The sequence below is a fragment of the Mycobacterium asiaticum genome (assembly GCF_001673635.1).
GTDB classification, from domain to species: domain Bacteria; phylum Actinomycetota; class Actinomycetes; order Mycobacteriales; family Mycobacteriaceae; genus Mycobacterium; species Mycobacterium asiaticum_C.
Map to the genome: position 1 here is coordinate 1 of NZ_LZMH01000079.1, position 57,671 is coordinate 57,671.

Here is a 57,671-nt window from a genome sequence, read left to right on the forward strand (position 1 = left end):
AGTTCGATCCCGCAGCGGGAGGGGCAGGCGCCTACGACACCCCGCTGGGCATCACCAACCCGCCCATCGACGAGCTGCTGGATCGCGTCTCGAGCAAGTACGCGCTGGTGATTTACGCGGCCAAGCGGGCCCGGCAGATCAACGACTACTACAACCAGCTCGTCGATGGGCGGGTTGGTGATGCCCAGCGGGGTGTCGTAGGCGCCTGCCCCTCCCGCTGCGGGATCGAACTGGTCGGGGACGGCGGCCAACGAGGCGTCGGACGGCGAAATACTCACGAAAAAATTCTCCTGGCGGCATAGAGCGGGTTTACGAGTAAGAACTTAAGGGGCTTACGCCGGCTGCGGCGCGTTTCCCACCAGCAAGGATACCAATTCGGCGCACGCAGACTCTAATCGGCGATTCACCACCACCACGTCGAAGTCGTCCTGGGCTGCCAGTTCGATGCGCGCGGTGTCCAGTCGCCGGCGGATGACCTCGGGTGTCTCGGTGCCCCGGCCGACCAGTCGGGCTTCCAGATCCTCCCAGCTAGGTGGGGCCAAAAAGACGCTGGTCGCCTCCGGCATGGCTTTTTTGACGGCGCGGGCGCCGGCCAGATCGACCTCGATGAGAACGGGATGACCGGAGCCGGTGGCGGTGCGCACCGGCTCGGCCAGGGTGCCCGACCGGTGCAATCCCCCGTGGATTTCGGCCCATTCCAGCAATTCGCCCTGGTCGATCAGTTGCTGGAAGCGGGCCGGGGTGACGAAGTGGTAGTCGACCCCGTCGACTTCGCCCGGCCGCGGTACCCGAGTCGTGGCCGAGACGCTGAAGTGCAGGTCCGGGATCCGCTCGCGCAGACACCGGACCACCGTCGACTTACCGACCGCGGAGGGACCGGACAGGACGACTGTTCTTCCAACAGGCGTCGTACCATCCGGTCCCCCGCCGGCGCTCATTGGCGCTCCTGGGTCGGTTCCCCCACCACAGGCCGGTTGGCCTGCATAGTCAGGGGGTTAGGAGCCGAACTTTTCCAGCAGGGCCTTGCGCTGACGGTCGCCAAGGCCACGCAGCCGGCGGGTCGGCGCGATCTCGAGCTCGGTCATGATTTCCTGCGCCTTGACCTTGCCAACCTTCGGCAACGCCTCCAGCAGCGCAGAAACCTTCATCTTGCCCAGAACTTCGTCGCTCTCGGCGTCCTTGAGCACCTGAGTGAGGTTGGTGCCGCCACGCTTGAGCCGATCCTTGAGCTCAGCTCGTGCTCGACGTGCGGCAGCAGCCTTCTCCAACGCGGCAGCGCGCTGCTCGTCGGTCAACTGGGGAAGGGCCACGATTCCTCCGTCTCTCATCGATAACCATCGATCGTTATTTGTCTCGGCCGGGTACTCCAGCCAGCGCAGACGACCGTACTCACGCTTCCTGACGAAATCTAACCCGACCCCCCGATATCGGGGTCATTTGTCCAGGTGAGTCCCACGTCGAGGCGCTCTTCGGCGCACTCCGGCGTCTCCCGCAGCAACCTTCGCGACGGCCCAGCGGGTCGGCCCACCTCGTCGGTCGTCTGGCTGACATTGACCGAAATAGAGCCGCTGACCTGCGGATTCAGCAATTCACCGGCAATCGGCGAGGCGGCGCGTACGGCGCGCGGCGGCGCCGACCGCAGCCAACCGCGGCAGCCAGTGCCGTGGATCACGGAATCTTGCGACGTGTCGCGCGTGTCGCGCGGCGCGTCACGCCAGGTAGGCGACGGCTTCGAGCAAGTGTTGAGCAGCGGCGCGCAGCGCCGAGACGTCCGGTCCGGCCCGCAGCACCTCGCGCGCCACGGCCGGCCACAGCTGGTTCGGGGCCGCGCCGCCCAGACCGGCCAGCGCCTCGGGACGACCGCCTTGGGCACCCACACCGGGCACCAGCACCGGCCCGCCGATAGCGACGAGGTCAGGTGGGTCCAGCACGGTGGCCCCGACGACGACGCCGACAGAGCCGGGCTGGGCGTCGGCGTTGGCAGCCGCGACGTGGTCCACGATCAATTGGGCCACCGTTCGGCCGCCGGCATCAGCGCGCTGCACCGTCGGACCTTCGGGGTTGGAGGTGGCCGCCAGGACGAACACGCCGCGATTGTGCGCGGCAGCGACCTCCAGGAGGGGCCGCAACGACCCGAACCCCAGATAGGGCGAGGCCGTCACGGCATCCGCGGCCAGCGGCGAGTCGCCCGCCCACGCCGCGGCGTAGGCGGCCATGGTCGAACCGATGTCGCCCCGCTTGGCGTCGGCGAGCACCAGGACGCCGTTCGCCCGCAGTTCGGCGATGGCGCGTTCGAGCACCGCCAGCCCGGCCGAACCGTAGGCCTCGAAGAACGCCACCTGAGGTTTGACCACCGCGAAGCCTGCGAACGCCTGCACACAGATGTCGCAGAACGCGGCCAGGCCGTCGGCGGTGGTCGGCAGGTCCCAGGCTCGCAGCAGTTCGGGGTGCGGGTCGATGCCCAGGCACAGCGGACCCCGACTCGACCTGGCCTCGGACAGCCGGGTCCCGAAGCTGGGTCCGGAACTAGTCACCGTGAGAGTTTCGCGTGCCGAATGAGCGGTGCAGCTCCTGCAGCGACAGCACCCCGATGTCGCCGCGGATACCCGCCTCGATGCCCTGCACCGCCGCCGAGGCGCCCTGAACCGTTGTGATGCAAGGGATGTTGACGGCCACCGCGACCGAGCGGATCTCATAGCCGTCGATGCGCGGCCCGGAATTGCCGTAGGGCGTGTTGATCACCATGTCGACCTCACCGGCCCGGATGGCGTCGACCGCCGACAATGCCGGCCGCCCTTCGACCGGCGACTCGAAATGTTTGCGTACCTCGTCGCACGGAATGCCGTTGCGGCGCAACATTTCCGCGGTTCCCTCCGTGGCCAGCACCCGGAACCCCAGGTCCGCCAGGCGCTTCACGGGGAAGACCAGCGACCGCTTGTCCCGGTTGGCGACGGACACAAACACGGTGCCCTCCGCCGGCAGCGACCCGTACGCCGCGGTCTGGCTCTTGGCGAAAGCGGTGCCGAAGTCACGGTCGATGCCCATCACCTCGCCGGTGGATTTCATTTCCGGACCCAGCAGCGAGTCGATGGCGGCACCGTCGGCGCGGCGGAAGCGGTGGAACGGCAACACCGCTTCCTTGACCGCGATCGGCGCGTACGGTGCCGCGCTGGCGCCGTCCCCGGACGCCACCAGCATTCCCTCTTCACGCAGCTGAGAAATACTGGCGCCCAACATGACCCGCGCGCACGCTTTCGCCAGTGGGATGGCGGTGGCTTTCGACACAAAGGGCACCGTGCGGCTCGCGCGTGGGTTGGCTTCCAAGACGTAGAGCACGTCGTCCTTCAACGCGTACTGCACGTTGAGCAGGCCCACGACGCCGATACCGTGCGCGATGGCCTCGGTCGCGAGGCGAACCTTCTCGATGTCGCTGCGCCCCAACGTCACCGGCGGCAGCGCGCACGCCGAGTCCCCGGAGTGCACGCCGGCTTCCTCGATGTGCTCCATGATCCCGCCGATGTAGACCTCGGCGCCGTCGCACAGCGCGTCCACGTCGATCTCCACCGCGTCTTCCAGGAAGCGGTCGACGAGCACCGGGTGTTCGGGTGAGAGCTCGGTGGCCCGGTTGATGTAACCCTCGAGGGTGTCCTCGTCGTAGACGATCTCCATGCCCCGACCGCCCAGCACGTAGGACGGGCGGACCAGCACCGGGTAGCCGATGTCGGCGGCGATGCGACGGGCCTGGTCGAACGTGGTCGCCATGCCGTACTTCGGCGCAGGAAGTCCCGCGGCGGTCAGTACGTCACCGAACGCGCCGCGATCCTCGGCCAGGTCAATGGCTTCCGGCGGGGTCCCGACGATCGGCACCCCCGCGTCGTACAGCCGCTGAGCGAGCCCCAACGGGGTCTGGCCGCCGAGCTGAACGATCACACCCACCACGCCGGGCCCGCCGGCACCGGACTGGTCCTCGGCGTGGAACACCTCCAAGACGTCTTCGAACGTCAATGGCTCGAAGTACAGCCGGTCCGCGGTGTCGTAATCGGTGGACACGGTTTCGGGGTTGCAGTTGACCATCACCGTCTCGAAACCGGCCTGGCTCAACGTGGTTGCCGCGTGCACACAGCTGTAGTCGAACTCGATGCCCTGCCCGATCCGGTTGGGCCCGGAGCCCAGGATCAGCACCTTGGGCTTCACCACTTGCGGGGCCACCTCGGTTTCGGCGGCCGGGTCAAGTTCGTAACTGCTGTAGTGGTAGGGCGTCTTGGCCTCGAACTCGGCCGCGCAGGTGTCCACGGTCTTGTACACCGGGTGGATGTCCAGCCGCTCGCGCAGTGACCGCACGCCGTCTTCACCGGCCAGTTCTGGTCGGAGCGCGGCAATTTGACGATCAGACAATCCGCAGTGCTTGGCATGCCGGAGCAGGTCGGCGTCCAGCACCGGCGCATCGACGAGTTCGGCGCGCAGTGCCACCAGTTCGTCGATCTGCGCGACGAACCAGGGGTCGACACCGCTGGCCTGGGCGACCTGCTCCACAGACGCGCCCAACCGCAGCGCCAGTTCGATGTCGTACAACCGGCCTTCGGTCGGAGTCTTTAGCCGGGCCAGCACGTCGTCGACATTGCCGGCCGGGTCCGGCTTGGTCCAGAACCCGGCTCGGGTGGTTTCCAGTGACCGCATCACCTTGCCGAGCGCCTCGACAAAATTGCGGCCCAACGACATTGCCTCGCCGACCGACTTCATCGTGGTGGTCAGGGCCGGATCCGCCCCCGGGAACTTCTCAAAGGCGAAGCGGGGCGCTTTGACGACGATGTAGTCCAGGGTCGGTTCGAAGCAGGCGGGGGTTTCCTTGGTGATGTCGTTGACGATCTCGTCGAGGGTGTACCCGATGGCCAGCTTCGCAGCGATCTTGGCGATCGGGAAGCCGGTGGCCTTGGACGCTAACGCACTCGAGCGGGACACCCGAGGGTTCATCTCGATGACGATGAGCCGCCCGTCGTCCGGGTTGATCGCGAACTGAATGTTGCAGCCGCCGGTGTCGACGCCGACCTCGCGCAGAATGTCGATGCCCAGATCGCGCATCGTCTGGTATTCCCGGTCGGTCAGGGTCAGCGCGGGCGCCACAGTGACCGAGTCACCGGTGTGCACGCCCATCGGGTCGACATTCTCGATCGAGCACACAACCACGACGTTGTCGTGGCCGTCGCGCATCAACTCGAGCTCGAATTCCTTCCAGCCATAGATCGACTCCTCGATGAGCACGTTGGCGCTCGGGCTGGCGGCCAGGCCCGCACCGGCCATGCGTTCGACGTCCTCGACCGACCGGGCCATGCCCGAACCCAGGCCGCCCATGGTGAAGCTGGGCCGCACCACGACCGGCAACCCAAGGTCCTCGACCGTCTCGCGAACCTCGTCCATGGTGAAACACACACGGCTACGGGCGGATTCGCCGCCTACCTTGGTGACGATGTCCTTGAACCGCTGGCGGTCCTCGCCACGCTGGATGGCATCGATGTCGGCGCCGATGAGTTCGACTCCGTGGCGCTCCAGTGCACCGTTCTCGAAAAGCGCGACCGCGGTGTTCAGGGCCGTCTGTCCACCCAGGGTGGCCAGCAGCGCGTCGATCTTGTTGCCGCGCTCGGCCTGCTGGGCAATCACCTTCTCGACGAATGCCGGGGTGATGGGTTCGACGTAAGTGAAGTCGGCGTACTCGGGGTCGGTCATGATGGTGGCCGGGTTGGAGTTGATCAGGCTCACCTGTAGGCCCTCGGCACGCAGCACCCGGCACGCCTGGGTGCCCGAGTAGTCGAATTCGGCCGCCTGGCCGATGATGATCGGCCCGGAGCCGATCACCAGGACGTGATTGATGTCGGTCCGCCGGGGCACTAGCGCCGTCCTTTCCGGGCACGAGGGTGCGCAGCTGAACGCTCGCTACGGCGTGTCGCTGTACAGACACGCACGGTCGCGGTGGGGGTGGTGATCATTTCTCCCTCGCCATCAGGTCGACGAACTGGTCGAACAGGTAATTCGCATCGTGCGGGCCCGCCGCGGCCTCCGGGTGGTACTGGACCGAAAAGGCGCGCCCATCAGCGAGCCGCAGGCCTTCGACCACTCCGTCGTTGGCGCAGGTGTGACTGACCGTCGCGGTGCCGAAAGGCGTGTCGAAGGACTGCCCGGCCTCGCCTTCGAGCGCGAACCCATGGTTCTGCGCGGTCACCGCCACCCGCCCGGTGGCGTGGTCAATCACCGGGATGTTGATCCCGCGATGGCCGAACACCATCTTGTAGGTCGACAACCCGAGCGCGCGGCCCAGGATCTGGTTGCCGAAACAGATGCCGAACAACGGGATTCCGGCGCCCAGTACCTCGCGCGTGAGCGCGACGGTGTGGTCGGCGGTAGCGGGGTCGCCAGGACCGTTGGACAGGAACACCCCGTCCGGTTTGATCTCGGCGATCTGGTCGAAGGTTGCCGACGCGGGCAGCACGTGGCTGCGAATCCCGCGGAGGGCGAAGTTGCGCGGCGTGTTGGTCTTGATCCCGAGGTCCAGCGCGACCACGGTAAAGCGCTGCGCGCCTTCCGGTTCGATGACGTAGGTCTCCGGGGTGCTGACCTCACCGGCCAGGTGGGCGCCCAGCATCGGCTGCTGGCCACGTACCCGCTCGACCAGTTCCTCGGGCTCGGCCAGGGCCGCGCCGGAGAACACGCCCGCCTTCATCGAGCCGCGGCTGCGCAGGTGGCGTACCACGGCGCGGGTGTCGATGCCGGCGATCCCGACGATGCGCTGGCGCACCAACTCAGCTTCCAGCGAGCCAGTGGCCCGCCAGTTCGAGACGCGTGGGGACGGGTCGCGCACCGCGTAGCCGGCGACCCAGATCTTGTCGCCACGGCTCTCGGCGTCCTCACCGTTCCATCCGGTGTTGCCGATCTGCGGGGCGGTGGCCACCACGATCTGACGGTGATAGCTGGGGTCGGTCAGCGTTTCCTGGTAACCGGACATGCCGGTGCTGAACACGGCCTCCCCCAGCGTCTGACCGATCGCCCCGAACGGCGTGCCGGTGAAGACGCGGCCGTCCTCAAGCACCAACAGGGCTTTACTCATGAGCGCCACTCATCTAGCTCGATGTCTCCTCTAACCACTTCGCGTAGTCGTCTCGATTGTCCGCCCGGAACCCGGTGCAGATCTCGGTACCTGACGGCAGCCGCCATTGGATCGCCAGGAGTCCGTTGCGAGCGGCGACCTTGCCCACCAGACCGCGCTCGGTGCGGATATTGACTATTGATTCCTGAGGAATCCAAATCGGTTGCGCGCGAATCCGTTCCACCAGAATTCCGTTGGTGTAACGGGTCAGCACCGCTTTGCTTCGGTATCCCAGATCCCCGACCACGACCCGGTCGTTCAAGGCCGGCGACAGCGTGCAGCCGACGTAGAGGCCCGGTGTGGTGACGGTCGCGGCGCCGAAATCGATGGGCAGTTCCGGCAAGTCGCCCACCAACTCTACCTGGCGTTCGGAGCGTCGCCGCCAGCCGCGCATCATCAGGTGGATCGCCACCGCGAGCAACACGACCAGCACCGCCGCGAAGATCAGCGATCCCACCAGCGTGCCTGAGTTCATGCGCGCCGCTCCTCCTCATCGCTGCGCTCTGCATCGTCGCTGACGCGGTTCATGCGCGCCGCTCCTCCTCATCGCTGCGCTCTGCATCGTCGCTGACGCGGTTCATGCGCGCCGCTCCTGCCGGCAGCTTCGCTGTGCACGGTCACTGGCGCGGTTCATGCCGGGCTCTTCCCATCCCGGGCAGTGACCTTCCCGCGGAGCAGCGTCGCGGTCACCCTGGCGGGCAACGTCATCGACTCGTACGGTGTGTTGGCCGACCGACTGGCCAGGTCGGCACCGGCCACCGTCCAGGTCGCGTCGGGATCGACGACGGCCAGATTGGCCGGCTCGCCCACCTCGAGGGGACGGCCCTGATCGGGCAACCGAACGATCCGCGCCGGGTTTTCACTCATCACCCGGGCGACGTCGCGCCAGCTCAGCAGGCCCGGCTGCACCATGGCCTGCGCCACCACCGACAGCGCCGTCTGCAAGCCCAGCATGCCCGGGCGGGCCGCGGAGAACTCGACGCACTTCTCGTGTTCGGCGTGCGGCGCGTGATCGGTGGCCACACAGTCGATGACGCCGTCGGCGAGTGCCTGCCGCAGGGCGATCGCGTCAGACGACTCGCGCAGCGGCGGGTTGACCCGATTTCGCCCGTCGTAACTGGCCAGCCTGCTGTCATCGAGCAAGAGGTGATGCGGGGTCACCTCGGCGGTGATCGAAATGCCCTGATCCTTGGCCCATCGAACGATTTCGACGGTGCCGGCGGTGGACGCGTGGCAGATGTGGACCCGGGCTCCCGCGTCCCGCGCCAGCAGGGCATCGCGGGCGACGATGGATTCCTCGGCGGCCCTGGGCCAGCCGGCGAGCCCGAGGCGGGCCGCGGTCGGCCCCTCGTGCGCGACGGCACCGACCGTCAGCCGGGGCTCCTCGGCGTGCTGGGCGATCAGAACGCCCAGACCGGTGGCGTATTCCAGCGCACGGCGCATGACCAGCGGGTCGTGCACACAGATTCCGTCGTCGGAGAACATCCGCACCCCGGCGGCGCCGGCGTTCATCATGCCCATCTCGGTCAGCTCGACCCCGGCCAAACCGACCGTGACCGCGCCGACCGGATGCACGTCCACCAGCCCGACCTGCTGGCCGCGGTGCCACACGTGGTCGGTGACCACCGGGCTGTCGGCGACGGGATTGGTGTTGGCCATCGCGAACACCGCGGTATAGCCACCCAAAGCCGCGGCCGCCGAACCCGTTTCGATGTCCTCGGCATATTCGCGGCCCGGCTCGCGCAGGTGCGTGTGCAGATCGACGAACCCGGGCAGCAGCACCTGGTCGGTGGCGTCGATGACGTCAGCGGTGTCGGGTATATCCAGACCTGGCCCGATTTGTGCGATTTGGCCTTCGTAGCCGGGCGCGTCGACCAGCACATCGACCCGGTCACCCTGGCCGTACAGCCGCACATTCCTGATCAAGACACTCATGCCGCGACTTCCTCCGCCCCCACCAGCACGTGGAACAAGACCGCCATTCGCACATGCACACCGTTGGAAACCTGCTGCAGCACAGCCGATTGCGACGAGTCGGCTACCGAGGACGAGATTTCCATGCCGCGCAGCATCGGACCCGGGTGCAGCACCACGGCATGGCCGGGCAGCAACGCCTGTCGCCGCGCGGACAAACCGTAGAGCGTCGAGTACTCGCGCACCGACGGGAAGAAGCCGCCGTTCATTCGCTCGGCCTGTACCCGCAGCATCAGCACGGCGTCGGCGGCGGGCAGCTCGGCATCGAAGTCGTTGGAGACGGTTACCGGCCAGCCCTCGACACCGCGCGGCAGCAGGGTCGGCGGCGCCACCAGGACGACCTCGGCGCCCAGCGTGTGCAGCAGCATCACGTTGGAACGGGCCACCCGGCTGTGCAGGATGTCGCCAACGATCACGATGCGACGGCCATCAATGCCGCCCAGCCGCTGGCGGATGGTCAGCGCGTCGAGCAGTGCCTGAGTGGGATGTTCGTGAGTGCCGTCGCCGGCGTTGATCACCGACGGGCCGCCACGGTTCTCCGCTGCCGGACCGTGGGAAGTCCAGTCGGCCAGCAGATGCGCCGCACCGGAGGCGGGATGGCGGATGATCAGCGCGTCGGCGCCCGCCGCCCGCAGCGTCAGCGCGGTGTCGCGCAGCGACTCGCCCTTGCCCACCGACGATCCCGATGCGCTCACATTGACCACGTCGGCGCTCATCCATTTGCCGGCTACCTCGAACGACACCCGGGTGCGGGTGGAGTTCTCGTAGAACATGGTGACCACGGTGCGGCCCCGCAGCGTCGGGAGCTTCTTGACGTCGCGGCCGACCAGGGCCTGCGCGAACCGATCCGCGTCGTCGAGGATGGCGGTCGCCTCGTCCCTGGTCAGATCGCCCGCGGCTAGCAGGTGTCTCGGAGTCATCGGGTGATCACCACGCCATCTCGGCCGTCGTCCTCGCTGAGTTGCACGTGCACGCTCTCGCTGCTTGAGGTCGGCACGTTCTTGCCGACGTAGTCGGCGCGGATGGGAAGTTCACGGTGGCCGCGGTCGACCAGCACGGCCAGCTGCACGATCCGGGGTCGGCCGACGTCACGCAGAGCGTCCAGGGCCGACCGGGTCGAGCGGCCGGAGTACAGGACGTCGTCGACCAGGATGACCAGCGCATCGTCGATCCCGCCGGGCGGGATCGACGTCGCTTCCAGGGGCCGCGGCGGCTTGATCATCAGGTCGTCGCGGTACAGGGTGATGTCCAGCGACCCGTGCTCGACGGTGACGCCGCTGTATTCGGCGATGTTGGCGGCCAAGCGGCTGGCCAGGGTCACACCTCGCGTCGGGATCCCGAGCAGCACCACCCGGGTCGCGTTGGGACCGTCCAGCGCGGTCTTCTCGATGATCTGGTGCGCCATGCGAGAAATGGTGCGGCCGACGTCGGCCGCTGACATCAGTTCCCGCGGTTGCCGGCTTGCTGCAGCACCCATGCGAAAAACTAGACCTCCTTCTCCGCCTCTCTGGACGGTCCGTTAAAGGATGTCGACTGCCGGGGAGCCTAACACGAACCAGCGATAGCTCTGCGTTCGCGAGTCGGTGACTTCACATGGTGGCACGGCATTTCGTCACACCAGCACCATTTGCCACAGGGGCCGGGCGGCTACGCGCAGGGCATCCCGTTGATCCGGCAATTCACCGGCGGCGAGTAGGTGCCAGTGAGCACACCCCGCATTCCACCCGTGGCCGTACCGCCGGGCGGGATGACGCGATTCCAGTTCGCCGGGGTCACCACGAAGTGCGTGCCGGCTTGACTGACGGTGCTGTTCCACGCGTGCGAGACGGATTGGCCCACCGGCATGTCGAATTCGAGCCGCCAGTCGCTCAGCGGCGCGATGCTCACGTTGGCGACGGTGTAGCGGGCGATGAAACCGGTCTGCCAGGTGTGTTCCACCACGAACGTCGCCGTGGCCGCAGCCGCATGAGCGACGGGGGCGCCGCAGAGCCCGAGGACCGCAGCGACAATCGCCGATGCGGCCACGTGAAACGCTGTGCGCCAGCGCTTCTCGACCCTGCTCCGTCCGTTCATAGGACCCAACACTATAACCGAGCAGGCGAAATCCACCCTTCCGCCGCCGATAAGCTGCCGTACCTTTGCCCAATCGAAACCATGATGAAATCTCAACTTCGAGCACGATATTCGCGTCGACAGCATGGCAGCTGGCCTTCAAGCAACGCCTGTTCGGGCCACACCGCGCCGCGGAGCGGATGCGCTGCGTCCCCGATAAGTCGTGAGAACCGCGGTAGCCTTCCACGCCGGTACTGAAGAATCACTATCTGATAAGTCACGGCGCGCGTCCTCTAGAACCGCAAACAGGTGTGCACCCGTGAGACGACCAGCGAACGACTGATTCTTCCGATGAACCGGGGAGTGCCTGGCACCGCTGTCTCATTTCTCTAGATGTGGGATCGCTCTAGGCCCCGCAGAACCTGGTGCAGCGCACGTCGGAGCTCGTCACGCGTGCGCTTGCGCTTTCTAGCCGGCGCCTCGACGAGAGCGATACCCGCGTGGGTAATCATCCCGGTGAGTAGCTGTGCCATCGCCTCGATCGGGGTATCGCCGGGAACCGCGCCAGCGCCAACAAGACCTCGCAGCAGTAATTTGACGTTGCGACTGGTGTAGCGCGCTTCGCAGGCGCGCCAACGGCTCCACCCCAGGCCGACTGGTCCCTCGGCGTAAATCAGCCGTCCGGCGATTGGGTCCATGCAGACGTCCAATGTGGCCTCCAGGCCTGCCAGCGCCGCCTTCCGCAGATCCGTCGGATGTGTGGCGATCGCATCCAGCACCTGTCGTTCCGCCGCCTCGTTGCACCGATCCAGGACCGCCTCAAACAGGCCCACCTTGTCCGAAAAGTGATGGTAAACAGCGCCCTTCGTGACCCGCGCCGCGCCGGCGATCTGCGTTATGGACGTGTTCGCGAAGCCGTTTTCGGCGAACTCGCGGGTGGCAGCGTCCAGTAGGGCCACCCTGGTCTGTTCGGCGTACTCCGCCCGCCGGGTCTTGACACCATCCACACGCCCAACAATAGTCGACTAAAGACCATTCACATACCGCGGGTATCTGACATCTATAAGGTATGCAAACGCGAGGGTAGGTCACTAATCGTGGACCTCAAAGCACTCCAGGCCCACCGCCGGAGCACCACGACCGCCTCCGGACCGGTGAGCTACCTCGACGTCGGCCAGGGTCGCCCCGCCGTCTTTATCCACGGTCTAATCGCCAACAGCCTGTTGTGGCGTCACGTCATCTCCGCCGTCGCCTCCGCTCAACGCCGCTGCATCGCAATAGATCTCCCTGGGCACGGGCATACCCCGCCCGCAGAAGTGAACGCCGACATATCCCTGACAGGGCTGGCATGCCGCGTCATCGAACTCTGCGACCACTTGGCTCTAGACCGCTTCGACCTGGTCGCTAACGACACCGGCGGCGCGGTCGCACAGATCGTCGCAGCCCACGCCGGCGAGAGGGTATCGACCTTCACGCTGACCAATTGCGACACCGAGGGCAACACTCCGCCCACCCTGTTCAGACCGATCACGATCGCAGCTCGGCTCGGACTTATTACCCGGGTCGGTCCTCACCTCGCCGCCAGACGGCATCTGGTGCAGCGTGTACTAGGCATCGGGTATCAACACCCCCGCCGACTCCCGGACCAAGTTGTCGACGCCTACGCCACGCCCGTCCTCGGCACGGAAGAATCGTCACGTGCGCTAAGTCGCATCATCACCGCATTGTCCTCGGCCGACCTCGTCGCCGTGCGCCCACAACTGGCCACCCTCACCGCGCCCACCCTGATCGTCTGGGGAACCGGGGACCCCCTCTTCCACACCAAATGGGCATACCGCCTCGCTCAGCTCATCCCCTCAACCGTCGCCGTGCGCCTCCTCGACGGTGTGCGCATGCATTTCCCCGACGAACACGCACACCTCTTCGTCCCCCACCTCCGTCAGCACTGGGATTCACCCGCCGAGCCAGCGAGCGCACACCAGGACCGTTAGCGCACAACACCATTCGAGGCAGGTACTCGGGCCGGTGCCGTCAGCGGTCCGGGTCCCAGCCGCGGCGGCCCTCATGCGCCCAGGCCAGCATGTCCGGTGCCCCGAGCTGATTGATCCGGTCGTTATAGCGCCGGTACTCCGCGTAGGTGAAGTACTCCTGCCACTCCCCGTTCTCGCCCCGGCGGAAGAACTGCGCGTCGCTGTGCCAGATGCCGTCAGTGGTGTTCGGTGCGACTTCTGTAGCGCGAGAACGCATCTCACCCAGCGTGGCGTACCGGGCGAGCTCGCGGGCGCGTTCCTGGCTGAGTCGGTATCCAAGTACCGCAGCCAACCGCATCATCTCTCCCACCAGGTCCGCCTGGTAGTCGGCGTAGTGGAACAGCGCAACGTTGGGCAGGTGCCGCCGCTCCCACGCCTTGTTGAACTGGTCGATGACGTTGGCCAGCGTGCCGATCCCCTTGGGCGGGGTAAAGCCGACCCCGGGCGGCGGCAGGGCCGGACCCTCCAGCCAGTGCCGGAACTCCTCGATCGGGGCGCTGCCGGAGCCGGGTTCGGGTGGGGGCGCTCCCAGCCGGTGTTGCGCAGGGACCGCCGCCTCATGCAGCGCACGCACGCGGTCGCGGTCCATGTTGGTGGTCTGGTGCAGCATGGAGACGGCGGCGTCGCGCGGATCGCGTCCGACGCAGATGTAGGTCACGCGGTCGTCGAGCACGAGACCGTCCAGCGGCGTGTGCGTCTTGATGAATCGCCGGTGCCGTTGCGCGTCGAGAACCGCGACCACTTCATCGATCGGGCGGATCGTCTGATCCAGCCAGGGTGACACCGTCGACAGCGGTCCGGGCAGGTCTGGTCCGTCGAACACGATCAGTGACACCAGGCGCTGGGTCCAGGTCATGCCGCATTTGGGCGGTGTGGAGATGATGATGTCGCCATCGCGCAGCCGCAGGGCGTCCCAGCGCAAGTTGTCGGTCATCAACTCGCGGTAGAGCACCCGGTCGTGAAGTTGAGGGTTCATGTCGGTCACCGCCGGATGATGTCGAAGAGAATGCCCTCGACGGTGACGCCCGGCGCGAACGCGAATGCGACACCAGTCGAGATGGACTTTGCCGAGTCAGCTTGCCGCACCATCTTTTCCAGCACGAAGATCAGCGAGACACTCAGCATGTTGCCGAACCGGGCCAGGATGTCCCAGCTTTGGGCGGCGCAGCCGGCGGGCAGACCCAGCGACCGCGCCGACTGTTCGATGATCCGGGGACCACCCGGATGGATTGCCCAGAGATCGATGTCGGCCCTATCCAATCCGTTGTCCCGCAATACCTCGGCGACGACGGGCTCGACCCCGCGGTAGATGTAGTCGGGCAGGTTCTCCGACAGCTCGCAAGTGATGCCGTCGTGATTCACGCCGAGCACGATGCCGTCCTCGGCCTCGTCAAGCAGCTGGGTGAAGTGGCTACGGATCACCACCTGTCCTGGCGGCAGGGGCTGCTGAACTTGACTGGCCCCCAGGACCATGGCCCCGCACCCGTCGCCGAACAGACTGTGGGTCACGACGTCGTTTACGTCGTCGGCGAAAACCGCGTTCACCGAGCATAATTCGATGCAAACCACCAGCGCCTTCATGCTCGGGTGGGCCCGAACGTAGGCGGCAGCGGTGCGGGTCGCGTTCATGGCAGCCGCGCAGCCCATGAAGTTGACCACCACACGCGACACCGAGCGGGACAACCCCAGTTCCTTGACCAGTGCGACGTCCACGCCCGGCGCGACGAATCCGGTGCTGGTGACGAACACCAGCAACCCGATCTCGTCGGGACCGTACGGCGTGCACGCCAGTGCTCGCCTACTCACCTCGGCCGCCAGTGGCACCGCGTGTTGGAAGAACAGGTTCATCCGGTCCCGGATGGTCCCCGGATCCCGCCGGAAGACGTCGAAGGTAGGGTCCAGCGGGTCGACCGCCATCCGACGGGTGCCGATCCGGGTCTTGTGGTAGAGCCGCGGGATCCGTTCCCGCTGTTCCGGATCGACGAACAGCGCGGCTACCCGATCAGCCGCGTCGGACTGCTCGACCACTCGCGCCGGCGCACCGGTGGCGATGCCCTCGATCACCGCCACGGTGGTCGGCGGAGCGGGCGGCAACTGTGCGAGGTCGACCTGCGCCTCGTACTGCGGGGTGCTCATACCGAACCGATCCCGACGAAACCGGCCGCCACGTAGCTGACGCTTTCCTTCCACGCCGCGGGCGACAGATGCTCACGCAGCAATCCCCAATTGCGTTGCCTGGCTTCGCGCGACGGCGAGAGCAGATAGGTCCGGCTGAGTTTGGGCAACCGGTCGGTGAGGAAGCTCTTCGCGGGCAACCACGCGACACCCGACTTGGCCGCTTCTTCGCGTAAGACGTCCTCGGTAACTATGTTGGCGAATCCGCTGCGCTGGAACGGCAGTACATGGTGGACCCGGTGCGAACTCAGGCCGGCCGACAGGAAGCAGTCGAGGTAGCGGTTGCCCACCACTTTCAGGTCGTTGGCGTGCTCGACCTGGTCGACACCCCAGTCCTCGCCCGCCGCCGGGCACCCCTGCAGCTCATCCTCGAATTCGTGGCTGGCCACCACCATGAAGGTGCTCAGCCACAACGTCGCAGCGAATTGCAGTGCCCAGGCCCAGAAGTCACCGGCAGCCAGGAAGACAATCAGCTCGGCGATCAGGAGCAAACGGACCGCCGAAGACCCGAGGAAGTGGGGCAACGCGTTACGCCAGCTGCCGTAACCCTCTTTCACACCCACCTTGCGCGTCATGTTCCACACATCGGCCAGCCGCACGGCCATACCGGTGACGGTGTGGCCGAACTTGTGCAAAGTGTGCACCGGAACCCGATACAACCGGGGTAACCGCATCATCATGGTGAAGACGTTCTTCTTGATGTCGACGTCACTCTGGGTGTACGGGTGATGCAGCAGGGTGTGTCCGTCGGCGACGACCAGTGACAGCGCTATGTAGTTCAGGTCGAAAGCGTTGGCGAAGAACCTGTTCCAGCCTCGTTGTGCCCGGTGTAGTGCGTAGTGGCCATACCCGACCAGCGAGCTGCGCAGCACCACCATGGCAATCACGAAGGCCCACAACGGCATATACCGCGGTTCCGCCAGTCGCAGCCCCTGCACCCCGAAGTAGGCGATCGCCAGGAGCACGACGACGACGTTGAAAAGCCGGTCCATCCGCTTGATCCGGGCGGCCAATGCCGGCTCGGTGAGCCGCGCCTTGACCCGGTGCATCAGGTCCTTGTGATCGTCGAATCGATACTTCGGAGTGTCACGCCAACTGTTGAAGTCGTCCTTGAACAGGAATGGGGGCGCATTGTGTTTGGGGTGGATGTCGCGTGGTGTGGCATCGCGGCCCAACGAGTAACGCCGCTCCAGAATGCGCTCGACCACGGCCGGATCCCGGTGGTAGGAAGCGATAATCGCGGTGATGTCCCGGTTCTTGGTCCGGCCGATGAAGAAGGCGCCGCCGGGATGCTTGGCGATCCAATCGCTCAGGTCGTATGCCCGCCCGTTGTATACCCACACGTCCGGCAGCAGTGGCGGCCCGCCCGGCGGCGGCCCAGGGCGTGGCGCGGGCCCGCGCTCCTGGACCTCGGGAAGGTCGTTGGTCATTCGTGTTCCTCCGGTGTCTGATGGGTGAGTTCAACTGCCGGCCAGTGGTTCCGGCAAGCTGGCCCAAGAGTGTTTGCGCGGCCTTGGAGGATCCTCAAAGAATTCTGGTTGCGGCAGCACCGAGTTCGTCACGGGTGCCCCGCCATGCGGTCAAACGGATGGGAACCAGCCTCGTGACGCGCCGGTTCCCATCCGGACTGCCCTGTCGTGGTTTAACCCGCCGGGTTCGGAATCGTAACCGGCGCTCCCCAACTGGACAGGGTGATGGTGACGTGGCCCTGGTCCTTGTCGAGCACCATCCGCACCAGATACGGGCTCGGCGGCGTGCCGGGCGCGTTCGGGGCTTTCACGTCGACGATGTAAAGCGTTACCGGCAGCGGGCCTTTGGCGTCCCTGCCGATCTGCGGGACCAGCGGGTCGACGATGGCCGGATCGACGGTGCCGGTCACCTTCAGGGTGACCACACCGTCGATGGTTTCCGTCCCGGCCGACTGCGCGCCGTTGACCTTGCCGATCACCGCACCGATGCCTTTGTCCTTGTCCAGGACGACACCTGGGTCATAGATCTTCTCGGCCGGACCGACCGAGGTGTACTTGCCGGTCTCGTCCTTGGTGTACATGGTCTTGTTGGAGACCAGGAACTGCTTCGGGACCGCGGGTGTTTTCGGCTGCAAGCGGATCATCGCGTCGCCGACGGCCTGCCCGTTGCCCTGGGGCTGGTTGGTGATGTCGGCGTTGACCATCTCCATCGGAAGCGTGGTGATGTTGGTGGTCTGCAGATTGACGTGCAGGGAGTGCAGACCGGTGGTCGCCTTGGAGGCGTCCTTCAAGAGCTGCTGCGCTTCTGGTGACGGGGTACCGGATGTTCCGGATGCCGCACCCGATGTGGCCGAGGCGGCGGAGGAACCGGCCGCGCCCGAGGTGGAAGAGCTACCAGTGGAGGATTTTCCCCCGCATCCCGTGATGACCGTCGCGACAAGTGCTGTCGCGAACAGGAGCACGGCAGGCACCCGGGTGAAGGGCCGACGGGAGAAGGGTCGATGCGAAATTTGCGCTTGTGAGATCAAGCCATTCATGGCCAGCCTTTGCTGAGTTGTCCGACCGGTGAAAGTGAGCAGCGGAGCGCTACCCTCGTCGTACGGTATGGCCGGAGCCCGCACATCAGGCTCCGGTCCATGGTGGCGGGTCTCGGTGACTGCATCCCCGCACCCTGGGTTCACCAGCAACGACATCTTCGATCACACGTCGCCGCCCTCACAGCCCGTTCCCCAGTTCGCATTTGCCAGAGAGCGCGAATTTAGCATGCGACACGAGACCTGGAAACCGATACGGCAAAGTAACTGTCGCTGGCCCGGACCGGGTTCCGAGCACCTGCAGAATCTTTGCGGAGCGCCCGTTTCGCTGGTTTCGGACGGGCAGCGGCTAACCTGAGGCGGGTGAATCTCGACGGCAATCAGACGACCATCCGCGAGGTGTGTGAGGCGGGTCTGCTCGCGGGGGCGGTCACCGTGGTATGGCACCGCGGAGAGCTGCTGCAGGTCAACGAGATCGGGTATCGCGACGTCGAGGCGGGACTGCCGATGCGGCGCGACACCTTGTTCCGCATCGCTTCGATGACCAAACCGGTCACGGTGGCCGCGGTCATGAGCCTCGTCGACCAAGGAAAAGTGACTTTGCGCGACCCGGTCGTGCGGTGGGTTCCCGAACTGGCCGACGTGCGAGTGCTCGACGACCCGCTCGGCCCGCTGGACCGGACTCATTCGGTCCGGCGTCCCATCCTGATCGAGGATCTGCTCACGCATACCAGCGGCCTCGCGTACGGCTTCTCCGTGTCCGGGCCAATCTCACAGGCATATCTGCGACTGCCCTTCAACCAGGGGTCTGATGCCTGGGTGGCCGAACTTGCCGCCTTGCCCCTGGTGCATCAGCCCGGCGAAAGGGTGACGTACAGCCACTCCATCGACCTGCTAGGCGTGATTCTCTCGCGAATCGAGGACAAGCCGCTCTACGAGATATTCGACGAGCACGTCCTAGGCCCAGCGGGCATGCCCGACACCGGTTTTTTCGTCACGCCCGAGGCACGTGGTCGCGCGGCCACGATGTACCGGCACGACGAGCACGACAAGTTACGCCACGATGTGATGGGGCCCCCGCAAGTCAAGCCGCCGCAGTTCTGCAATGCCGGCGGTGGGCTGTGGTCGACCGCGGACGATTACCTGAGGTTCGCCCGGATGCTGCTGGCGGACGGGGTGATCGACGGCGTGCGGGTGCTTTCGGCGGAGTCGGTGCGCCTGATGCGCACCGACCGGCTGACCGATGAACAGAAGCGGCACAACTTTCTGGGGTCCCCGTACTGGGTGGGACGGGGCTTCGGGCTGAATCTGTCCGTGGTCACTGACCCGGCCAAGGCCACGCCGTTGTTCGGCCCGGGGGGCGTCGGGACGTTCACGTGGCCCGGCGCCTACGGGACGTGGTGGCAGGCCGACCCGAGTGCCGACCTGATCCTGCTGTATCTGATTCAGTACTGTCCCGACCTGACGGTCAACGCCGCCGAGGCCGTCGCCGGCAATCCGGCGCTGGCCAAGCTTCGGACGGCACAACCGAGGTTTGTGCGGCACACCTACCGAGCGCTGGGGCTGCAAGCATGACCGAATCCACCGTATTGATCAGCGGCGCGGGGATCGCCGGTCCGTCTTTGGCGTTCTGGCTCAACCGCAGCGGATTCCGCACCATCGTCGTCGAGATCGCCGAGGGCATCCGGCCCGGTGGTCAGACCGTCGACCTGCGTGGCGCCGGCCGGCAGGTCGTCGAGCGGATGGGGTTGCTCGATCAGATGCGTGCCCGCAGCCTGGATCAGCGCGGCATCGCCTGGGTGAAGTCCGATGGCCGGCGACGCGCCGAGATGCCGGTCGAGGCGTTTCACGGCAACGGGATGGTGAGTGCGCTGGAGATCCTGCGCGGCGATCTGACCGATGTGCTCTATCAGGCGACGGCCGGCGACACCGAATACCGCTTCAACACGCGGATCATCGAGCTCGATGAAACCGAGAACGCCGTATCTGCAACGTTGTCGGATGGCACGACCGTTCAAGCCGATCTGGTGGTCGGGGCGGACGGTCCCCATTCGGCCGTGCGGCGACTCGCCTTCGGGCCGGAGGAAGAATTCGTCCGGCCCCTCGGGGGTTACAACGCCTGGTTTACCGCACCCGACAACGTCGGGCTCGACGGGTGGTACCTGATGTACCAGGCGCCGGGGCTGAACGTGTCGATGCGGCCGTCGCACGACCCCACGAAATGCAAAGCGGGCCTGGCTTTCCGGTCGGAACCGATCAGTTACGACCGTGCTGACCTCAACGCCCAGCGCGATCTGCTTGCCACCCGTTTCGCCGGCGCCGGCTGGCATACCGATGCGTTGATCGACGCGGCACGACACGCCGGGGATTTTTACTTCGACGCGTTCACCCAGGTGCATATGAAGGATTGGGCGGCCGGACGGGTCGCGCTGGTCGGTGATGCCGGCTACTGCGCGTCGCCGCTCAGCGGGATGGGCACCAGCCTGGCGCTGGTCGGGGCGTACGTGTTGGCCGGCGAACTCGGCGCACAACCGTTGTCCGCCGCGCTGCAGCGCTACCAGAAGGTGATGCGGCCGTATGTCGACCGGTGCCAGAAGCTGCCCAACGGAATCGACGGATACCTACCGAAGTCGGCGTCGGACATCCGAGTGACGGCGATGGTGATGAAGTGCATGCAGCGCTGGCCATTTCGGCCGATCGCGGAGCGGAAATGGTTCACCACCGCAGCGGCCGTGGACCTGCCCGATTATTGAGCGGGCGGGAATTTCAGTATGCGGTGGCCACCGCGGTCGGTGACGAAGAGGTTGCCCGCGTTGTCGACCGCAATGTCGTAGGGATCCACGAGACTCTCGAGTAGTAGGTCTGTCGCGGTCGGTGCGTTCGCGGTCAACTTCATCACCCGGCGGTGGCCGCCGTCGACGACATAGACGTTGCCGGCGCTGTCGACTGCAACTCCCTGCGGTTGGGAGAGCTCCGGGAACGGCAACGGGGTGGGCGTCCCGTCGACCGCGATCTTGAACACCCTGTTACCGCGGGCATCGGTGACATAGACGGCGCCGGCCCGGTCCACCGCGACGTCGGCGGCCGACCCGTTGTCGGGAACCTTGAAAACCTCAGTCGCCGTTTTAGTTTCTGCCGCCATCTTCAACACCCGCCCGGAAGATTGTTCGGTGACGTACGCGTTCCCGGCAGCATCGACCGCGACACTTCCCGAGGACACACTGCGAAGGGGCGTGGCACCGGTGAACTTCGTATGACCCCGGTCCGCATCATGTTCCGCCGTATAGACCCAGAGCATCCCCCGGTCGGTGATATAGAAATCACCCGCACTATTGAGGGCTATGCCGTCGGGGTTGCCCAGCACGCGGGGCAATTGGTTGGTGGCACTGAGCAAACCCGGGTCCAATCGCAACAACCGTCCGGCCGGTGCATCAAACGCGGGGGGCCCAGGAAAACCCGGCACCGCAGGGGTGGTGGTCGAAAATCCGGGGATGCCCGGCGGACCGATCGGGAACCCCGGGGCCCTCGACGGTGACTTGGCCGGCCCGTCACAGACGTAGACGTATCCGTCGGCATCGATCGCGACGCCGCCTGGGGCGTTGAGCTCGTAGAACGGCACGCGCGGTAGCTCCGCCTCCGCCTCGGCCCGGTCCGCTTCGGCTGCCAAGTGTCGTTCAACTGCGGCATAGGAGATCCACATCCCACCGCCGATGAGTACCAGCATGGCCGCGATGGGCGCCAACATGTTTCGTCCGCCGCCCGGGATCAGGACCGCGGTCGAGGGATCGGCCGGATCGTAGTGGACCTCCACATCGGCTCCGGCTGGATACCGTTGCAGCAGAGCCCTGTTTTTGGCACGCGAGGCGGACGAATGGCCGACTTGCAGAACGTCGCCGTATTGCCGGACCCCGTTCACCTCGTAGCGATATTCGACCCGGAACTCCTCCTCCTCTCCGGTGTCAACCGTCTCGGATTGGGTGATCTGCCCGGGTACGGTCGGCCAGGCGCGGTTGCCGCGGCTGACCTGGAGCTTGACGAAGATCTTCACCAGTCGCCAAGCACCGGACAACACCATCGCTCCGCCGGCGACCAGATACAGCCATTCGCCCTTCATCACCAACCTCCAAAGTGATGCGGACAATGGTCGCACCGCTGTGGCGGTGTGTGGGGCGTTTCGCCGAACCGGTCACCAGCGAATCAGGCGGCGTTGGCCAACGTCGCCCCGGCTTGCGCGGACTGATACGCATGCCCTATGCGCAATACCGTCGGCTCGTCAAATGCCCGACCGATGATCTGCAGACCGACCGGCAGACCGGCACTGGTAAAGCCGCACGGCACCGAAAGAGCCGGTAGCCCAGCCAAATTCGCTGGCGCCCAGAACCGGATATAGGCATCCACCGGATCTTCGGTAACCCCGTCGGGCCACCGCACCTGCGGCTTGGCTGCGTCCATTGCGGCAACCGGCACCGTCGGTGTTAGCAGGACATCGATATCGTCGAAGATCTTCCGCCACTGTTGGCGAAATCGTTCCCGCTTCTGTTGTGCGTCTAGGTAATCCGTGGCCGAGACGGAGAAGCCGGCCGGCAGTGCCCGGCGCGCGCCGACCGCCACCGCCGCCGCCGATCCGCCGCTGGAGCCACGTTGGCCAGGGTCAGTTCGAAAGGTTGCATTACGCTAGGCAACCTTCGCCTGAAGTCCGAGGGTCCAGCGCAGCCAGCTGCCCATCTCGGCGATCGCGCGGTCGACTGCGTCGATGCGGCCCGCTCCCATGATGAAGGAGTGCTGTCCCTCGTCGAGTTGCCGCAGAACGACGTCACTGCCCGCTTCCCTTGCCTTTTGCGCGAAGGCGACAGCATCCGAGGCGAGCAGTTCGTACTCGCCGTAGTACACCAAAGTGGGCGGCAAGCCGGACAGGTCGGCGCCAAGCAGATGCACACGCGGGTCGGTGTATTCCACGCCGGTGCCGTCCAGCCAGGACGACCGGAACAGCTCCATCAATCCGCGGGTGAGCAGCTTGTCCCGCCCCGCGTTGGTTTCGACGGATTCGCCGGACATCGTGGTGTCGGTCCAGGGCGAGATGGACAGCACCGCGCCGGGCAGCGCCTCGCCCCGATCCCGCAGCCGCAGGGCGAGTTCGACGGCGAGGTAGCCGCCGATCGAGTGGCCCACGCTGCCGATCTTGCTGGGCTGATAACCCTGTGCAAGCAACCAGCGGTAAGCGCTTTCCACGTCTTCCACCTGCGCCGGGTACTTGTGTTCCGGGGAGCGCCGGAAGTTCACTACCAGTGAACGCGTACCCGTTGCTTTCGCGATGTGCGCGGCCGCTTTTCGGTCGGAGTGCATGGACATCAGCACACTGCCGCCCATGTGGCTGTGTAGGAGGACCGATTCCGGGTCGCTGTCGATGGGGATACACCACAGCGCTTCGACTCCGCCGGCGTCGACCTCGGCGTAGGTGACACCCTCGGGTTCCTTCGTCACCACATGGATGTTCTCGGCGACGTCCCGGATCGTCTCCAGCTCGAAATTGGGGTTCGACGACCGCCTGCCGATCTCCGCGAAGATCCCCGCCAATACCGCCTGCTCGTCTGCCATACGTGTGTCCCTTCCTAGTCGGACCTTAGAATAACGATCACTATATAACGATCGCTATGCCATGACTAGTGCATGTTCGGGCGGGCGCCGAACGTGGGTCTACGCAGGAGAAATGGTCACAGCGCCGCCACAGCCCCCACGCTGGGCGGCAGGATTTGACTACGCGCTCACGCCATCGAGCGCGCGACGAGCGTAGGCCCGCACGTCGGCGTCGTTGTCCTTGAGTGCGATAGCGAGTGCGTCGCGGGCGGCGGACTCGCCGGCCCACCTGGTCAGACTCAGCACCGCCGCCTTCCGCACGTCCAGATGCGTGTCCGCGACGGCATCAGCCAGCTGCGGCACGGCGAGGTCGCTCGCCGCACCGGCAAGCGCCCGCGCCGCCCCCACCCGCACCTGCCAGGCCGTTGCCCGCAGCGCCTGTTTCACCGCATCGAAATGAATCTCATCGCAACCCAATTCAGACATCGCCGCGAGCGCGGCGGCGCGCACCAGCGGGTCCGGGTCGTCAATCAAGACGCCGATGGCATCCCGGCTGCGCGCCGATGGCTGCATAGCGGCCAATCCCCCGGCCGCGGCGATCCGGACTTCCCGGTTCTCGTCAGCCGCGGCAGCGACGACGCCGGCCACGTCGTCGACGGAGACCAACGCGCGCACGGCCTCGATCCGCACATGGTGAATATCGTCGTCGAGCCCGCGCCGGTACTCCGGCGCCGAACCGGCGCGCCGCGCCGCGAGCACATAGATTGCCGCGGCGCGCACCACCGCATCCGGTGAGTCCAGATGCGGGCGGGCCTCGGCGGCATCCGGCAGCACTTCCACCAATTCCCGGATCCCGTCGGCGGCGGTCCGGCGCACCGTGACATCGGCGTCGTCGAGCGCGGCGAACAGGGCCGGCGCGTAGCCGTCCGGTGTGTGCTCGGTGACGGTTGCCACCGCGGTGCGGCGGACTCCGGCGTCGGGATCGCTCAGGTAGGGCCGCAAGTCCGCGGTGGTCGGCTCGTCGAGAGCCAGGACCTCGGCGATGCGCGGCGACGGGGCGTGCACCGTCGTCGCGATACGGGTTCGGGTGGTGGTCGGGGCTTGGCCGCCCATAAGCGGCGGCTGCTCCACCTCGACCACGCGCCCATCCGTCGGCGGCAGCGCATCGAACTCCGGGACCGAGACCAAATAGGGGGCCACCGGACGCTTCAAGAACACCATCCGACCGTCACCGGGGTGCTTGCGCAGGTTGAGGTGATAGCCCCATTCGCTGTCGTCCCGCACGGGCAGATCGGCGCGGTCGTGGTAGAGCCCCCACCGTGACTCGGTCCGGGTGAGCGAGGACCGAGCGGCCATCTCCGCGCAGTCCCGGATGAAGGACACCTCGACCGCGCGCATCAGCTCGTGTGGGGTGCGTGCCCCCATTTCAGCGATCTCGTCGCGCATCCGATCGAAGGTGCGGATCGCGATCGACAGCTTGGCCGCGGTCTTGGGTGGCGCCACATAATCGTTGACGAAGCGCCGAAGCTTGTATTCGACCTGCGGCTGCGGCGGCCCGTCCGGGTGCCGCAAGGGGCGGTAGATCAGCTCGTGCGCCGCACGCAGCTGGTCCTGCGGCAGTTGTTGTGGCGCAGTGGTTTCGGCGATCGTCGAGGCGGCGTGTTCGCCCGCGAGGTCGCCGAAGACGAAGGCCCCGATCATGTAGTTGTGTGGGACGCAGGCCAGGTCCCCAGCGGCGTACAGACCCGGAACCGTGGTTCGGGCGTGCTCGTCGACCCACACGCCGGACGCGGAATGCCCACTGCACAGGCCGATTTCGGAGATGTGCATCTCCACGTCGTGAGTGCGGTAGTCGTGACCCCGGTTGGCGTGGAAGGTGCCCCGGGTGGGCCGCTCGGTGGTGTGCAGGATGTTTTCCAGCGCCGTAAGCGTCTCGTCGGGCAGATGCGACACCTTCAGGTAGATCGGTCCGCGAGCCGAATCGATCTCGCTCTTGACCTCGGCCATCATCTGACCCGACCAGTAGTCGGAGTCGACGAACCGCTCGCCGTGCGCGTTGACCTGGTAGCCGCCGAACGGATTGGCGACGTACGCGCACGCCGGCCCGTTGTAGTCCTTGATCAATGGATTGACTTGGAAGCACTCGATCCCGGACAGTTCGGCGCCGGCGTGATAGGCCATCGAATAGCCATCACCGGCATTGGTCGGGTTCTCGTAGGTGCCATACAGATATCCGGAGGCGGGGAGGCCGAGCCGTCCGCACGCGCCGGTCGCCAGGATCACCGCTTTGGCGCCGATCGCGACGAACTCCCCGGTGCGCGTGTGCAGCGCGGCGGCGCCGACGGCCCGGCCATCGGCGGTCAGCACCCGCACCGGCATCAGCCGGTTCTCGATCCGGATCTTTTCCCGCATCGAGCGTTGCCGCAACACCCGGTAAAGCGCCTTCTTGACGTCCTTGCCCTCGGGCATCGGGAGCACATACGAGCCGGAGCGGTGTACCCGGCGCACCGCGTACTCGCCGTGCTCGTCCTTCTCGAACTTCACCCCATAGCGCTCCAGCCGCTGCACCATAGCGAACCCGCGGGTGGCGGTCTGATACACGGTGCGCTGGTTGACGATTCCGTCGTTGGCCCGGGTGATCTCGGCGACGTAGTCTTCCGGTTCGGCCTTGCCGGGGATGACGGCGTTGTTCACGCCGTCCATGCCCATTGCCAGGGCGCCCGAGTGGCGCACATGCGCCTTCTCCAGCAGCAGCACCTGCGCACCGTGGTCAGCCGCGGTGAGGGCCGCCATGGTGCCGGCGGTACCACCGCCGATGACCAGTACGTCGCAGTCCAGCCGGAGCTGCGGCTCGTCCGCGGGTATCTGCATCATGCCGCCACCGAATGGTTCAGCGCGGCAATGACTTCGGCGCGCAGTTCGGCCCGTGCAGCGGTGCTGCGCGGATCCGGCACGCCGAGCACCGCACGCAGCGGACGGCCGGCTTGGCCCAGCACGGCGATGCGGTCACCGAGGGCCAAGGCCTCGTCGACGTCATGGGTGACAAAGACGATGGTGGTGGGATGCGCTCGCCAGGTATCGACGAGCAAACGTTGCATGGCTGAACGCGTTTGAGTGTCCAGCGCGCCGAACGGCTCGTCCATCAGCACCGCGCGCGGCGCACCTGCCAGACCACGGGCCAGCTGAACACGTTGACGCATTCCACCGGACAGGCTCTTGGGCAGGTAGTGCCCGAAACCGGTGAGACCGACCTCGGTGATCCAGCGTTCGGCCTGGGCGCTGCGGGTGGTGCGCGGCACCCCGCGCAACCGCAACGCAAGTTCGATGTTCGACCGTACCGTGCGCCAGGGCAGTAAAGCGTTGTCCTGGAACACCATGCCGCGGTCGCCCGATGTGCTGACCACCTCTTCGCCGTCGGCCAGCACCCGTCCGCCGTCGGGTCGCTTCAGACCCGCCAGGGCCCGCAGCACCGTCGACTTGCCACACCCCGAGGGGCCGGTGAGCACCAGGATCTCCCCGGGCCGCGCCGCCAGACTCATCTCGTCGATGACTGGGATCCCGTTGTACGACAGGCGTACTCGATCCAGTTCCAGACTCATGCCTCTCATCGCTTCGCTTCCTCTCCCCTCGGCAGCCACCGGGTGGCCCGCCGCCCGACAAGTTCGATCGACGCCGATGTCGCGAAACCCAGGACGCCGATTGTGATGATGCCGACGAAAACCTGCGGGTAGGCCAGCACCGTGTAGTTCTGCCACGTGCGGTAGCCGACACCCAGCCGTCCCGAGATCATTTCGGCGGATATCACGCAGATCCACGCCACCCCCATACCGACCGACAGTCCGCCGAACACTCCCGGCAGGATGCCGGGCAGGACGACCTGCCTCAGCACGTCCCAGCGCCCGCCCCCGAGAGTGCGCACACTGTCCTCCCACAGGGTCGGCAGGGCACGCACGGCGTGCCGGGTGCTGACCATGATCGGGAAGTAGGCCGCCAGGAACGTGATGAACACGATCCCCGCCTCGTCGGTCGGGAACAACAGAATCGCCACCGGCACCACTGCGATCGCGGGAATCGGCCGGGCCAGCTCGGTCAGCGGGCCGAAAAGGTCGGCGAACAACCGGGAGCGCCCCAACAGCACACCGGTCGCGACACCAGCCGCCGCAGCCAGACCGAAACCGGTGAGGATGCGCAGCAGCGACTGGGCGAGGTCCAGCCAGTATTCGAAGGCACCGAGTCGCCGGGTGAGCGCGGTCGCGATCTCCGTGACGGTGGGCAGCGTGTCGAATCGCAGCCAGAACCGCATCTTTTCGGCGGTGAGGAGCTGCCAGAGCCCGAGCGCGAGAGCCACCGACGTCAGCCGCAGCAGCCGCGACCGCCACGGTGAGGCGGACCTTCGCGGCGCGGCGACGGGTCTGGCGGGGCCCGCAATTCGGTCGGCCAGTTCGGCGGTCATAACGAACTCCCCACTGCCTGCTCGTATTCCACGGTCACCGCACCCGGATGCGCGGACAGGTAGCGACGTGCCCCGGCCACGGTGCCGAACGGGCGGTAATCGGCGCCGTCGCGCACCCACACCGCCTTATCGGCGAACCATCGGGTGCCCAGTTCGGTGTCGGGCACATAAACGGCCCGGATTCTTGCGCCGCGCGCTCGCGCCGCTTTGATCGCGTGGAGCAGGGCCGTCGGGTCGGCGAACGTCTGGGTCGAATCGGAGCCGTCCAGCCACAATTCGCTGGCCAGGGCCGGGTCGCCACTGAGCGCCGACGGATTGTCGGTACGGGCGCGGCCGGCGTCGTAGTCCAGCCCGCGAGCACCGAACACCGCGCGCAGCGGCCCGTCCTGTACGAATCCGTCGACGTCGAGATCGGCGAAATCGCCGATCGACTTCAGGTATGGCACATCGCCTTTGAGCGCTTCAATCTGGGATGTCTTGAGCGTGCTGTCGAACGAGGTGCCGCCGGGACCGTTGTAGAGGTATACCACCTCTTGCGGCAGACCGCTGGCGTCGGCGACGATGCGGGCCGCCTGCAACGGCTTGGTGTTCAAAAAGTCGGTGGCGTCCAGTTGTGCCTGCAGGAACGCCGCCAGCACCTCGGGATGCGCGGCCGCGTAGGAGCGACGCACCACGACACCGTGCAGGGTGGGCACGTTCAGCTCCGCACCGTCGTAGAGCAACCGGCCCTTGCCCTGGTACACCAACAGCCCAGGCCAGGCGACAAATTGCGAAAGCGCCTGCACCTGGCCTGATTCCAGAGCAGAAGCGCCGACCTGTGGCTGCTGGTTGAGCACTTCGGCACCGTGAATCCCGGCTCGGTCCAGCGCCCGGACCAGGGTGCCGTGACCTGCCGAACCCACACTCGCCGAGACTCTGGCGTCCTTGAGGTCGGCCAGCGTCGTCGCCGACGAACCCGGCGCCACCACAACCATGTTCAGGGCACCCTTGGGGTGGTAACCGGTGACCGACACCATTTCGGTGCGGGCCAATGGATTAACCCGGGTTTTCGAGCCGTTGATCAGCAGGGGGTAATCCCCCATCGAACCGATGTCGATCTTCTCGGCGAGCATCTGCGCGGTGATCGGCGCACCCGTGTCGTAGTCCTGCCACCGCACGGCGTATCTGGTGCCGGTGCGGTGGGTGACATCGGCGAGCCGGTGCTCGAGGTAACCCTGAGCGCGCAGCAGTGTACCGGCCGTCACGGTGTTGATGGTCTTGGACTGGTAGCCGACGACGACGTTGACGACTCCGTCGGACTCGGCCAGCGATTCCAGCGAGCAACCGGACAGCGATAGGGTGAGCGTCACCGCGACGGACAGCAGGCGGAGCGCATTCCTCTTCATGAATGTCCCTGATCCAGAACGTGGTTCAGCGCAGCAGATAGGGCATGTTCACCGTGACCGCCCCGGTTGGGCAGCGCGCCGCGCACGGCCCGCAGTACCAGCATTCGTCGACATGCATGAACGCCTTGCCGGTGTCGGGATTGATCGCCAGCGCATCCAGCGGGCACACCTCCACGCACAGGGTGCAGCCGTCGATGCACAGCGATTCGTCGATGGTGACCGGCACGTCGGCTCGGGTGTTGTCGATCAGCGTCAAGGCTTGCTCCTAATCAGGTTGCCGCGCATGGTGATTCGGTCCCCCCGCATCCTGATGTACTCCAGGTCGACGGGGCGGCCGTCGTCCAGGCTGGTGAGGCGCTCCAGCATCAGCAGCGGCGCGCCATTGGGCACTTGCAGCGCCACCGCCGAATGGGCGTCGGCGGGAATGGCTTCCAGCGCCAGTGCCGCTGACCCGAGCGGTCGCCCGCTCACCTGCTCGATCAATGCGAACAGATCGTTGTCTTCCAGCGGATGTCCCAGGATCTGCGTGCCGATGTCCGGGGCCAGGTAGGTCAGGTCGAGGCTGAGCGGCAAGTCACCCAGGTACCGCAGTCGCTCGATGAAGACGGCATGCTCACCGGGGCCCAGCCGCAGTCGGTGTGCCACCGACGGAGGGGCCGCGACCAGCATCGCGGCTCGCACCTGGTTGCGGACCTCGCCCCGGCCGTTGAAGGTCTCCTTCAGCCCGAGCAGCGTGTCCAGGCCGTGCGTGTACTTGCGCTGCGCGACGTGCGTTCCGATCTTCGGTCCGCGGTCGATCAGGCCCTCATGCTTCAGGACGCCGAGCGCTTCACGAACGGTGTTGCGGGACGCCGAGAACTCGGCGGCCAACTCGCTTTCGGTGGGTAGCCCGTCGGGGTAGGCGCCGGCGTGAATCTGCTGACGCAGCACGTCGGCAACCCGGCGGGCCCGGTCTGCCCGGGCGCCCTGGATCGGCACTGGATCTGCCACGCCGCCACGCTAATGCAGGTCAACGGCGCAATGTCGGGACCGATAGCGGCGCGACTGAGGGTCCGGACCATTGCGCCGGGCACCGTAGTGCGTCACCTGCGATGTCCGGCTCCCGAAGCGCTATTGCGCCACCCCGGACCCACACCCGCAGTTCTGATCGCGCTGAAACTAATGCGGGTGACAGCCAGCTCGATCTCAGTTCACCCGGACGGTGTGCTCGTTCGCCACCATCGGCGCCTCGGGCGCCCGCGAGGGCTCCGATCCGTTGCCCGATACCTTTGCCCGTGTCACCGCCTTGCGCTGCGCCTCCATCCGCGCCAGCGCCTCCTCGGTGAACACCGACAGGCCCAGCTCGTGGTTGTATCCGTGGATCTCCTTGACGTCGAGCTGGGCCAGGAAGTAGACGATCTCTTTGGACACCACCTGGCCCGGCACCAACACGGGGAATCCCGGCGGATAAGGAACCACAAACGTGGTGGACACCAACGTCTTTCCCTCGGCGATGCGGCGACCGGCGGTGCCGATCAGCACGTACTCGCGGTCCGATTCCTCATACCCGGCATAGAACGCCGACCGGGTGTCGCCGTACACACTGCCCTCGGCGGGACGGAACGCGACGTCGAACTCGCTGAAGTCCGGCAGGTGCGGCAGATCTTCGGTGATCTCCTCGACGCGGCGCTCGTGCAGCGCCCAGTCGGCCGCGCTCGCGGCCTCCTTGGTCCGGTCGAAGTCGGTGGCCACCCGGCGCAGCACGTCGAGCAGATGGTGCACGCTCGACCAGGTCACGCCGATGGTGAAGATCAGCAGGACGCTGTTGATCGAGGTCTTGTTGATCTGGATACCGAACCGGTCCATCAGGATCTTCTCGCGGAAGTCGTAGCCGTTCATGCCGGTCTTGCCCAGGAACAGGGTGACCCTGGTGGGGTCCAGCACGAACTGGTCGGATCGCCAGGCTTCGTTCCACTCGTCGAGGGCGCCCTGGCGCACTTCGCGATACGAGCTGACGTGCGACGCCCGGTATTCCTCGGGTACCAGGTCGGACTCGTCGAGAATGCGGAACCACTTGCTGATCAGCCGGTCCTTGCGGACCCGGTGCCGGAACACCAGCGCCATGTCGTAGACCTGCCGGACCAGCTGGAAACCCTCGATGTCGACCTGGCGCCGGGCCAGGTCCAGAGACGCCAGCAGCTGCTGGTTCGGCGAGGTTGATGTATGGGTCAAAAACGCCTCGCCGAAGGCGTCGCGGGCGCGGGCGTTGAAGTCCTGGTCGCGCACGTGGATCATCGACGCCTGCCGGAAGGCCGAGAGTGACTTGTGCGTCGAATGCGTCGCATACACCCGTACCCGTGCCTTGTCGGGGTCGGGCAGCAGTCGGTGGTTGACCCACTCCGAACGCGGAATGCCCTCCATCGACGCGGCCCACAGCCGGTACTCCTGGGCGTACTGCGGGGAGTCCAGCATCTGTTCGAGCTTCTCGGCCGACACCATGGCCGTGCGCTGGCGGGCCCACGGCACCGCGGTGGCGAACGCGAACCAGGCCTCGTCCCACAGGAAGCAGATGTCCGGCTTGATCGCCAGCACCTCTTCCATCACCTGCCGCGGGTTGTAGACGACGCCGTCGAAGATGCAATTGGTCAGCAGCAGCATGCGGACCTTGTCCAGCTGCCCGGCCGCTTCCAGGTCCAGCAGCGCCTTCTTGATGGTGCTCAGCGGGACCGCCCCGTAGATCGCGAACTGCGGCAGCGCATAGGACTCCAGGTAGCGCGGGTAGGCGCCCGCCAATACCAGCCCGTAGTGGTGCGACTTGTGGCAGTTGCGGTCGATCAGCACGATGTCGCCGGGCCGCGTCAACGACTGCACCACAATCTTGTTCGCGGTGGAGGTTCCGTTGGTGACGAAGTAGGTGTGGTTGGCATTCCACGTCACCGCGGCCTTGTCCATCGCCTTCTTGATGTTGCCGTGCGGGTCGAGCAGCGAATCCAAACCGCCTGAGGTGGTGGAAGTTTCAGCCATGAAGATGTTGCGGCCGTAGAATTCGCCCATGTCTTGCAACGACTTCGAGTTGAAGACGCTGGCACCACGGGCGACCGGTAGCGCGTGGAACTGGCCGACCGGTGCCGCGGCATAGGCGCGCAGGGCGTCGAAAAACGGTGTGGAGAACCGGTTTCGCAGCCCGGCGATCACGGTGCTGTGCAGGTCGGTCACATCGTTGAGCCGATAGAAGGTGCGGTCGTAGACGTCGGGCTCGTCGTCGCCGCCTGCGGCGATCGACTCGTCGGTGAGCAGGTACAGGTCGATGTGCGGCCGCAGTTCACGGATCCACTCGCCGCATTCGACCCAGTCGTGCGTGCGGTCGGACACCGGTATGTCGTCGTTGGCGCCGAGCAACGTGTTCATCAGCGGCACCCGGTCGCGCGAGCGCAACGGCAGATCGTGGCGGATGATCGCGGCCTGGATCTCGCCGTTGAGCGCCACAGCGGTGATCGCGTCCTCGACACTCGGCGCCACCAGGATCTCGAACTGGATGTCCTCGGCCGCGTTGCGCAGTTGGCGCAGCGCATCGACCAGGCAGTCCGGAGCGGTGCACGGCGAATCGTCGGCCAGCAGCACGGTGTAGAACTGCTGCTGCTTGGCCTGGGCCACCAGCTCCTGGTCGGCCAATGGCGCCGAAAGGTCGAATAGTGCTGTGCGGTCGCCGTATTCGGACAGCAGCCGCACGGCTTGCGACACTTCTTCGGCCAGGCGCACGGTGGACAGGCTCTCCAGATGAGAGCGGAACGTCGCCAGATTGTCGGCGCCCGGATACAGCCAGTACCGCTCGTAGGCGGCGATGCGGTCCATCAACCGCTTCACCTTGGCGATGTCGTGGGTCTTGTCCAGGCCGGCCAGGTCAACCTCGGCGAGGTGGCGGCAGGCGTCGTCGAGCAGGTTCCAGGTGTCGATCCGCGTGTATGACGGGTTGGCCACCGCGGCCAGCGCCGAGACGCGAAGTCGCCGCGGACGGGCGTTGTATCTGGTCATGTCGTCACCCTTCGGCGTCAGTGCAGTTCGTAAGCATCGCGGGAAAGACGGAAATAGTGGCCGGTGCTGTGATCCGTGCAGGTGATGCCGGACTCCTGGCTCTCGCACGTTATCGAGTTGAATGACCGAGTCTGACCGTACTGCAGCACCGGGTAGCCGGTGCCGAGGATTGTGTCACTATGACAAGACATTTGGGCTGGGGCGCCCTGGTGCATGCTGATCCTGCTCCCCCACGCGCCCATGCAGGGGTTGGGGCGCGGCGGCACCGGGTAGGAGTGCTCACGGATCTCGCAGCCGGCGAAGGCCGAGCTTTCCATCGGCCCGATGCCGCAACCGATATTTCCCGACGGCGTCTGGAAGAACTCGAGGCCGGCGGCGTGCGCCGTCGGCTCCGGCGCTGCCAGCGCTGCCACGACGAACGCCGCGACGAATCCGGCGCTCGCTCTGTTCGGCATCATTGCCGACAGTTTTCCATCACGCCGCTATTGTGTCTCCCCCTCCCTCGACGCACGAGCGTTTCGGCGGTTTGGTCTTCAGCGGCCGACCCAGCGCAGCGGGTCGAACTCGCGCAGGCTCTGTGGCTGCTTCCCGGTGGTGACCTGTTCGGCCAGATACCGCCCGGTCACCGGTCCATGCGTCAATCCCCACATGCCGTGTCCACCAGCGACAAACACCTTTGGTGCCACCTCGCCGATCAGCGGACGTCCGTCGGGCGTGATCGGGCGGGCACCAACCCAAACGTCACTGCGTTCGTCCCAGCGCATGCCGTCCAACAACCGACTTGCCGAGCTCACGATCGACGCCACCCGTTCGGGAAAAACCCGCTCCCGCGGGTTGCGGAACTCCATGGTGCCCGAGACCCGCATCGCGCCTCGGTACGGCGTGCAGGCCACCCGGGCACCCGGCAGGTAGATGGGCCCCGGGATGGGGCGATCCACGGGCACGGTGAACGAGTAACCACGACCGGCGCGCACGGGCACGCGCAACCAGCGGGCCGTCAGTTGGGGCAGCTGCGCGCCACTGGCGATCACCACGGCATCTGCCCGCAACGGCTCGCCGTAATTCGTCACCACCGCAATGCCATTGCCCGAAGGGACGATTCCGGTGACCTCCAAGCTGTGCAACAGCGCGCCCCGTTCGGTCACCGCTCGTCCCAGCGCCGTCACGAACCGGCCGGGATCGAGGAAGCGCTGGCCGTTGATGCTGAGCCCGGACGTAGCCGCCGGCGCCGCCAACGGCACCTGTTCGTGCAGGGCGTCGCCCGACAGTGTGGTGACAAACGTTGTCTGGCTAACCTGTTGAAGTTCGTCGAGTTCCTTCAGTAGGTGTCGGGCCCCGGCGCTGGAATCGAACAAGGCAGTGATCGGTGCGTCTGTCACCGGCACGTCCACCCCGTTGTTGACCAGGACGTCGAACGCATCGATGCAGTCCTCGTTGAGGACTGTGTTCGCCCGTAGCGCCCGACTCCACGACGATCGCCGACAGTTCGCGGCGAATTGCATCAGGAAGAGCCAAAGTCGCGGGTCTCCGGTCATCGGGATGTGGAGCGGCGCATTCGCGTCGAACAGGGACCGCAACCCGTAGCGCAAGACCGCCGGAGAGTTCAGCGGCAGGACCAGACCCGGTGCCACCCACCCGGCGTTGCCAGCGGACGCGCCGGCGCCGACACCGCCGCGGTCAACCACCGTGACATCGACGCCACGCTCTTGCAGGAACCACGCCGTCGACAATCCGACGATGCCCGCGCCTACAACGATTACCGTGCGGGGTCCACCGTCGATATCTTCGACACCGGCCATCAGACACCTCCATAGCTGAGCCTTCGGTTCGCAATCACCGGTCCCTCGCGCCGGCCGTCACGCAGTCGCTGCACGACCGCCCAATTGCCGGCCAGAAATATCGCGGCCACCGCGGAGACACTCAACCAGGTGGACAGGGCGGCCGCCGCGGCCTCATCCAGCGGGGTCCGGGACGGCAGCGCGACGTGGTTCCCGTCCTGGTCCGCCCAGATGTCCACGGAATCCCCGGCTTTCACGCCTCGGGGCGCTGTCACGTCACCTGCGTGCTGGATCCCGCCGGCGAACCACCGGGCCGGCACGGCGACCGTCCGGGGGTCCGACATCTCTTGGCGCGAGCCGCTGACCACCACCGCCGTCACCAACTGCCGGGTCTGCGCCTGCTCGCCCAGAACGCGAGTGCGCGACTCATAGACCGAGAGGCCCACGACGCCGGCCAACGGCAAGCCGACCAGCAAGGTGATCGCAATCCAGATCGCGGTCAACATCTCGGTTCCGTCGGCGATGCGTGCGTGGTGCCGGATGCGGGCCACGATGCGCTGTCCACGTTCGGAACGCAGCGTGTGCATATTAGCCACCTTCGGAGTTGATTGCTGACAACTCCATGGTGATCGCTAGTTGCGCCGCAGGCATTGCCCACCTGGGACAGTGCGGCGCTCGTGCGTTGTCGGTCTGCTACAGCGACCGGCCGTCGGCGTCGTCTTCACTGTCGATGGTCTGCTGGTTGCCGCGGTTGCCGAGCGAGTTCTCCACCCACTTGAGCATCGGCAGTTGCGGAAGTTCCCAGCGCCGTCCGGGGAGGTCGGTGACGTCGCCGAGCGAGCGGACCACGCCCTGGGTGAGGCCCATGATGGCGGCCATCACCGGCAGCAGCGGCTGCAGCGGTTTGGCCGCGGTGCGTACGGTACTGATGCGGCGGGCCAGGATCAGGCGTTCGATCGTGTGATACACCAGGGCACCCACTCCGAGCGCGAATATCGCCAGCACCGAGGCGACGATGGTCCACCCGAATGCGGCGCTGACCACCGCGCCGACCACCACCGCCACGGCCGCCAGGACGGCGATGACGACACGCAGCTCGAGGCGGGTCATGTACCCGCTCCGCGCACGGCTTGGGCCGCCGCGCGGATCTGCGGCGTGACCAGCATGACCTGGCCCAGCACCCCGTTGACGAAGCCGGGCGAGTCGTCGGTGGACAACTCCTTGGCCAGCTCCACCGCCTCGTCGACGGCGACCGGTTCCGGCACGTCCTCGGCATAGAGCAGTTCCCACACCGCAACCCGCAGGATTGCGCGATCCACCGCCGGCAGGCGGTCCAGCGTCCACGCCTGCAGGTGCGAGGTGATCAGCTCGTCGATGTGCGCGGCGTGCTCGGCCACCCCGCGCGCCACCCCGGCCGTGTAGGGATGCAGCGGCGCCACGTCTGGGTTGGATTCGGCGAGCGCGGTGCGTACGTCGACCAGTTCGACCGGGCTCATCCCGCGCGCCTCGGCCTCGAACAGCAAGTCGACCGCACGCTTACGCGCGCTGTGCCGGCCCTTCAGCGGCTGGGACCGGCGGCCCGGCTTACTCGCTTTCCCCTCCGGCATGTCAGGTGTTGACCCGACCCAGGTAGCTGCCGTCGCGGGTGTCCACCTTGAGCTTGTCGCCGGTGTTGATGAACAGCGGCACCTGGATCTCCGCTCCCGTTTCCACCGTCGCCGGCTTGGTGCCCGCGCTGGAGCGGTCGCCCTGCAAGCCCGGCTCGGTGTGAGAGACGACGAGCTCAACGGAGACCGGAAGTTCGATGTACAGCGGTGCTCCGTTGTGGAAGGCCACCTGCACCGGCAGGCCTTCGAGTAGGAACCGCGCCGCGTCGCCGACGAGCGACTCCGGCAGCGGGTGCTGCTCGTAGTCCTCGCTGTCCATGAAGACGAAATCTGAGCCGTCGCGGTAGAGATAGGTGGTGTCGCGCCGGTCGACGGTGGCGGTGTCGACCTTGACGCCGGCGTTGTAGGTCTTGTCGACGACCTTCCCGGACAGCACGTTCTTCAGCTTGGTGCGCACGAAAGCCGGCCCCTTGCCGGGCTTGACGTGCTGGAACTCGGTGATCGTCCACAACTGGCCGTCGATGACCAGGACAAGTCCGTTCTTGAAGTCAGCAGTGGTCGCCACGTTCTTTTACTTCTCCTACAAGATGGCCAGTTCCTTCGGGAACCGGGTCAACAATTCCGGGGTCTGCCCGGTGGTCTGCGAGTTAGCCGACGCCCTACTTGGCACCACCAGCGTGTCCTCGATGCGGACACCGCCGCGGCCGGGTAGATAGACGCCGGGCTCCACTGTCACCACGGAGCCCGCAAGTAGTGTACCGGCGGAGGTTGCCCCGATGCCTGGCGCTTCGTGGATCTGCAGACCGACTCCGTGCCCCAGACCGTGGCCGAAGTGCTCGCCGTAACCCGCGTCGGCGATCATCTTTCGCGCCGCACCGTCGACGTCACGCAGTTCAGCGCCCGGATGCAGGGCTTCGCGGCCGGCCCGTTGCGCTTCGGCCACCAACTCGTAGATCTCCAGCTGCCAGTCGGCGGCGTTGCCCAGCACGAACGTCCGGGTCATGTCCGAGTGATAGCCGGCCACCAGCGCGCCGAAGTCGATCTTGACGAAATCACCCGCGGCCAGCGCCGCGTCGGTGGGCCGGTGGTGCGGGATAGCGGAATTCGGCCCGGCCGCCACGATCGTCTCGAACGAGATCGCATCGGCGCCGTGATCGAGCATCAGGTTCTCCAGCCCGCGGCTGACCTCGCGTTCGGTGCGGCCCGGGCGCAGTCCGCCGCGCTCGATCAGATCGGCCAGGGCGGCGTCGGCCGCCTCACACGCCAGGCGCAGCAGTGCCAGCTCACCGGCGTCCTTGACCTCGCGCAGCGCCTCCACGGTGCCCGACGCGCGGATCAGCTCGGTGTTGTGGCCCTCCAGAGCCGCGGACAACGCGTCCATGCCGTCGACGGTGACGACATGGCTTTCGTAGCCCAGTTTCCCCACGCCGTCCTGCCCGGCCCGGCCCGCCAGATACCGGCCCACCGCCCGCTCGATGACCACTTCCAGATCGGGGGCCTGCTGCGCCGCCTGGGTGCGATAACGGCCGTCGGTGGCCAGCACGGCCTCCCGATCGTCGGCAAACACCAGCAACGCGCCGTTGGATCCACTGAATCCGGATAGATACCGCACATTTATCAGGTCCGTGACCAGCATCGCATCTAGTCCGGCGGCACCGATTTTGGCTTTGAGGTTGTGTCGACGCTGGGAATGTGTCACGACCCTTGACGGTACTCGCTACGCTGTTTGCCCATGAACAAGTGGATGGTGCGTGGATTGGTCTTTGCCGCCGCGATGGTCGTTCTTCGCCTTTTCCAAGGAGCGCTGATCAACGCGTGGCAGACGCAGTCTGCGCTGATCAGCATCGTGCTGCTGACACTCTTCGTGATCGCGTCGGTGTTGTGGGGCTTCCGCGACGGCCGCGCCGACGCCAAGGCCAACCCGGACCCGGACCGCCGTGAGGACCTCGCAATGGTCTGGCTGCTGGGCGGCCTGGTGGCGGGCTTGGTCAGCGGCCTGGTGGCGTGGATCATCGCGCTGTTCTACAAGGGCATCTACACCGGCGGGCTGCTCAACGAGCTAACCACTTTCGCCGCATTCACCGCTCTGATCGTGTTCGTCTTCGGCATCCTGGGCGTGGCGGTCGGCCGGTGGCGAGTCGACCGCAACGCCCCGCCCCCGGAGAAGCATGACGGGTCGCACGACCGCCAGGACACCGACGTGTTCTCCGCGGTGCGTGAGGACGAAAGCCCGACGGGTGAGATCCCCCGGCAATCGCAGGGCGGCGCCCAGACCGAAGAGCGCACCTCGCCGGTGGCCACCGCAGAGCGCGATGAGCAGACCGAGGTCATCCGCACCGGCGACCGCGGCAGCGAGGACAAGACCGAGGTGATCCGCACCGGTGACAGCAGCGAGGCCAAGACCGAGGTGCTGAACCTGGACGAGGCGACCAGGCCGCACAAGAAATCTAGCGAGTAGCCGCCAGGTAGCGCAGGGCCAATAGGTAGCCCTGGACGCCCAGTCCCACGATGACCCCGGTGGCGACCGGACTCAGGTAGGAGTGGCGCCGGAACTCCTCGCGCGCATGCACATTCGAGATGTGCACCTCGATCAGTGGTGCGCTCAGCTCGGCGCAGGCGTCACGCAGCGCCACCGACGTATGGGTGAGGCCGCCGGCGTTGAGTATCACCGGTTCGGAGGCATCGGCGGCGCGGTGAATCCAGTCCAGCAGTTCGGCTTCGCTATCGGTTTGCCGCACAACGGCGTTGAGGCCGAGGTCGGCGGCTTCACGCTCGATCAGGGCGGCCAGTTCGTCGTGGGTGGTGCTGCCGTAGACGGCGGGCTCGCGCTGGCCGAGGCGACCGAGATTCGGGCCGTTGAACACGTTTACGTTGCTCATGGCGCGCACACTCCCGCGTAGGCGGTCACCAGCAGGCCCGGGTCGGGCCCGACCAGCCGGCCCGGTTTGGCCAGCCCGTCCAGGACCACGAACCGCAGCACACCGGCGCGGGTCTTCTTGTCCCCGGCCATGTATTCCAGCAGCTGGGGAAGGGCGTCGGCGTCGTAGGTGACCGGCAGCCCCAGGGAAGTCAGGATGGCGCGGTGGCGCTGTGCGGTTTCGTCGTCGAGTCGGCCGGTGAGCCGGGCAAGCTCGGCGGCGAAGACCAGGCCCACCGACACGGCGGCACCGTGCCGCCACCGGTAGCGCTCCCGGCGTTCGATCGCGTGCGCCAAAGTGTGCCCGTAATTGAGGATTTCGCGGAGCTCGGATTCCTTCTCGTCGGCCGCGACGACTTCCGCCTTGACGGCGATGGCGCGCCGGACCAGTTCGGGCAGCACGTCGCCCTCCGGGTCGAGTGCCGCCTGCGGGTCGGCCTCGATGAGGTCCAGGATCACCGGGTCGGCGATGAACCCGGCCTTCACCACCTCGGCCATCCCGGCCACGATCTCGTTGTGCGGCAACGTCTTCAGCGTCGAGATGTCGACCAGCACCGCCAGCGGCTGATGGAACGCTCCGACCAGGTTCTTGCCGGCGTCGGTGTTGATGCCGGTCTTCCCGCCGACCGCCGCGTCCACCATGCCGAGCAGCGTGGTAGGCACGTGCACGATCGATACCCCGCGCAACCAGGTGGCTGCGGCGAACCCGGCGACATCGGTGGCCGCGCCGCCGCCCAGGCTGACCAGTGCGTCCTTACGACCGATTCCGATGCGGCCCAACACTTCCCAGATGAAGCCCACGACGGGTAGGTCCTTGCCGGCCTCGGCGTCCGGGATCTCGATGCGATGCGCGTCGATCCCCTTGTCCGCCAACCTGGTTCGGATGGTCTCCGCGGTCTGCGTCAGCACCGGCTGATGCAGGATGGCGACCTTGTGCCGGCCGGCCAGCAGCTCGTCGAGTTCGCCGAGCAGCCCGGTGCCGATCAGCACGGGGTACGGCGGGTCGACGGCCACCTCGATGGTGACCGGCTTGGTTGTTTCTGTCATTTGGCAGCCTCTACCTGGGTGTTCAGCCGCGACAGGATATAGCGGACGACCGCGCCGGGGTTGCGGCGGTTGGTGTCCACCCGGATGGTCGCGACGCGGCGGTACAGCGGAACGCGCTTGGCCATCAGCTCACGGAATTTCTCGGCCCGGTCCGGCCCGGCCAGCAGGGGCCGCACGGTGTTGCCCCCGGTGCGCCGGACGCCTTCGGCGGCGCTGATCTCGAGGTAGACGACGGTGTGGCCGTTCAGCGCCGCGCACACCCCGGGGCTGGTGACCGCTCCCCCGCCCAGCGACAGCACGCCGTCGTGCTCGGCCAGGGCCGCGCGGATCACCTCTTCTTCGATGCGCCGGAACTCCTGCTCACCGTCGGCAGCGAAGATGTCGGCGATGGTGCGCCCCGTCTTCTGCTCGATGGCCGCGTCGGTGTCGAGCATGCTGACCCCGAGTGCCTTGGCGAGCCGACGTCCGATGGTCGACTTGCCGGAACCGGGTAAGCCCACGAGTACCGCTCTGGGAGCCATCGGCGGCTAGCTTCCGGCGGCGCGGGCGGCCGGGGCCTCCCGGTCGGCGACCGTGCGCTGGTAGGCCTCGATGTTGCGCCTGGTTTCGGTCAGCGAATCACCACCGAACTTCTCCAGCGCCGCGCGGGCCAGCACCAGCGCAACCATCGTTTCGACCACCACGCCGGCGGCCGGCACCGCGCACACGTCGGAGCGCTGGTGGATGGCGACGGCCTCGTCGCCGGTGGCCATGTCGACGGTGGCCAGGGCACGGGGCACGGTGGAGATCGGCTTCATCGCCGCGCGCACCCGCAGCGGCTGGCCGTTGGTCATGCCACCCTCGAGTCCGCCGGCGCGGTTGGTCGAGCGCACGACGCCGTCGGGTCCCGGATACATCTCGTCGTGGGCGCGGCTGCCGCGGCGGCGGGCGGTCTCGAAACCGTCGCCGATCTCAACGCCCTTGATCGCTTGAATGCCCATCACCGCGGCGGCCAGTTGGCTGTCGAGCCGGTTTTCGCCGCTGGTGAACGAGCCCAGGCCGACCGGTAGACCCAGGGCCACCACCTCCACGACCCCACCCAGGGTGTCGCCGTCCTTCTTGGCCGCCTCGATCTCGGCGATCATCGATTTCTCGGCCTGTGCGTCGTAGGCCCGGACCGGGCTGGCGTCGATGGCGGGCAGATCTTCGGCGCGCGGCGGCGGGCCGTCGTAGGGTGCCGACGCCCCGATCGAGATGACGTGCGAGAGCACCTCGACGCCGAGGGCTTGACGCAGGAACGCCCGCGCGATGGTGCCGGCTGCCACCCGGGCGGCGGTCTCGCGGGCGCTGGCTCGCTCCAGCACAGGCCGGGCGTCGTCAAAGCCGTACTTGAGCATGCCCGCGTAGTCCGCGTGGCCAGGCCGCGGCCGGGTCAGCGGTTCGTTGCGCGCGCTGTTTTCCAGATCGGCGGGGTCCACCGGGTCGGGGGCCATCACGGTTTCCCACTTCGGCCATTCGGTGTTGCCGATCTCGACGGCAATAGGTCCGCCCAGCGTGCTGCCGTGGCGCACACCGGCCAGGATCGTCACGGCGTCGCGCTCGAACTTCATCCGGGCGCCGCGCCCGTAGCCCAGGCGGCGGCGGGCCAATTGGTCGGCGATTTCTGTCGACGTGACGTGCACGCCGGCGACCATGCCTTCGACCATGGCTACCAGCGCGCGGCCGTGGGACTCCCCGGCAGTGATCCAGCGCAACACCCGAACATCTTCCCATGTACGACTCAGCGCCAGTTAATCCAGCAGAGCCAAGCCCGCCGCTGCCGCGGTGGCGGCCACCATCGACGGACCGTGCGGAACGGCGTGCGCGCGGCAGGCCACCGCGACCGACGCGGTCAGCAGCGGTGCGGCGATCGCCGCGAGGTACCACACGTCGACGCCGAAGCACCCGGCCAGACCGCCCAGCCCGATCGCCAACTTCACGTCGCCGGCGCCCATCGCCCCGGGGGCGACCAGGTGCACCAGCAGATACGCCGCGGTCAGCGCCGCCGCACCGGCCAGCGCCGGGACACCGCGCCCCGCCAGTACCGCGCCGGCCAGGATCACCGCGGCGCCGGGCAGGGTGAGCACGTTGGGCAGCCGTCGCTGCCGGATGTCGAAGCAACACAGGACCGCCATCCAGGCCAGCACCAGGGCCGCCGCTGCGATTCGCATGCAGCGGCAGGTTAATCCAATTCGGCCAGGGCGCAAGTCATCGCTTCGCGCGGCGCGGCCAGGCCGGTGAACTGCTCGACCTGCGCGAACGCCTGGTGCAAGAGCATCTGCAGGCCGCTGACCACCCGGCCACCGGCGGCGCCGACGGCGGCCGCCAGCGGCGTGGGCCACGGGTCGTAGATGGCGTCCAACAGCACCGGGACGGCGGCGAACGTGTCGGCATAGCGTGCGGCCACATCGGCCGGAATGGTGCTGACCAGGACCGCCGCGGCGGCTACTTCGTCGGCCAGGCCGGCGTCGTCCAGGCCGCAGTACCGAGTCGCGACACCCACTCGGGCACCCAGCTCCACCAGCCGCGCGGCCTTGTCCGGATCGCGGGCCACCACGGTGATGCCGCTGACGCCCAGCGTGGCCAGCCCCACCACGGCCGCCGGGGCCGTTCCGCCCGAGCCACACACCAGCGCATGCCCGTGCTGTGGCCCCAGCGCCCCGGCCACGCCGTCGATATCGGTATTGTCGGCCCGCCAGCCGGTCGCTGTGCGCACCAGGGTGTTGGCCGAGCCGACCTGTTCGGCGCGCCCGGTGCGCTCGTCGGCGAACCGCAGGGCGGCAAATTTGCCCGGCATCGTGACCGACAGCCCGACCCATTCCGGCCCGAAGCCGGCCACCACCTCCGGCAGTTCCTCGGCGTCGCACTCGATGCGTTCGTAGGTCCAATCGGTCAGCCCCAGCGCGCGGTAGGCGGCCAGGTGCAACAGCGGGGAACGGGAATGGGCGATCGGTTTGCCCAGCACGGCCGCTTTACGAGCGGCTCCGGCGGTGCTAGCGGGAGGAATCGAGGACACCGTTGTGCTTGGCCAGCTCGATGTTCGCCAGATGCTGCTGATAGTCCCGGGTAAACAGCGTCGTCCCCTGCGCATCGATGGTGACGAAGTACAACCAGTCGCCGGGCGCGGGATGTTCGGCTGCCTGCAACGCGTCGACACCGGGTGAACAGATCGCCGTGGCCGGCAGCCCCTCGGCCATGTAGGTGTTCCATGGGGTCCGTAGCGAGCGGTCGGCGTCGGTGGTCGCCACTTCGCGACGGTCCAGCGGGTAGTTCACGGTCGAATCGAACTCGAGCTTGCGGTGTTCGTGCAGCCGGTTGTAGATGACCTGGGCGACCTTCGCGAAGTCGCCCACGTTTGCTTCCTGCTGCACCAGCGACGCCACCACCAGGATGTCGTAGGGCGACAGGCCCAGCGACTTGGCGGTGTCCACCAGCCCCGAGGTGAGGTAAGACATGCTGCCGGCGTTGATCAGGCTCGCCAGGATCGTCTCGGCCGATGCCGCCGGGTCGATGTTGAACGTGCCCGGCGCGACCAAGCCTTCCAGCCGCCGGTGATCATCGCCGAGTTCCCGCACCGGCTCGACGGCCCAGTCCGGTACCTGCAGTGCCGCCGGCGTGCTCTTGCCGGCCGCGGTGCGCAGGTCGGCGACCGACACGCAACGCTCGTTGCCGTCGAGGTCAACGCAGGTGGCCCGGGAGATCAGCGTCAATATCCCGGGTGTCGTCTTATTCGTCTTCATGTCGGTGGTGTCGTCGAGCTGGCGCCCTTCTGGGATCACCAGCCTGCCCACCCGGCTGTTCGGGTCGATCAGCCGCTTGACGGCATTGGCCGCCGGGATCTCGGTGCGCATGCGGTAGAACCCCGGCTGAATCGCGGTGATCGCGGCATTTCCGTGGGCGGCGTCGACGAACGCACGCACCGTACGCACCACGCCGCGCTCGAGCAGCGTCTGCCCGACCGCAGTGGTCGAGTCACCCGCCTGGATCTGGATGACGACGTCGCGCTTGCCGTCGCCGGTGAAGTCGTCCTCGTTGCCCGACACCATGTGCCACAGTTTCGAGCCGACCAGCACCGCGGCCACCACCACGACGACGAGGAGTCCGACCGCGAAACCCCCGGCGAACCGCCGCCTGCGGCGGGTGCGCTCAGCTTTTTTTCGGTCGGTCCGCGACTTGCGATGCCGGCTCGCGCTCACCGCCGCGGGCTTGGCCTTTTCGCGCTCAGACATTGGCCGCTTCTGCGCCGGGGCCACCGATCAGGGCGCGACGCTGGTCAAGCCACCCCTGCAGGATCGCCACCGCGGCGGCCTGGTCGATCACCGACCGCTGCTGCTTGGCGCGGACACCGGCCTCCCGAAGCGAACGCTGCGCGGTGACGGTGGTCAACCGCTCGTCGGCGAGCCGCACCGGCGTGGGCGCGACCCGTTCAGCGAGCTCGCCGGCCACCTCGATGGCGTCCTGGGCGGACTGACCGATGCGATCGGCCAGCGTGCGGGGCAGGCCGACGATCACCTCGACCGCCTCCAGCTCGGTGGCCAGCGCGGCCAGCCGGCGGACATGCTTTCCGGACCGGTCGCGGCGCACGGTCTCCAGCGGGGTGGCCAAAATGCCGTCCGGGTCGCTGGCCGCCACGCCGATGCGCACGGTGCCCACGTCTATTCCGAGGCGCCGGCCCCGGCCTGGGTCTGACTCTCCGGGCCGGTCAGGGTGCGGGTCGCGTCGCCCTGACTTCTGCGGTGATTCGACCACTCAGCCAACCCGCGCTATCTCTGCCCGAACCGCGTCCAGTGCGGCGTCGATGCCCGTCGGGTTCTTGCCGGAGCCCTGCGCCAGGTCGGCCTTGCCGCCGCCGCGCCCGTCGACCGCGGCAGCGAGCTGCTTGACCAGGTCGTTGGCGTTCAATCCCAGGTCCTGCGCGGCGGGATTGGCCGCCACGGCGTAGGGGACGGTCTGGCTCTCGCCCTCGGCGATCAGCGCCACCACGGCAGGATCGCTGCCGAGCTTGCCGCGGATGTCACCGACCAGGGAACGCAGGTCCGCCGCCGTCATACCGCTGGACATGCGCTGCGCCACCACCCGGACGTTACCGATGCGCTCGGCTCCGGCTGCGGCGTTGGTGGCCGCCGCGCGGGCGTTCGCCAGCCGCGCCCGTTCGAGTTCCTTCTCGGCCGCTTTGAGCCGCTCCACCAGGCTCGCCACCCGGGCGGGCACCTCTTCCGAGGGCACTCGTAGTGACGACGCCAGGCCGGCCATCAACGCGCGTTCCTTGGCCAGGTGCCGGAAGGATTCCAGCCCGACGTACGCCTCCACCCGGCGCACCCCGGAACCGATGGACGACTCGCCGAGGATGGTCACCGGGCCGATCTGCGCCGAGTTGTGCACATGGGTGCCGCCGCACAATTCCAGGGAGAACGGTCCGCCGATCTCGACCACCCGCACCCGGTCGGGGTAACTCTCGCCGAACAGGGCCATCGCGCCCATCGCCTTGGCCTTGTCAAGTTGCTCCTCGAAGGTGTGCACCTCGAAGTCGGCCTGCACCGCTTCGTTGGTGACCTCCTCGATCTGGGTGCGCTGCTCCTCGCTCAACGGCCCCTGCCAGTTGAAGTCGAAACGCAGATACCCCGGCCGGTTCAGGGACCCCGCCTGAACGGCGTTAGGGCCCAACACTTGCCGCAGCGCGGCGTGCACCATATGGGTGCCGGAGTGACCCTGGGTGGCACCCCTGCGCCAGCCCGGGTCGACCGACGCGACAACGGTGTCGCCTTCGACGAATTCGCCGGACTCGACGTTGACCCGGTGCGCGTGCAGGGTTTTGGCGATCTTCTGCACGTCGGTGACCGCCGCTCGGGCGCTGCCGCCGGACCCGACGCCGCTGATGCTGCCGGCGTCGGCGATCTGCCCACCGGACTCGGCGTACAGCGGGGTCCGGTCCAGGATCAGCTCAACCCGGTCGGCCTCGGCCGTGTCGCCGTGCGAGACCACGGGCACCCGCTTGCCGTCCACGAAGATGCCGAGAATCTTGGCTTCCGAGGTCAACTCGTCGAAGCCGGTGAATTCCGTCGGGCCGGCGTCGACCAGCTCGCGGTAGGCGGTCAGGTCGGCGTGCGCGTGCTTGCGCGCGGCGGCGTCGGCCTTTGCCCGCTGGCGCTGCTCGGCCATGAGTTCACGGAAGCCGGCCTCGTCGACGGTGAGCCCCGATTCAGCCGCCATCTCCAGGGTCAGCTCGATCGGGAACCCGTAGGTGTCGTGCAGGGTGAACGCGTCGGAGCCGGAGACCGCGGTGGCACCCGCGGACTTGGTGGCACCGGCGACGTCGTCGAACAGCCTGGACCCTGACGCCAGGGTGCGGTTGAACGCGGTTTCCTCGGCGACCGCGATCCGATTGATCCGTTCGAAGTCGGTGACCAGCTCGGGATACGACGGGCCCATCGCGTCGCGCACGGTGGCCATCAGGTCGCCCATGATCGGGCTGCCTGGATCGTCGACGCCCAGCAGCTTGGCGGACCGGATGACCCGGCGCAGCAGGCGGCGCAACACGTAGCCGCGGCCGTCGTTGCCGGGGCTGACGCCGTCGCCGATCAGGATGGCGGCGGTGCGGCTGTGGTCGGCGATGATGCGGTAGCGGACGTCGTCAGCGTGGTTGCCGATGTCATAGCCGCGGGGAGCCCGGGCGGCGACGAGATCGATGACCGGGCGCAGCAGGTCGGTCTCGTACACGTTGTGCACGTTCTGCAGGACCAGCGCGATGCGCTCCACGCCCATGCCGGTGTCGATGTTTTTGCGGGGCAACGGCCCGAGGATCTCGTAGTCCTCTTTCGAGGTGCCCTCGCCGCGCTCGTTCTGCATGAATACGAGGTTCCATACCTCGAGGTAGCGGTCTTCGTTGGCGATCGGACCACCGTCGACGCCGAATTCGGGGCCACGGTCGTAGTAGATCTCCGACGACGGCCCACAGGGGCCCGGGATACCCATCGACCAGTAGTTGTCGGCCATGCCGCGGCGCTGAATCCGCTCGGCCGGCAACCCGGCGATCTCCTGCCACAGCCCCGCGGCTTCATCGTCGTCCAGATAGACGGTGGCCCACAGCTTTTCCGGGTCGAGCCCGTACCCGCCGTCGTCGACCGGGTTGGTCAGCAGCGCCCAGGCGAGTTCGATGGCCCGACGCTTGAAGTAATCGCCGAACGAGAAGTTGCCGGCCATCTGGAAGAAGGTGTTGTGCCGGGTGGTGATGCCCACCTCGTCGATGTCCGGGGTGCGGATGCATTTCTGGATGCTGGTCGCGGTCGCATACGGCGGGGTGCGCTGGCCCAGAAAGAACGGCACGAACTGCACCATGCCGGCATTGACGAACAACAGGTTGGGGTCATCCAGGATTACCGAGGCACTCGGTACCTCGGTGTGACCCGCCTTCACGAAATGATCAAGGAACCGCTTCCTGATCTCGTGTGTCTGCACTTCCGCTTCCTTAATTCCGGTCCTTGATGTCCGCGCGCATGGTCGCGGTCGCTACCAGCCTATTCGCCGCAGCATGGCTGCCGAAGTCGTATTTCGGCCCGCTTAGCCTCGCATTTACCCTTCGACGAAGCTCAACCGGACCGACCGCTTCGGATTGTCGCGGTTGAGGTCGACGAGCACGACGCTCTGCCAGGTGCCCAGCTGCGGCTCGCCCGCGGTGACGGGAACCGTCACCGACGGCGAGACGATCGCCGGCAGCACGTGATCGGCCCCGTGGCCGTACGAGCCGTGGGCGTGCCGGTAGCGATCGTCGCGCGGCAGCAGTCGTTCCAGCGTGTCCACCAGGTCGTCGTCGGAGCCGGCACCGGTCTCGATGACGGCGACCCCCGCGGTCGCGTGCGGGACGAACACATTGCAGAGGCCATCACCCAGCGAAGAGCAAAAGCTGCGTAGCGCGTCGGTCAGATCGACGATCTGGCGGCGCGAAGTGTCGACATCAAGCACGTCGGTCTGCATTCAATAAAGCCTACGACGGCCAGGGATTCCGCGATGTGACCATTGCCACACCCGGCCGGCGGGAGGAAGGTGGGTGGTGGGACCGCGCGGCGCCTTATTCCGATTCCCGCGGGCGCCGCTCCGAACATAAGGAGGGGTCGGCCGTGTACGCACGCTCCACCACCATTCAGGCACAACGCTCATCGATCAACATGGGCATCGCCCACGTTCGCGACGTGGTGATGCCGGCCCTCCGAGAGATAGAAGGGTGCCTCGGCATCTCGTTGCTGGTCGACCGTGACTCCGGCCGGTGCATCGCCACCAGTTCCTGGGAGTCGGAGTCCGCGATGCAGGCGAGCGCCGAGCGGCTGTGGCCGGTGCGCTATCGCGCGGTCGAGGTCTTCGGCGGCAGCGCGGTCGTCGACCAATGGCGCATCGCTTCGCTGCATCGCGACCATCACTCTGGCCCGGGCGCCTGCGTACGCGCCACCTGGCTGCGGGCGCGGCCCGAGCAATTCGAGCGCGCGCTTGATTTCTACCGGTGGGCGGTGTTGCCGGCGGTCGAGGACTTCGACGGCTTCTGTAGCGCGAGCCTGCTGGTGGACACTACGTCGGCCCGGGCAGTGGCCTCGGTGACCTACGACAGCGTCGATGCGATGGAGCGCAGCGCCGAGTCGGCCCGGTCGCTGCGCACCGCGATGCTGCGCGATCTTGGCATCGACCAGGACGATGTGGGCGAGTTCGAGCTGGCGCTGGCTCACCTACGGGTGCCGGAGCTGGTGTAGCTAGCGCGCGGTAACTAGCGCGAGCAGACGCAAAAGCCCCCGCACGCTCGGCGTGTCGGGGGCTTTTGCGTCTGCTCGCGGGGCAACCCTAGGGCAGCGCGTCGCCGGGGAAACCGAGGCACGGGTGCACCTCGTAGCCGAACACCCCCGCCGCGACGCCCGGATCCTCGTCCATGATCGCCGTCGTCTCCTGCACCGACGCGGCGAAAACGCCCACGCCACAGACGTCGGACTCGTCGGTGGTGGGCAACACCACCGCCAGCACCCCGTCATCGCGCAATCCGAAATTACGCCGACCGTGCTCCCAGATGATCGGCGTCGCGGTCTCGTCGCCGTAGTTGGGCCCGCGTTTGAGGATCACCACGCTGTAGGTCTTGGCAGTGGCCAGCAACGGGGCCATCTCGTCGTCGGTGAAGGTTCTCATGCCCGGCCCCGCTTCCCACGGATAATCGCACGCAACCGGTCCAGGCGGCCGGAGATCTCCCGTTCACCGCCGCGACCGGTGGGCTGATAGTAGTCCACACCCACCAGCTCGTCCGGCGGATACTGTTGAGCCACAACGCCATCCGGGTCGTCGTGGGAGTACTTGTAACCCTGAGCATTGCCCAGCGCCGCGGCGCCCGAATAATGCCCGTCGCGCAGGTGGGGTGGCACCAGACCGGCCTTGCCGGCCCTGATGTCCCCCATCGCCGCGCCCAGCGCCGTCGTCACGGCATTGGACTTGGGGGCGGTGGCCAGATGAACGGTCGCGTGCGCCAACGTCAGCTGGGCCTCAGGCATACCGATCAGCGCTACCGTCTGCGCGGCGGCGACCGCCACCAGCAGCGCCGTCGAGTCCGCCATGCCGATGTCCTCACTGGCCAGGATCATCAGCCGGCGCGCGATGAATCGCGGGTCCTCTCCCGCCACCAGCATGCGGGCCAGATAGTGCAGCGCGGCGTCCACATCCGAGCCGCGTACCGACTTGATGAAGGCGCTGACGACGTCGTAATGCTGATCGCCGTCCCGGTCGTAGCGGACCGCGGCCCGGTCCAGGGACCGCTCGATGGTTTCGACGACCACGTGATCGGAAGCCTCCGCGGCCACCTCGAGCGCGGTCAGCGCGCGCCGGGCATCACCGGCCGCCAGTTGCACCAACAGCTCGACCGCTTCGGGCGCAACGGTGACCTGTCCGCCCAGTCCGCGCGGATCGTCGATCGCCCGCTGCACCACGGTGCGGATGTCGTCGGGGGTCAACGGCCGCAATTGCAGGATCAGCGATCTCGACAACAGCGGCGCCACCACCGAGAAGGAGGGATTCTCGGTCGTTGCCGCGACCAGCAGCACCACCCGGTTCTCCACCGCCGCCAGCAGCGCATCCTGCTGAGTCTTGGAGAACCGGTGCACCTCGTCGATGAACAACACGGTCTGCTCGCCGCGCAGCAACGCCGTCCGCGCCTTATCTATTACCGCGCGAACGTCTTTGACGCCGGCGGACAACGCCGACAACGCCTCGAAGCGGCGGCCGGTGGCGTGCGAGATCAGCGCCGCCAGGGTTGTCTTGCCGCTGCCCGGCGGGCCGTACAGAATGGCCGACGCGACACCGGATCCCTCGACAAGCCGACGCAACGGCGACCCGGCCGCCAACAGATGCTCCTGCCCGACCACCTCGTCCAGCGACGCCGGACGCATGCGTACGGCCAGGGGCGCGCCGGCACCCGACACGCTCAGGCTGTGATCGGCCGATTCCGGGGCACCGGGCAGGTCGAACAGACCGTCGGACACGACTTCAGGCATACCACGCGGCGCAGCCGGGCAGGACGAGCGGACGCGGCCCTGAATAAATGCCTCAGCCAGAAGCCTGCCAATGCGGGCGTGTTGGGCACATATTTGCTAAGTTCCGCTTTGCTACGCCCCGATCGGAAGCGAACTACGAGGCAAATAGGACAGCAATGAGCCAGCCGCCAGAATATCCAGGCAATCCGTCCGACCCTCAGGGTGGCCATTCCGGCTACCCGCCACCTCCGGGGCGCCACAGCGCACCCCCGCCCGACTACGGGCAAGCGCAGGGTCCGCCGCCCGGTCAGTCCGGCGGTTACCAGGCCCCCGGCTACACCGCACCGCCGCCGCCGCCCTACGGCGGCCCGGGCGCACCCCCACCGCCCCCACCCGGATATCCGGCGGGCTTCGGTGGCGGACCCGTTTCCGACTTCAGCGTCGGCAACGCCTTCAGCTGGGCGTGGGCCAAGTTCACCCAGAACATCGCCGCGCTGGCGGTGCCCACCCTGATCTATTTCGTGGCGCTGGGTGCGGTCATCGGTATCCCGTTCGGTATCGCGATGGCGACATCGGAAACCACGACGACGACCTACGACTACGGCAGCGGCTATGCCTACGAAGCCTCGACCTCGAGCTTCTCGGCGATCAGCTACATCGTGTTGACCATCGGCTACATCGCCGCGTTCTTCGTGGCGATGTACATGCAGGCCGCGCTGGTCACCGGCGCCCTGGAGATCGCCGACGGCAGGCCGGTCAGCATCGGAACGTTCTTCAAGCCGCGCAATGTGGGCGGCGTGCTGCTCGCCACGCTGCTGCTGGGTCTGGCCGCAGTGCTGACCTCCTGCACCTTCGTCGGCCCGCTGATCATCACCTTCTTCGCGCAGTTCGCGATCGCGTTCGTGGTGGACAAGGGGTTGTCGCCGGTCGACTCGATCAAGGCCAGCTTCGCAACGGTCCGCGCCAACCTGGGGCCCAGCGCGCTGTCCTGGCTGGTGCAGTACGCGGTGGTGCTGGTCGGTGAGATCGCCTGCTTCGTCGGCCTGATCGCCGCGCTGCCCGTAGCCTCGCTGATCCAGGTCTACACCTACCGCAAGCTCACCGGCGGCCAGGTGGTCGAGGACAGCCAGCAACAACCCGGCTACCCTGCCGGTCCGCCGCCCGGACAGTACCCGGGACAGCAGTACGCCTGACCAGCCGTTCACCACGAGCGGCTGACCGACGAATAGCTGCCGCCCGCAACGCAAGCCGATATCGGCGCGCGCTGCGGGCGGCAGTCTTCTGTGATGGGATCAGCGGTTATGAGTATCAAAGTTGCGCTGGAGCACCGCACCAGCTACACCTTTGACCGGCTGGTCCAGGTTTATCCGCACGTCGTGCGGCTGCGTCCGGCACCTCATTCCCGCACCCCGATCGAGGCCTATTCGCTGCGGGTCGAACCCGCCGAACACTTCATCAACTGGCAACAGGACGCGCTCGGTAACTTTTTGGCGCGGTTGGTATTTCCCAAGCCGACCCAGGAGCTGACCATCACGGTCGGCCTGATCGCCGACCTCAAGGTGATCAACCCATTCGACTTCTTCATCGAGGACTGGGCCGAGATCTGGGCCCCCGCCAACGGATCTCTCTACCCCAAGGCGCTTGCCCACGACCTGGAACCCTTCATGCGGCCCGTCGACGAGGACGGAGACGGCTCGGGGCCCGGCGACCTGGCCCAGGCGTGGGTGCAGAACTTCTCCGTGCCCGAGGGCACTCGCACCATCGACTTCCTTGTCGCGCTGAACCGGGCCATCAACGCCGATGTCACCTACAGCCTGCGGATGGAGCCCGGCGTCCAGACACCGGATTTCACGCTGCGCACCGGCGTCGGCTCGTGCCGGGACTCGGCCTGGCTGCTGGTGTCGATCCTGCGCCAGCTCGGCCTGGCCGCCCGGTTCGTGTCGGGCTACCTGGTGCAACTGGCCTCCGACGTCAAGGCCCTCGACGGGCCGTCCGGGCCGGCCGCCGACTTCACCGACCTGCACGCGTGGACCGAGGTGTACATCCCGGGCGCGGGCTGGATCGGCCTGGACCCGACATCGGGATTGTTTGCCGGCGAAGGCCATATTCCCCTGGCCGCCACCCCACACCCGTCGTCGGCGGCACCGATCACCGGCAGCACCGACCACTGCACCTCGACGCTCGAGTTCTCCAACACCGTCACCCGGGTCCATGAGGACCCGCGCGTCACGCTGCCCTACACCGACGAGGCGTGGGAGGCGATCTGCGCGGTCGGCCGCCATGTCGACCAGCGCCTGACCGCCGGTGACGTACGGCTCACGGTCGGCGGCGAGCCGACGTTCGTCTCGGTGGACAATCAGGTCGACCCGGAATGGCGCACCGCCGCCGACGGTCCGCACAAGCGGATTCTGGCGTCGGAGCTGGCCGCGCGGCTCAAGGCCCAGTGGGCGCCGCAAGGCCTCGTGCAGCGCAGTCAGGGCAAGTGGTACCCCGGAGAACCGTTGCCGCGCTGGCAGATCGGCCTCTATTGGCGCACCGACGGACGGCCGCTGTGGACCAACGACGCGCTGCTGGCCGATCCCTGGCGGCGGGACGCCGACGCCGCCGCGGCCGACAACGAGACGGCCTACAAAGTGCTGGCCGGCATCGCCGAGGGCCTGGGTTTACCGCTGACCCAGGTGCGCCCGGCCTACGAGGACCCGCTGCTGCGGCTGGCGGCCGCGGTGCGGTTGCCCGACGGCGACCCGGTGCCGCCCGGTGACGATCTCGACGACGACAGCGCCGCCGCCCGCGCTGCGCTGCTGGGCCGCCTCGACGAGGCCGTGACCACGCCGTCGGCGTACGTGTTGCCATTGCACCGCCGCGACGACGGCCGCGGCTGGGCCAGCGCCGACTGGCGCCTTCGCCGCGGGCGTCTGGTGCTCACCGAGGGTGATTCGCCGGCCGGTCTGCGCCTGCCGCTGAACGCGATCAGCTGGACTCCCCCGCCGGCCCAGTTCGACGCCGACCCGGGAACCGTGGGTCGGGGCGAATCACCGGACCCCGCCGGCACCGGGGAGGCCGCCACCCTGGTCGACCCGCAGAACGCACCCACCACCGCGCTGGTGGCCGAGGTCCGCGACGGGCTGCTCTACATCTTCCTGCCGCCCACCGGCGCGCTGGAAGACTTCATCGACCTGATCAACCGCATCGAGAACGCGGTGGCCAAGGCCGACGCCCCCGTCGTCATCGAAGGTTACGCACCGCCGCCGGACCCGCGCCTGACGTCGACGACGATCACCCCCGACCCCGGTGTGATCGAGGTGAACGTCGCGCCCACCGCAAGTTTCGACGAACAACGCCGGCAGCTGGAGATGCTCTACGAGGAAGCCCGGTTGGCGCGGCTTTCCACGGAGTCGTTCGACATCGACGGCACCCACGGCGGCACCGGCGGCGGCAACCACATCACGCTCGGGGGCGTCACACCCGCCGACTCGCCGCTGCTGCGCCGTCCGGACCTGTTGGTCTCGCTGCTGACCTACTGGCAGCGGCACCCATCGCTGTCCTACCTGTTCGCCGGGCGGTTTGTCGGCACCACCTCACAGGCTCCCCGGGTGGACGAAGGCCGCGCCGAGGCGCTCTATGAACTCGAGATCGCGTTTGCCGAAATCGCCCGTCTGTCACCGTCTTTCGGAGGCGGCCGACCGCAGCCGTGGGTGACCGACCGGGCGTTGCGGCACCTGCTCACCGACATCACCGGCAATACCCACCGCGCGGAATTCTGCATCGACAAGCTCTATAGCCCCGAGGGGCCGCGCGGCCGGCTGGGCCTGTTGGAACTGCGCGGTTTCGAGATGCCACCGCATCTGCGGATGGCGATGGTCCAGTCGCTGCTGGTGCGCTCGCTGGTGGCGTGGTTCTGGGAACGGCCGCTGCGCGCCCCGTTGATCCGTCACGGCGCTAACCTGCACGGGCGATACCTGTTGCCGCACTTCCTGATTCATGACATCGCCGATGTCGCGGCGGACCTGCGTGCGCAAGGCATCGGGTTCGAGACCAGCTGGCTGGACCCGTTCACCGAGTTCCGTTTCCCGCGCATCGGCACCGCCGTGTTCGACGGCGTGGAGATCGAATTACGCGGGGCCATCGAGCCGTGGAACACCCTCGGCGAGGAGTCCACCGCCACCGGTACCGCCCGTTTCGTCGACTCGTCGGTGGAGCGCGTTCAGGTCCGGATCATCGGCGCCGACCGGCACCGCTATGCGGTGACTTGCAACGGCTACCCGGTGCCGCTGCTGGCCACCGACAACCCCGACATCCACGTCGGCGGCGTGCGATTCAAGGCGTGGCAGCCGCCCAGCGCGTTGCACCCGACCATCTCCACCGACGTCCCATTGCAGTTCGAACTCATCGACCTGACCACCGGAACCTCGCGGGGCGGCTGCACTTACCACGTCGCGCATCCGGGGGGGCGCGCCTACGACGAGCCGCCCGTCAACGCCGTGGAAGCCGAGTCGCGCCGCGCCCGCCGTTTCGAGGCGACCGGCTTCACCTCGGGCAAGCTCGACCTGGCCGCCTTCCGGGAAAAACAGGCGCGTTTGTTAACCGATGTCGGCGCGCCGGGCATCCTCGACCTGCGTCGGGTGCGTACCGTGCAGCAGCAGTGACGTTTTCGGGACGGCACGGGATTGGCGCAAGGATGGCACTAGGGAGCGGATCGCCGGCGATCGCCGGGGAGCGGTACGACGTGGACCGCCTGCTGGCGGGATACCGCACCGTGCGCGCCCAGGAAGCCCTGTTCGATCTGCGAGACGGGCCTGCCGGCGGCTACGACGAGTTCGTCGACTCCCAGGGCGACGTCCGGCCCGGCTGGGACGAACTCGCCGACGTCATCGCCGAACGAGGCCGGGCGGGGCTGGACCGGCTGCGCTCGGTGGTGCACAGCCTGATCGACCACGACGGCATTACTTACACCGGGGTCTCGGACGGCCCGGTCACGAGGTTGCCGGACGGCCACATCCAGCCTCCCGAGCCCGGCCCGTGGCTTCTGGACACGCTTCCGCTGGTGGTTTCGGCCGCGGACTGGGAGGCACTGGAGGCCGGCCTGGTGCAGCGGTCGCGCCTGCTGGATGCCGTGCTCGCCGACCTGTACGGACCGCGCAATCTGCTCACCGAGGGCCTGCTTCCGGCGCAACTGGTGTTCGTCCATCCCGGATATGTGCGCTCCGCCAACGGCATCAAGGTCCCCGGGCATCACCAGCTGTTCATGCACGGCTGCGACCTCAGCCGGCGTTCGGATGGCAGCTTCCAGGTGAACGCCGACTGGACCCAAGCGCCCTCGGGAGCCGGGTACGCGCTGGCCGACCGGCGGGTGCTGGCGCACGCGATCCCGGACCTCTACGAGCACATCGCCCCGCGCCCGAATACGCCGTTCGCCCAGGCACTTCGGCTGGGCTTGATCGACGCCGCCCCCGACGTGGTGCAGGACCCGGTGGTGGTGGTGCTCAGCCCCGGTATCTATTCCGAGACGGCGTTTGATCAGGCGTACCTGGCCAGCCTGCTCGGTTTTCCGATGGTGGAAAGCGCCGATCTGGTGGTCCGCGACGGCAAGCTGTGGATGCGGTCGCTGGGCACCCTCAAACAGGTCGACGTGGTGCTGCGCCGCGTCGACGCGCTCTACGCCGATCCGCTGGACCTGCGCGCCGACTCCCGGCTCGGGGTGGTCGGCCTGGTCGAGGCGCTGCACCGCGGCACCGTCACGGTGGTCAACACCCTGGGCAGCGGCATCCTGGAAAGCCCTGGGCTACTGAGGTTTCTGCCCGAGTTGGCCGAGCGCCTGCTCGGCGAGGAATTGCTGTTGCACAGCGCCCCGACGTACTGGGGCGGCATCGCCGGTGAGTTGTCCCACCTGCTGGCTAACCTGTCGTCGCTGTTGATCAAGCCCGTTGCCGGCGGGGAGCCGCTGGTCGGGCCGTCGCTTTCGTCCGCACAGCTGACCGAGCTGGCGGGGCGCATCGAGGCCGTGCCGTGGCGGTGGGTGGGCCAGGAGTTGCCCAGCTTCTCCTCGGCGCCCACCGACCACGCCGGTGTGCTGTCGTCCGCCGGTGTCGGCATGCGGTTGTTCACCGTCGCGCAACGCGGCGGCTACGCGCCGATGATCGGCGGCCTGGGTTACGTACTGGCGCCCGAGCCGTCTGCCTACACGCTGAAAACCGTTGCAGCAAAAGATATCTGGGTGCGCCCAACGGAGCGGGCCATCACCGAGACGGTGATGCTGCCGTCAGTGCCGGCACCGGTGAAGACCGGAGCGGGAACCTGGGGCGTCAGTTCACCCAGAGTGCTGTCGGATCTGTTCTGGATGGGCCGCTACGGCGAGCGCGCGGAGAACATGGCCCGGCTGCTGATCGTGGCGCGGGAGCGCTACCACGTCTACCGGCACCATCAGGACAACGAGGAGAGCGAGTGCGTGCCGGCCCTGATGGCCGCGCTGGGAAAGATCACCGGCACCGATACCGGCGCAACCAGCGACGGCGAGTACGACCC

Annotated in this window: 52 protein-coding genes and 2 pseudogenes (1 of these 54 running past the window's edge); 9 read left to right on the forward strand and 45 right to left on the reverse strand. The window is 67.2% G+C overall.

Annotated elements, in window-relative coordinates:
* Positions 1-170, forward strand: a pseudogene (gene rpoZ, locus A5645_RS23185) (DNA-directed RNA polymerase subunit omega); the annotation flags it as partial.
* A 162-nt stretch (positions 171-332) separates the two neighbouring features.
* On the opposite strand, the gene gmk reads toward rpoZ, so the two are convergent.
* From gmk to A5645_RS23245, 12 genes are all read right to left on the reverse strand, one after another.
* Positions 333-938: a guanylate kinase gene (gene gmk / locus A5645_RS23190; protein ID WP_065131187.1), complete on the reverse strand. Its 606-nt coding sequence runs from the start codon at positions 936-938 to the stop codon at positions 333-335.
* A gap of 57 nt (positions 939-995) precedes the next feature.
* The gene (gene mihF, locus A5645_RS23195; RefSeq protein ID WP_036355303.1) at positions 996-1,310 is read right to left on the reverse strand and encodes an integration host factor, actinobacterial type; all 315 of its coding nucleotides are present in this window, start codon (positions 1,308-1,310) and stop codon (positions 996-998) included.
* A 98-nt stretch (positions 1,311-1,408) separates the two neighbouring features.
* The gene (locus A5645_RS23200) at positions 1,409-1,672 is read right to left on the reverse strand and encodes a hypothetical protein (protein WP_065131188.1); all 264 of its coding nucleotides are present in this window, start codon (positions 1,670-1,672) and stop codon (positions 1,409-1,411) included.
* Between the two features lie 37 nt (positions 1,673-1,709).
* A complete protein-coding gene (gene pyrF / locus A5645_RS23205) occupies positions 1,710-2,534 on the reverse strand; it encodes an orotidine-5'-phosphate decarboxylase (RefSeq protein ID WP_065131189.1) in 825 nt (274 codons plus the stop codon).
* On the reverse strand, positions 2,527-5,883 hold the full coding sequence (gene carB / locus A5645_RS23210) for a carbamoyl-phosphate synthase large subunit (protein ID WP_065131190.1): 3,357 nt from the start codon (positions 5,881-5,883) through the stop codon (positions 2,527-2,529). The genes pyrF and carB overlap by 8 nt, the downstream gene beginning before the upstream one ends.
* A gap of 94 nt (positions 5,884-5,977) precedes the next feature.
* Complete coding sequence (gene carA / locus A5645_RS23215) at positions 5,978-7,096, reverse strand: glutamine-hydrolyzing carbamoyl-phosphate synthase small subunit (protein ID WP_065131191.1); 1,119 nt, start codon at positions 7,094-7,096, stop codon at positions 5,978-5,980.
* Between the two features lie 13 nt (positions 7,097-7,109).
* Positions 7,110-7,610, reverse strand: a complete 501-nt coding sequence (locus A5645_RS23220; protein WP_065131192.1) for a PH-like domain-containing protein — start codon at positions 7,608-7,610, stop codon at positions 7,110-7,112.
* A 155-nt stretch (positions 7,611-7,765) separates the two neighbouring features.
* Positions 7,766-9,070: a dihydroorotase gene (locus A5645_RS23225; protein ID WP_065131193.1), complete on the reverse strand. Its 1,305-nt coding sequence runs from the start codon at positions 9,068-9,070 to the stop codon at positions 7,766-7,768.
* Positions 9,067-10,029, reverse strand: a complete 963-nt coding sequence (locus A5645_RS23230) for an aspartate carbamoyltransferase catalytic subunit (RefSeq protein ID WP_065131194.1) — start codon at positions 10,027-10,029, stop codon at positions 9,067-9,069. Before A5645_RS23230 ends, A5645_RS23225 begins: the two co-directional genes overlap by 4 nt.
* On the reverse strand, positions 10,026-10,586 hold the full coding sequence (gene pyrR, locus A5645_RS23235) for a bifunctional pyr operon transcriptional regulator/uracil phosphoribosyltransferase PyrR (RefSeq protein ID WP_065131195.1): 561 nt from the start codon (positions 10,584-10,586) through the stop codon (positions 10,026-10,028). The genes A5645_RS23230 and pyrR overlap by 4 nt, the downstream gene beginning before the upstream one ends.
* A 170-nt stretch (positions 10,587-10,756) precedes the next feature.
* The gene (locus tag A5645_RS23240) at positions 10,757-11,182 is read right to left on the reverse strand and encodes a cellulose-binding domain-containing protein (RefSeq protein WP_065131196.1); all 426 of its coding nucleotides are present in this window, start codon (positions 11,180-11,182) and stop codon (positions 10,757-10,759) included.
* A 368-nt stretch (positions 11,183-11,550) separates the two neighbouring features.
* Positions 11,551-12,168 carry a TetR/AcrR family transcriptional regulator gene (locus A5645_RS23245; RefSeq protein WP_065131197.1) on the reverse strand — a complete coding sequence of 206 codons (618 nt, stop codon included), beginning with the start codon at positions 12,166-12,168 and terminating at the stop codon, positions 11,551-11,553.
* Positions 12,169-12,258: 90 nt separating this feature from the next.
* Here A5645_RS23245 and A5645_RS23250 point away from each other — a divergent pair, with 90 nt between their 5' ends.
* Positions 12,259-13,152 carry an alpha/beta fold hydrolase gene (locus tag A5645_RS23250; protein ID WP_065131198.1) on the forward strand — a complete coding sequence of 298 codons (894 nt, stop codon included), beginning with the start codon at positions 12,259-12,261 and terminating at the stop codon, positions 13,150-13,152.
* Between the two features lie 40 nt (positions 13,153-13,192).
* On the opposite strand, the gene A5645_RS23255 is transcribed toward A5645_RS23250, so the two are convergent.
* The 4 genes from A5645_RS23255 to A5645_RS23270 form a co-directional block, all read right to left on the reverse strand.
* Entirely contained in the window at positions 13,193-14,167 is a 975-nt protein-coding gene (locus tag A5645_RS23255; RefSeq protein WP_065033684.1) for a sulfotransferase domain-containing protein, read from the reverse strand.
* A gap of 5 nt (positions 14,168-14,172) precedes the next feature.
* Positions 14,173-15,327, reverse strand: a complete 1,155-nt coding sequence (locus tag A5645_RS23260) for a type III polyketide synthase (RefSeq protein ID WP_065131199.1) — start codon at positions 15,325-15,327, stop codon at positions 14,173-14,175.
* Positions 15,324-16,796, reverse strand: coding sequence for a cytochrome b5 domain-containing protein (locus tag A5645_RS23265; protein ID WP_155768139.1), 1,473 nt, complete (start codon positions 16,794-16,796; stop codon positions 15,324-15,326). The genes A5645_RS23260 and A5645_RS23265 overlap by 4 nt, the downstream gene beginning before the upstream one ends.
* A gap of 212 nt (positions 16,797-17,008) precedes the next feature.
* Positions 17,009-18,028, reverse strand: a complete 1,020-nt coding sequence (locus tag A5645_RS23270; RefSeq protein WP_366663771.1) for an LppX_LprAFG lipoprotein — start codon at positions 18,026-18,028, stop codon at positions 17,009-17,011.
* A gap of 204 nt (positions 18,029-18,232) precedes the next feature.
* Here A5645_RS23270 and A5645_RS23275 point away from each other — a divergent pair, with 204 nt between their 5' ends.
* Positions 18,233-19,444 carry a serine hydrolase domain-containing protein gene (locus A5645_RS23275; RefSeq protein WP_065131200.1) on the forward strand — a complete coding sequence of 404 codons (1,212 nt, stop codon included), beginning with the start codon at positions 18,233-18,235 and terminating at the stop codon, positions 19,442-19,444.
* On the forward strand, positions 19,441-20,622 hold the full coding sequence (locus A5645_RS23280) for an FAD-dependent monooxygenase (RefSeq protein WP_065131201.1): 1,182 nt from the start codon (positions 19,441-19,443) through the stop codon (positions 20,620-20,622). The genes A5645_RS23275 and A5645_RS23280 overlap by 4 nt, the downstream gene beginning before the upstream one ends.
* Here the strand turns inward: A5645_RS23280 and A5645_RS23285 are convergent.
* The 17 genes and pseudogenes from A5645_RS23285 to A5645_RS23365 form a co-directional block, all read right to left on the reverse strand.
* Positions 20,616-21,983 carry a DUF3592 domain-containing protein gene (locus A5645_RS23285; protein WP_065131202.1) on the reverse strand — a complete coding sequence of 456 codons (1,368 nt, stop codon included), beginning with the start codon at positions 21,981-21,983 and terminating at the stop codon, positions 20,616-20,618. The two genes, A5645_RS23280 and A5645_RS23285, sit on opposite strands and share 7 nt — an antisense overlap.
* Before the next feature lie 83 nt (positions 21,984-22,066).
* Entirely contained in the window at positions 22,067-22,480 is a 414-nt protein-coding gene (locus A5645_RS23290) for an amidase family protein (RefSeq protein WP_065131203.1), read from the reverse strand.
* A gap of 63 nt (positions 22,481-22,543) precedes the next feature.
* Positions 22,544-23,464 (reverse strand): alpha/beta hydrolase, encoded by a 921-nt coding sequence (locus tag A5645_RS23295; protein ID WP_065131204.1) that lies wholly within the window; start codon positions 23,462-23,464, stop codon positions 22,544-22,546.
* A 159-nt stretch (positions 23,465-23,623) separates the two neighbouring features.
* On the reverse strand, positions 23,624-26,317 hold the full coding sequence (locus tag A5645_RS23300) for a fumarate reductase/succinate dehydrogenase flavoprotein subunit (protein WP_155768140.1): 2,694 nt from the start codon (positions 26,315-26,317) through the stop codon (positions 23,624-23,626).
* Positions 26,314-27,051, reverse strand: coding sequence for an ABC transporter ATP-binding protein (locus A5645_RS23305; RefSeq protein ID WP_065131205.1), 738 nt, complete (start codon positions 27,049-27,051; stop codon positions 26,314-26,316). The genes A5645_RS23300 and A5645_RS23305 overlap by 4 nt, the downstream gene beginning before the upstream one ends.
* The gene (locus A5645_RS23310) at positions 27,048-27,896 is read right to left on the reverse strand and encodes an ABC transporter permease (protein WP_065033688.1); all 849 of its coding nucleotides are present in this window, start codon (positions 27,894-27,896) and stop codon (positions 27,048-27,050) included. Before A5645_RS23310 ends, A5645_RS23305 begins: the two co-directional genes overlap by 4 nt.
* On the reverse strand, positions 27,893-29,281 hold the full coding sequence (locus A5645_RS23315) for an ABC transporter substrate-binding protein (RefSeq protein WP_065131206.1): 1,389 nt from the start codon (positions 29,279-29,281) through the stop codon (positions 27,893-27,895). The genes A5645_RS23310 and A5645_RS23315 overlap by 4 nt, the downstream gene beginning before the upstream one ends.
* 25 nt (positions 29,282-29,306) lie before the next feature.
* Positions 29,307-29,537 (reverse strand): 4Fe-4S dicluster domain-containing protein, encoded by a 231-nt coding sequence (locus tag A5645_RS23320; RefSeq protein ID WP_036355262.1) that lies wholly within the window; start codon positions 29,535-29,537, stop codon positions 29,307-29,309.
* The gene (locus A5645_RS23325) at positions 29,534-30,271 is read right to left on the reverse strand and encodes a GntR family transcriptional regulator (RefSeq protein WP_065131207.1); all 738 of its coding nucleotides are present in this window, start codon (positions 30,269-30,271) and stop codon (positions 29,534-29,536) included. The genes A5645_RS23320 and A5645_RS23325 overlap by 4 nt, the downstream gene beginning before the upstream one ends.
* A gap of 288 nt (positions 30,272-30,559) precedes the next feature.
* Positions 30,560-33,292 (reverse strand): annotated as a pseudogene (locus A5645_RS23330) (aminotransferase class I/II-fold pyridoxal phosphate-dependent enzyme); the annotation flags it as partial.
* A 17-nt stretch (positions 33,293-33,309) separates the two neighbouring features.
* Positions 33,310-33,750, reverse strand: a complete 441-nt coding sequence (locus A5645_RS23335) for a DUF6636 domain-containing protein (protein WP_081288528.1) — start codon at positions 33,748-33,750, stop codon at positions 33,310-33,312.
* A gap of 75 nt (positions 33,751-33,825) precedes the next feature.
* Complete coding sequence (locus A5645_RS23340; protein WP_065131208.1) at positions 33,826-35,091, reverse strand: NAD(P)/FAD-dependent oxidoreductase; 1,266 nt, start codon at positions 35,089-35,091, stop codon at positions 33,826-33,828.
* A complete protein-coding gene (locus tag A5645_RS23345; protein WP_081288529.1) occupies positions 35,091-35,657 on the reverse strand; it encodes an Rv1733c family protein in 567 nt (188 codons plus the stop codon). Before A5645_RS23345 ends, A5645_RS23340 begins: the two co-directional genes overlap by 1 nt.
* A gap of 106 nt (positions 35,658-35,763) precedes the next feature.
* Positions 35,764-36,180 (reverse strand): antitermination protein NusB, encoded by a 417-nt coding sequence (locus A5645_RS23350; RefSeq protein WP_065033692.1) that lies wholly within the window; start codon positions 36,178-36,180, stop codon positions 35,764-35,766.
* The gene (gene nusB, locus A5645_RS23355; RefSeq protein WP_065033693.1) at positions 36,177-36,677 is read right to left on the reverse strand and encodes a transcription antitermination factor NusB; all 501 of its coding nucleotides are present in this window, start codon (positions 36,675-36,677) and stop codon (positions 36,177-36,179) included. The genes A5645_RS23350 and nusB overlap by 4 nt, the downstream gene beginning before the upstream one ends.
* A 1-nt stretch (position 36,678) precedes the next feature.
* Positions 36,679-37,242, reverse strand: coding sequence for an elongation factor P (gene efp, locus A5645_RS23360; RefSeq protein ID WP_036355256.1), 564 nt, complete (start codon positions 37,240-37,242; stop codon positions 36,679-36,681).
* A 15-nt stretch (positions 37,243-37,257) separates the two neighbouring features.
* Positions 37,258-38,376, reverse strand: a complete 1,119-nt coding sequence (locus A5645_RS23365; protein ID WP_065131209.1) for a M24 family metallopeptidase — start codon at positions 38,374-38,376, stop codon at positions 37,258-37,260.
* 33 nt (positions 38,377-38,409) lie between these two features.
* Between A5645_RS23365 and A5645_RS23370 the strand changes: the two genes are divergently transcribed.
* The gene (locus A5645_RS23370; protein ID WP_172830596.1) at positions 38,410-39,135 is read left to right on the forward strand and encodes a B-4DMT family transporter; all 726 of its coding nucleotides are present in this window, start codon (positions 38,410-38,412) and stop codon (positions 39,133-39,135) included.
* On the opposite strand, the gene aroQ is transcribed toward A5645_RS23370, so the two are convergent.
* The 10 genes from aroQ to A5645_RS23420 all read right to left on the reverse strand — a co-directional run bounded on the left by aroQ (position 39,125) and on the right by A5645_RS23420 (position 48,618).
* Positions 39,125-39,556, reverse strand: coding sequence for a type II 3-dehydroquinate dehydratase (aroQ, locus tag A5645_RS23375; RefSeq protein WP_065033710.1), 432 nt, complete (start codon positions 39,554-39,556; stop codon positions 39,125-39,127). The two genes, A5645_RS23370 and aroQ, sit on opposite strands and share 11 nt — an antisense overlap.
* Positions 39,553-40,641, reverse strand: coding sequence for a 3-dehydroquinate synthase (aroB, locus tag A5645_RS23380; protein ID WP_065131210.1), 1,089 nt, complete (start codon positions 40,639-40,641; stop codon positions 39,553-39,555). Before aroB ends, aroQ begins: the two co-directional genes overlap by 4 nt.
* A complete protein-coding gene (locus A5645_RS23385; protein ID WP_065131211.1) occupies positions 40,638-41,162 on the reverse strand; it encodes a shikimate kinase in 525 nt (174 codons plus the stop codon). Before A5645_RS23385 ends, aroB begins: the two co-directional genes overlap by 4 nt.
* Before the next feature lie 6 nt (positions 41,163-41,168).
* Positions 41,169-42,377 carry a chorismate synthase gene (gene aroC / locus A5645_RS23390; protein ID WP_065131212.1) on the reverse strand — a complete coding sequence of 403 codons (1,209 nt, stop codon included), beginning with the start codon at positions 42,375-42,377 and terminating at the stop codon, positions 41,169-41,171.
* A 33-nt stretch (positions 42,378-42,410) separates the two neighbouring features.
* Positions 42,411-42,830, reverse strand: a complete 420-nt coding sequence (locus A5645_RS23395) for an A24 family peptidase (RefSeq protein ID WP_065131213.1) — start codon at positions 42,828-42,830, stop codon at positions 42,411-42,413.
* 11 nt (positions 42,831-42,841) lie between these two features.
* Complete coding sequence (locus A5645_RS23400) at positions 42,842-43,666, reverse strand: shikimate dehydrogenase (RefSeq protein WP_436405520.1); 825 nt, start codon at positions 43,664-43,666, stop codon at positions 42,842-42,844.
* A complete protein-coding gene (mltG, locus tag A5645_RS23405; protein WP_065033700.1) occupies positions 43,653-44,888 on the reverse strand; it encodes an endolytic transglycosylase MltG in 1,236 nt (411 codons plus the stop codon). The genes A5645_RS23400 and mltG overlap by 14 nt, the downstream gene beginning before the upstream one ends.
* On the reverse strand, positions 44,881-45,408 hold the full coding sequence (gene ruvX / locus A5645_RS23410) for a Holliday junction resolvase RuvX (RefSeq protein WP_065033701.1): 528 nt from the start codon (positions 45,406-45,408) through the stop codon (positions 44,881-44,883). The genes mltG and ruvX overlap by 8 nt, the downstream gene beginning before the upstream one ends.
* Positions 45,409-48,114 carry an alanine--tRNA ligase gene (gene alaS, locus A5645_RS23415; protein ID WP_065131215.1) on the reverse strand — a complete coding sequence of 902 codons (2,706 nt, stop codon included), beginning with the start codon at positions 48,112-48,114 and terminating at the stop codon, positions 45,409-45,411.
* A gap of 114 nt (positions 48,115-48,228) precedes the next feature.
* Positions 48,229-48,618: a secondary thiamine-phosphate synthase enzyme YjbQ gene (locus A5645_RS23420; protein WP_172830597.1), complete on the reverse strand. Its 390-nt coding sequence runs from the start codon at positions 48,616-48,618 to the stop codon at positions 48,229-48,231.
* 155 nt (positions 48,619-48,773) lie between these two features.
* Between A5645_RS23420 and A5645_RS23425 the strand changes: the two genes are divergently transcribed.
* On the forward strand, positions 48,774-49,394 hold the full coding sequence (locus A5645_RS23425) for an antibiotic biosynthesis monooxygenase (RefSeq protein WP_065033704.1): 621 nt from the start codon (positions 48,774-48,776) through the stop codon (positions 49,392-49,394).
* Positions 49,395-49,482: 88 nt separating this feature from the next.
* On the opposite strand, the gene A5645_RS23430 is transcribed toward A5645_RS23425, so the two are convergent.
* Both A5645_RS23430 and A5645_RS23435 read right to left on the reverse strand, forming a co-directional pair.
* Positions 49,483-49,818, reverse strand: coding sequence for a YciI family protein (locus tag A5645_RS23430; protein ID WP_065033705.1), 336 nt, complete (start codon positions 49,816-49,818; stop codon positions 49,483-49,485).
* Positions 49,815-51,170, reverse strand: a complete 1,356-nt coding sequence (locus tag A5645_RS23435; protein ID WP_065131216.1) for a replication-associated recombination protein A — start codon at positions 51,168-51,170, stop codon at positions 49,815-49,817. The genes A5645_RS23430 and A5645_RS23435 overlap by 4 nt, the downstream gene beginning before the upstream one ends.
* 155 nt (positions 51,171-51,325) lie before the next feature.
* Here A5645_RS23435 and A5645_RS23440 point away from each other — a divergent pair, with 155 nt between their 5' ends.
* The 3 genes from A5645_RS23440 to A5645_RS23450 all read left to right on the forward strand — a co-directional run.
* Complete coding sequence (locus A5645_RS23440) at positions 51,326-52,342, forward strand: hypothetical protein (protein WP_065131217.1); 1,017 nt, start codon at positions 51,326-51,328, stop codon at positions 52,340-52,342.
* A gap of 108 nt (positions 52,343-52,450) precedes the next feature.
* Positions 52,451-55,795, forward strand: coding sequence for a transglutaminase family protein (locus A5645_RS23445; RefSeq protein ID WP_065131218.1), 3,345 nt, complete (start codon positions 52,451-52,453; stop codon positions 55,793-55,795).
* Between the two features lie 32 nt (positions 55,796-55,827).
* Positions 55,828-57,671, forward strand: partial view of a circularly permuted type 2 ATP-grasp protein gene (locus A5645_RS23450; RefSeq protein WP_065131219.1) — the 5' portion only. 826 nt of this gene lie beyond the right edge of the window; the window shows 1,844 of its 2,670 coding nt (coding positions 1-1,844); it begins with the start codon at positions 55,828-55,830; the stop codon falls past the right edge of the window.

Bases quoted from the DNA above. Each gene is read 5' to 3' on its own strand.
- gmk (WP_065131187.1), bottom strand. From the start codon at position 938: ATGAGCGCCGGCGGGGGACCGGATGGTACGACGCCTGTTGGAAGAACA.
- carA (WP_065131191.1), bottom strand. From the start codon at position 7,096: ATGAGTAAAGCCCTGTTGGTGCTTGAGGACGGCCGCGTCTTCACCGGC.
- A5645_RS23220 (WP_065131192.1), bottom strand. From the start codon at position 7,610: ATGAACTCAGGCACGCTGGTGGGATCGCTGATCTTCGCGGCGGTGCTG.
- A5645_RS23225 (WP_065131193.1), bottom strand. From the start codon at position 9,070: ATGAGTGTCTTGATCAGGAATGTGCGGCTGTACGGCCAGGGTGACCGG.
- A5645_RS23230 (WP_065131194.1), bottom strand. From the start codon at position 10,029: ATGACTCCGAGACACCTGCTAGCCGCGGGCGATCTGACCAGGGACGAG.
- pyrR (WP_065131195.1), bottom strand. From the start codon at position 10,586: ATGGGTGCTGCAGCAAGCCGGCAACCGCGGGAACTGATGTCAGCGGCC.
- A5645_RS23240 (WP_065131196.1), bottom strand. From the start codon at position 11,182: ATGAACGGACGGAGCAGGGTCGAGAAGCGCTGGCGCACAGCGTTTCAC.
- A5645_RS23255 (WP_065033684.1), bottom strand. From the start codon at position 14,167: ATGAACCCTCAACTTCACGACCGGGTGCTCTACCGCGAGTTGATGACC.
- A5645_RS23260 (WP_065131199.1), bottom strand. From the start codon at position 15,327: ATGAGCACCCCGCAGTACGAGGCGCAGGTCGACCTCGCACAGTTGCCG.
- A5645_RS23265 (WP_155768139.1), bottom strand. From the start codon at position 16,796: ATGACCAACGACCTTCCCGAGGTCCAGGAGCGCGGGCCCGCGCCACGC.
- A5645_RS23270 (WP_366663771.1), bottom strand. From the start codon at position 18,028: ATGTCGTTGCTGGTGAACCCAGGGTGCGGGGATGCAGTCACCGAGACC.
- A5645_RS23280 (WP_065131201.1), top strand. From the start codon at position 19,441: ATGACCGAATCCACCGTATTGATCAGCGGCGCGGGGATCGCCGGTCCG.
- A5645_RS23285 (WP_065131202.1), bottom strand. From the start codon at position 21,983: ATGAAGGGCGAATGGCTGTATCTGGTCGCCGGCGGAGCGATGGTGTTG.
- A5645_RS23295 (WP_065131204.1), bottom strand. From the start codon at position 23,464: ATGGCAGACGAGCAGGCGGTATTGGCGGGGATCTTCGCGGAGATCGGC.
- A5645_RS23300 (WP_155768140.1), bottom strand. From the start codon at position 26,317: ATGATGCAGATACCCGCGGACGAGCCGCAGCTCCGGCTGGACTGCGAC.
- A5645_RS23305 (WP_065131205.1), bottom strand. From the start codon at position 27,051: ATGAGAGGCATGAGTCTGGAACTGGATCGAGTACGCCTGTCGTACAAC.
- A5645_RS23310 (WP_065033688.1), bottom strand. From the start codon at position 27,896: ATGACCGCCGAACTGGCCGACCGAATTGCGGGCCCCGCCAGACCCGTC.
- A5645_RS23315 (WP_065131206.1), bottom strand. From the start codon at position 29,281: ATGAAGAGGAATGCGCTCCGCCTGCTGTCCGTCGCGGTGACGCTCACC.
- A5645_RS23335 (WP_081288528.1), bottom strand. From the start codon at position 33,750: ATGATGCCGAACAGAGCGAGCGCCGGATTCGTCGCGGCGTTCGTCGTG.
- A5645_RS23340 (WP_065131208.1), bottom strand. From the start codon at position 35,091: ATGGCCGGTGTCGAAGATATCGACGGTGGACCCCGCACGGTAATCGTT.
- A5645_RS23345 (WP_081288529.1), bottom strand. From the start codon at position 35,657: ATGCACACGCTGCGTTCCGAACGTGGACAGCGCATCGTGGCCCGCATC.
- A5645_RS23350 (WP_065033692.1), bottom strand. From the start codon at position 36,180: ATGACCCGCCTCGAGCTGCGTGTCGTCATCGCCGTCCTGGCGGCCGTG.
- nusB (WP_065033693.1), bottom strand. From the start codon at position 36,677: ATGCCGGAGGGGAAAGCGAGTAAGCCGGGCCGCCGGTCCCAGCCGCTG.
- A5645_RS23370 (WP_172830596.1), top strand. From the start codon at position 38,410: ATGAACAAGTGGATGGTGCGTGGATTGGTCTTTGCCGCCGCGATGGTC.
- aroQ (WP_065033710.1), bottom strand. From the start codon at position 39,556: ATGAGCAACGTAAACGTGTTCAACGGCCCGAATCTCGGTCGCCTCGGC.
- aroB (WP_065131210.1), bottom strand. From the start codon at position 40,641: ATGACAGAAACAACCAAGCCGGTCACCATCGAGGTGGCCGTCGACCCG.
- A5645_RS23385 (WP_065131211.1), bottom strand. From the start codon at position 41,162: ATGGCTCCCAGAGCGGTACTCGTGGGCTTACCCGGTTCCGGCAAGTCG.
- A5645_RS23395 (WP_065131213.1), bottom strand. From the start codon at position 42,830: ATGCGAATCGCAGCGGCGGCCCTGGTGCTGGCCTGGATGGCGGTCCTG.
- mltG (WP_065033700.1), bottom strand. From the start codon at position 44,888: ATGTCTGAGCGCGAAAAGGCCAAGCCCGCGGCGGTGAGCGCGAGCCGG.
- A5645_RS23430 (WP_065033705.1), bottom strand. From the start codon at position 49,818: ATGAGAACCTTCACCGACGACGAGATGGCCCCGTTGCTGGCCACTGCC.
- A5645_RS23435 (WP_065131216.1), bottom strand. From the start codon at position 51,170: ATGCCTGAAGTCGTGTCCGACGGTCTGTTCGACCTGCCCGGTGCCCCG.
- A5645_RS23440 (WP_065131217.1), top strand. From the start codon at position 51,326: ATGAGCCAGCCGCCAGAATATCCAGGCAATCCGTCCGACCCTCAGGGT.
- A5645_RS23445 (WP_065131218.1), top strand. From the start codon at position 52,451: ATGAGTATCAAAGTTGCGCTGGAGCACCGCACCAGCTACACCTTTGAC.